Annotated in this window: 61 protein-coding genes and 2 pseudogenes; 8 read left to right on the plus strand and 55 right to left on the minus strand. The window is 63.9% G+C overall.

The window, feature by feature from the left end; translation table 11 throughout:
* Positions 1-491: 491 nt before the first annotated feature.
* The 6 genes from L8H00_RS12510 to L8H00_RS12535 are packed head-to-tail and all read right to left on the minus strand — an operon-like array spanning position 492 to position 7,670.
* A complete protein-coding gene (locus L8H00_RS12510) occupies positions 492-1,226 on the minus strand; it encodes a type IV secretion system DNA-binding domain-containing protein (protein ID WP_242097683.1) in 735 nt (244 codons plus the stop codon).
* Positions 1,216-1,542 carry a hypothetical protein gene (locus L8H00_RS12515; RefSeq protein ID WP_242097684.1) on the minus strand — a complete coding sequence of 109 codons (327 nt, stop codon included), beginning with the start codon at positions 1,540-1,542 and terminating at the stop codon, positions 1,216-1,218. The genes L8H00_RS12510 and L8H00_RS12515 overlap by 11 nt, the downstream gene beginning before the upstream one ends.
* On the minus strand, positions 1,539-1,781 hold the full coding sequence (locus L8H00_RS12520) for a hypothetical protein (RefSeq protein WP_133192276.1): 243 nt from the start codon (positions 1,779-1,781) through the stop codon (positions 1,539-1,541). The genes L8H00_RS12515 and L8H00_RS12520 overlap by 4 nt, the downstream gene beginning before the upstream one ends.
* Positions 1,778-4,903: a MobF family relaxase gene (gene mobF / locus L8H00_RS12525; protein ID WP_242097685.1), complete on the minus strand. Its 3,126-nt coding sequence runs from the start codon at positions 4,901-4,903 to the stop codon at positions 1,778-1,780. Before mobF ends, L8H00_RS12520 begins: the two co-directional genes overlap by 4 nt.
* Positions 4,904-4,906: 3 nt before the next feature.
* A complete protein-coding gene (locus L8H00_RS12530) occupies positions 4,907-7,393 on the minus strand; it encodes a type IV secretion system DNA-binding domain-containing protein (RefSeq protein ID WP_242097686.1) in 2,487 nt (828 codons plus the stop codon).
* Positions 7,380-7,670, minus strand: coding sequence for a CopG family transcriptional regulator (locus L8H00_RS12535; protein WP_133192273.1), 291 nt, complete (start codon positions 7,668-7,670; stop codon positions 7,380-7,382). The genes L8H00_RS12530 and L8H00_RS12535 overlap by 14 nt, the downstream gene beginning before the upstream one ends.
* Positions 7,671-8,215: 545 nt before the next feature.
* On the opposite strand from L8H00_RS12535, the gene L8H00_RS12540 reads away from it, so the two are divergent.
* Entirely contained in the window at positions 8,216-8,434 is a 219-nt protein-coding gene (locus L8H00_RS12540; RefSeq protein ID WP_133192272.1) for a hypothetical protein, read from the plus strand.
* Positions 8,435-8,603: 169 nt separating this feature from the next.
* Here the strand turns inward: L8H00_RS12540 and L8H00_RS12545 are convergent, their stop codons facing one another.
* From L8H00_RS12545 to L8H00_RS12610, 14 genes are all read right to left on the minus strand, one after another.
* Positions 8,604-8,861 carry a hypothetical protein gene (locus L8H00_RS12545; protein WP_242097687.1) on the minus strand — a complete coding sequence of 86 codons (258 nt, stop codon included), beginning with the start codon at positions 8,859-8,861 and terminating at the stop codon, positions 8,604-8,606.
* Positions 8,862-10,442: 1,581 nt separating this feature from the next.
* On the minus strand, positions 10,443-11,459 hold the full coding sequence (locus tag L8H00_RS12550; RefSeq protein WP_133192270.1) for an SLOG family protein: 1,017 nt from the start codon (positions 11,457-11,459) through the stop codon (positions 10,443-10,445).
* 552 nt (positions 11,460-12,011) lie between these two features.
* Complete coding sequence (locus L8H00_RS12555) at positions 12,012-12,347, minus strand: hypothetical protein (protein WP_242097688.1); 336 nt, start codon at positions 12,345-12,347, stop codon at positions 12,012-12,014.
* 125 nt (positions 12,348-12,472) lie between these two features.
* Positions 12,473-12,811: a single-stranded DNA-binding protein gene (locus tag L8H00_RS12560; protein WP_133192268.1), complete on the minus strand. Its 339-nt coding sequence runs from the start codon at positions 12,809-12,811 to the stop codon at positions 12,473-12,475.
* Positions 12,812-13,523: 712 nt separating this feature from the next.
* Positions 13,524-13,736 carry a hypothetical protein gene (locus tag L8H00_RS12565; RefSeq protein WP_133192267.1) on the minus strand — a complete coding sequence of 71 codons (213 nt, stop codon included), beginning with the start codon at positions 13,734-13,736 and terminating at the stop codon, positions 13,524-13,526.
* A gap of 177 nt (positions 13,737-13,913) precedes the next feature.
* The gene (locus L8H00_RS12570) at positions 13,914-14,372 is read right to left on the minus strand and encodes a DUF736 domain-containing protein (RefSeq protein ID WP_133192266.1); all 459 of its coding nucleotides are present in this window, start codon (positions 14,370-14,372) and stop codon (positions 13,914-13,916) included.
* 173 nt (positions 14,373-14,545) lie between these two features.
* Complete coding sequence (locus L8H00_RS12575; protein WP_133192265.1) at positions 14,546-14,971, minus strand: hypothetical protein; 426 nt, start codon at positions 14,969-14,971, stop codon at positions 14,546-14,548.
* Positions 14,972-15,188: 217 nt separating this feature from the next.
* On the minus strand, positions 15,189-15,521 hold the full coding sequence (locus tag L8H00_RS12580) for a hypothetical protein (RefSeq protein WP_242097689.1): 333 nt from the start codon (positions 15,519-15,521) through the stop codon (positions 15,189-15,191).
* Between the two features lie 58 nt (positions 15,522-15,579).
* The gene (locus tag L8H00_RS12585; protein ID WP_133192260.1) at positions 15,580-15,792 is read right to left on the minus strand and encodes a hypothetical protein; all 213 of its coding nucleotides are present in this window, start codon (positions 15,790-15,792) and stop codon (positions 15,580-15,582) included.
* Between the two features lie 214 nt (positions 15,793-16,006).
* On the minus strand, positions 16,007-16,534 hold the full coding sequence (locus L8H00_RS12590) for a hypothetical protein (protein WP_133192259.1): 528 nt from the start codon (positions 16,532-16,534) through the stop codon (positions 16,007-16,009).
* Between the two features lie 243 nt (positions 16,535-16,777).
* Positions 16,778-17,293 (minus strand): DUF736 domain-containing protein, encoded by a 516-nt coding sequence (locus L8H00_RS12595; protein ID WP_133192258.1) that lies wholly within the window; start codon positions 17,291-17,293, stop codon positions 16,778-16,780.
* A gap of 175 nt (positions 17,294-17,468) precedes the next feature.
* Positions 17,469-18,011, minus strand: coding sequence for a hypothetical protein (locus tag L8H00_RS12600; protein WP_242097690.1), 543 nt, complete (start codon positions 18,009-18,011; stop codon positions 17,469-17,471).
* A 47-nt stretch (positions 18,012-18,058) separates the two neighbouring features.
* Positions 18,059-18,343 carry a hypothetical protein gene (locus L8H00_RS12605; protein ID WP_133192256.1) on the minus strand — a complete coding sequence of 95 codons (285 nt, stop codon included), beginning with the start codon at positions 18,341-18,343 and terminating at the stop codon, positions 18,059-18,061.
* 259 nt (positions 18,344-18,602) lie between these two features.
* The gene (locus L8H00_RS12610; protein WP_242097691.1) at positions 18,603-19,130 is read right to left on the minus strand and encodes a hypothetical protein; all 528 of its coding nucleotides are present in this window, start codon (positions 19,128-19,130) and stop codon (positions 18,603-18,605) included.
* 98 nt (positions 19,131-19,228) lie between these two features.
* Here L8H00_RS12610 and L8H00_RS12615 point away from each other — a divergent pair, with 98 nt between their 5' ends.
* On the plus strand, positions 19,229-19,471 hold the full coding sequence (locus L8H00_RS12615) for a hypothetical protein (protein ID WP_133192255.1): 243 nt from the start codon (positions 19,229-19,231) through the stop codon (positions 19,469-19,471).
* On the opposite strand, the gene L8H00_RS12620 is transcribed toward L8H00_RS12615, so the two are convergent.
* From L8H00_RS12620 to L8H00_RS12690, 15 genes are all read right to left on the minus strand, one after another.
* Positions 19,468-20,763, minus strand: a complete 1,296-nt coding sequence (locus L8H00_RS12620) for a hypothetical protein (RefSeq protein ID WP_242097692.1) — start codon at positions 20,761-20,763, stop codon at positions 19,468-19,470. The two genes, L8H00_RS12615 and L8H00_RS12620, sit on opposite strands and share 4 nt — an antisense overlap.
* A 53-nt stretch (positions 20,764-20,816) precedes the next feature.
* A complete protein-coding gene (locus L8H00_RS12625) occupies positions 20,817-21,326 on the minus strand; it encodes a hypothetical protein (protein WP_133192253.1) in 510 nt (169 codons plus the stop codon).
* 91 nt (positions 21,327-21,417) lie between these two features.
* On the minus strand, positions 21,418-21,636 hold the full coding sequence (locus L8H00_RS12630; protein ID WP_133192233.1) for a hypothetical protein: 219 nt from the start codon (positions 21,634-21,636) through the stop codon (positions 21,418-21,420).
* Between the two features lie 48 nt (positions 21,637-21,684).
* Positions 21,685-22,092 (minus strand): hypothetical protein, encoded by a 408-nt coding sequence (locus L8H00_RS12635; protein ID WP_242097693.1) that lies wholly within the window; start codon positions 22,090-22,092, stop codon positions 21,685-21,687.
* Between the two features lie 69 nt (positions 22,093-22,161).
* On the minus strand, positions 22,162-22,473 hold the full coding sequence (locus L8H00_RS12640) for a hypothetical protein (protein WP_133192227.1): 312 nt from the start codon (positions 22,471-22,473) through the stop codon (positions 22,162-22,164).
* Positions 22,474-22,525: 52 nt separating this feature from the next.
* Positions 22,526-22,771 (minus strand): hypothetical protein, encoded by a 246-nt coding sequence (locus L8H00_RS12645; protein ID WP_242097694.1) that lies wholly within the window; start codon positions 22,769-22,771, stop codon positions 22,526-22,528.
* 61 nt (positions 22,772-22,832) lie between these two features.
* Positions 22,833-23,198, minus strand: a complete 366-nt coding sequence (locus tag L8H00_RS12650) for a hypothetical protein (protein WP_133192225.1) — start codon at positions 23,196-23,198, stop codon at positions 22,833-22,835.
* Between the two features lie 75 nt (positions 23,199-23,273).
* Positions 23,274-23,561, minus strand: coding sequence for a hypothetical protein (locus L8H00_RS12655; protein WP_133192224.1), 288 nt, complete (start codon positions 23,559-23,561; stop codon positions 23,274-23,276).
* Entirely contained in the window at positions 23,510-24,430 is a 921-nt protein-coding gene (locus L8H00_RS12660) for a hypothetical protein (RefSeq protein WP_242097695.1), read from the minus strand. Before L8H00_RS12660 ends, L8H00_RS12655 begins: the two co-directional genes overlap by 52 nt.
* An 11-nt stretch (positions 24,431-24,441) precedes the next feature.
* On the minus strand, positions 24,442-25,452 hold the full coding sequence (locus L8H00_RS12665; protein WP_242097696.1) for a hypothetical protein: 1,011 nt from the start codon (positions 25,450-25,452) through the stop codon (positions 24,442-24,444).
* Complete coding sequence (locus L8H00_RS12670; RefSeq protein WP_242097697.1) at positions 25,449-25,835, minus strand: hypothetical protein; 387 nt, start codon at positions 25,833-25,835, stop codon at positions 25,449-25,451. Before L8H00_RS12670 ends, L8H00_RS12665 begins: the two co-directional genes overlap by 4 nt.
* Positions 25,835-26,194 carry a DUF3768 domain-containing protein gene (locus tag L8H00_RS12675; RefSeq protein WP_242097698.1) on the minus strand — a complete coding sequence of 120 codons (360 nt, stop codon included), beginning with the start codon at positions 26,192-26,194 and terminating at the stop codon, positions 25,835-25,837. Before L8H00_RS12675 ends, L8H00_RS12670 begins: the two co-directional genes overlap by 1 nt.
* A gap of 36 nt (positions 26,195-26,230) precedes the next feature.
* Entirely contained in the window at positions 26,231-27,169 is a 939-nt protein-coding gene (locus L8H00_RS12680) for a hypothetical protein (RefSeq protein ID WP_133192221.1), read from the minus strand.
* On the minus strand, positions 27,166-27,363 hold the full coding sequence (locus L8H00_RS12685) for a hypothetical protein (RefSeq protein WP_242097699.1): 198 nt from the start codon (positions 27,361-27,363) through the stop codon (positions 27,166-27,168). The genes L8H00_RS12680 and L8H00_RS12685 overlap by 4 nt, the downstream gene beginning before the upstream one ends.
* A gap of 1 nt (position 27,364) precedes the next feature.
* Entirely contained in the window at positions 27,365-29,743 is a 2,379-nt protein-coding gene (locus L8H00_RS12690) for an ATP-binding protein (RefSeq protein WP_242097700.1), read from the minus strand.
* A 389-nt stretch (positions 29,744-30,132) separates the two neighbouring features.
* Here L8H00_RS12690 and L8H00_RS12695 point away from each other — a divergent pair.
* Positions 30,133-30,822, plus strand: a pseudogene (locus L8H00_RS12695) (AAA family ATPase); the annotation flags it as partial.
* 225 nt (positions 30,823-31,047) lie between these two features.
* Here the strand turns inward: L8H00_RS12695 and L8H00_RS12700 are convergent.
* The 3 genes and pseudogenes from L8H00_RS12700 to L8H00_RS12710 form a co-directional block, all read right to left on the minus strand.
* A pseudogene (locus L8H00_RS12700) lies at positions 31,048-31,566 on the minus strand (DUF87 domain-containing protein); the annotation flags it as partial.
* A gap of 82 nt (positions 31,567-31,648) precedes the next feature.
* Entirely contained in the window at positions 31,649-32,293 is a 645-nt protein-coding gene (locus tag L8H00_RS12705) for a hypothetical protein (RefSeq protein ID WP_133192216.1), read from the minus strand.
* 53 nt (positions 32,294-32,346) lie between these two features.
* Positions 32,347-33,660, minus strand: coding sequence for a hypothetical protein (locus L8H00_RS12710; RefSeq protein ID WP_277924430.1), 1,314 nt, complete (start codon positions 33,658-33,660; stop codon positions 32,347-32,349).
* A gap of 102 nt (positions 33,661-33,762) precedes the next feature.
* On the opposite strand from L8H00_RS12710, the gene L8H00_RS12715 reads away from it, so the two are divergent.
* Positions 33,763-34,287, plus strand: a complete 525-nt coding sequence (locus tag L8H00_RS12715; protein ID WP_133192211.1) for a hypothetical protein — start codon at positions 33,763-33,765, stop codon at positions 34,285-34,287.
* Between the two features lie 74 nt (positions 34,288-34,361).
* On the opposite strand, the gene L8H00_RS12720 is transcribed toward L8H00_RS12715, so the two are convergent.
* The 11 genes from L8H00_RS12720 to L8H00_RS12770 all read right to left on the minus strand — a co-directional run bounded on the left by L8H00_RS12720 (position 34,362) and on the right by L8H00_RS12770 (position 46,109).
* Complete coding sequence (locus tag L8H00_RS12720) at positions 34,362-34,877, minus strand: thermonuclease family protein (RefSeq protein WP_133192210.1); 516 nt, start codon at positions 34,875-34,877, stop codon at positions 34,362-34,364.
* Positions 34,874-35,086, minus strand: a complete 213-nt coding sequence (locus tag L8H00_RS12725; RefSeq protein WP_133192209.1) for a hypothetical protein — start codon at positions 35,084-35,086, stop codon at positions 34,874-34,876. The genes L8H00_RS12720 and L8H00_RS12725 overlap by 4 nt, the downstream gene beginning before the upstream one ends.
* A gap of 32 nt (positions 35,087-35,118) precedes the next feature.
* Positions 35,119-35,745: a hypothetical protein gene (locus L8H00_RS12730; protein WP_242097702.1), complete on the minus strand. Its 627-nt coding sequence runs from the start codon at positions 35,743-35,745 to the stop codon at positions 35,119-35,121.
* A 39-nt stretch (positions 35,746-35,784) separates the two neighbouring features.
* Entirely contained in the window at positions 35,785-36,429 is a 645-nt protein-coding gene (locus L8H00_RS12735; RefSeq protein ID WP_133192206.1) for a hypothetical protein, read from the minus strand.
* Between the two features lie 54 nt (positions 36,430-36,483).
* A complete protein-coding gene (locus tag L8H00_RS12740; protein WP_133192205.1) occupies positions 36,484-36,693 on the minus strand; it encodes a hypothetical protein in 210 nt (69 codons plus the stop codon).
* 290 nt (positions 36,694-36,983) lie between these two features.
* Entirely contained in the window at positions 36,984-37,181 is a 198-nt protein-coding gene (locus tag L8H00_RS12745) for a hypothetical protein (protein WP_133192203.1), read from the minus strand.
* Complete coding sequence (locus L8H00_RS12750; protein WP_133192202.1) at positions 37,178-37,669, minus strand: hypothetical protein; 492 nt, start codon at positions 37,667-37,669, stop codon at positions 37,178-37,180. Before L8H00_RS12750 ends, L8H00_RS12745 begins: the two co-directional genes overlap by 4 nt.
* Before the next feature lie 27 nt (positions 37,670-37,696).
* Positions 37,697-38,635 carry a zincin-like metallopeptidase domain-containing protein gene (locus L8H00_RS12755; protein ID WP_133192201.1) on the minus strand — a complete coding sequence of 313 codons (939 nt, stop codon included), beginning with the start codon at positions 38,633-38,635 and terminating at the stop codon, positions 37,697-37,699.
* A gap of 98 nt (positions 38,636-38,733) precedes the next feature.
* Positions 38,734-40,818, minus strand: a complete 2,085-nt coding sequence (locus L8H00_RS12760; RefSeq protein ID WP_242097703.1) for a ParB/RepB/Spo0J family partition protein — start codon at positions 40,816-40,818, stop codon at positions 38,734-38,736.
* A gap of 160 nt (positions 40,819-40,978) precedes the next feature.
* Positions 40,979-45,208 (minus strand): strawberry notch family protein, encoded by a 4,230-nt coding sequence (locus L8H00_RS12765; protein WP_242097704.1) that lies wholly within the window; start codon positions 45,206-45,208, stop codon positions 40,979-40,981.
* A gap of 61 nt (positions 45,209-45,269) precedes the next feature.
* Positions 45,270-46,109, minus strand: a complete 840-nt coding sequence (locus tag L8H00_RS12770; RefSeq protein ID WP_242097705.1) for a toprim domain-containing protein — start codon at positions 46,107-46,109, stop codon at positions 45,270-45,272.
* Positions 46,110-46,263: 154 nt separating this feature from the next.
* Here L8H00_RS12770 and parA point away from each other — a divergent pair, with 154 nt between their 5' ends.
* From parA to L8H00_RS12785, 3 genes are all read left to right on the plus strand, one after another.
* Entirely contained in the window at positions 46,264-46,893 is a 630-nt protein-coding gene (gene parA / locus L8H00_RS12775; protein ID WP_242097771.1) for a ParA family partition ATPase, read from the plus strand.
* Positions 46,890-47,141, plus strand: a complete 252-nt coding sequence (locus L8H00_RS12780) for a plasmid partition protein ParG (protein ID WP_133192197.1) — start codon at positions 46,890-46,892, stop codon at positions 47,139-47,141. Before parA ends, L8H00_RS12780 begins: the two co-directional genes overlap by 4 nt.
* A 216-nt stretch (positions 47,142-47,357) precedes the next feature.
* The gene (locus L8H00_RS12785; RefSeq protein WP_242097706.1) at positions 47,358-48,275 is read left to right on the plus strand and encodes a lytic transglycosylase domain-containing protein; all 918 of its coding nucleotides are present in this window, start codon (positions 47,358-47,360) and stop codon (positions 48,273-48,275) included.
* Here L8H00_RS12785 and L8H00_RS12790 read toward each other — a convergent pair.
* The 3 genes from L8H00_RS12790 to L8H00_RS12800 all read right to left on the minus strand — a co-directional run bounded on the left by L8H00_RS12790 (position 48,242) and on the right by L8H00_RS12800 (position 51,301).
* Positions 48,242-48,517, minus strand: coding sequence for a hypothetical protein (locus L8H00_RS12790; protein ID WP_133192196.1), 276 nt, complete (start codon positions 48,515-48,517; stop codon positions 48,242-48,244). The genes L8H00_RS12785 and L8H00_RS12790 overlap by 34 nt on opposite strands.
* Before the next feature lie 121 nt (positions 48,518-48,638).
* Positions 48,639-49,880 carry a plasmid replication protein RepC gene (gene repC / locus L8H00_RS12795; protein ID WP_242097707.1) on the minus strand — a complete coding sequence of 414 codons (1,242 nt, stop codon included), beginning with the start codon at positions 49,878-49,880 and terminating at the stop codon, positions 48,639-48,641.
* A gap of 482 nt (positions 49,881-50,362) precedes the next feature.
* The gene (locus tag L8H00_RS12800; protein WP_242097708.1) at positions 50,363-51,301 is read right to left on the minus strand and encodes a replication initiator protein A; all 939 of its coding nucleotides are present in this window, start codon (positions 51,299-51,301) and stop codon (positions 50,363-50,365) included.
* Positions 51,302-51,704: 403 nt separating this feature from the next.
* On the opposite strand from L8H00_RS12800, the gene L8H00_RS12805 reads away from it, so the two are divergent.
* Positions 51,705-52,253, plus strand: coding sequence for a recombinase family protein (locus tag L8H00_RS12805; RefSeq protein WP_133192347.1), 549 nt, complete (start codon positions 51,705-51,707; stop codon positions 52,251-52,253).
* A gap of 74 nt (positions 52,254-52,327) precedes the next feature.
* Here the strand turns inward: L8H00_RS12805 and L8H00_RS12810 are convergent, their stop codons facing one another.
* From L8H00_RS12810 to L8H00_RS12820, 3 genes are all read right to left on the minus strand, one after another.
* Positions 52,328-52,678: a hypothetical protein gene (locus tag L8H00_RS12810; protein ID WP_133192346.1), complete on the minus strand. Its 351-nt coding sequence runs from the start codon at positions 52,676-52,678 to the stop codon at positions 52,328-52,330.
* A 97-nt stretch (positions 52,679-52,775) separates the two neighbouring features.
* Entirely contained in the window at positions 52,776-53,183 is a 408-nt protein-coding gene (locus L8H00_RS12815; RefSeq protein WP_133192345.1) for a helix-turn-helix transcriptional regulator, read from the minus strand.
* Between the two features lie 48 nt (positions 53,184-53,231).
* Positions 53,232-53,615, minus strand: a complete 384-nt coding sequence (locus L8H00_RS12820) for a hypothetical protein (RefSeq protein ID WP_242097709.1) — start codon at positions 53,613-53,615, stop codon at positions 53,232-53,234.
* Positions 53,616-53,651: the final 36 nt, after the last annotated feature.

Genomic DNA, 53,651 nt, shown 5'->3' on the forward strand with positions numbered 1-53,651 from the left:
CTTACACAGCGCCGTCAGCGCCTCGCGGCCGATATGATCGTCCTTGGCAGCCCGGAACGCGATACGGCCGTCTGGTAGCGTGCGCTCCATGATGCCTGCGCAGACCTCGATCTGCGCGCCCGCTTTCCGAGGGCAGCTTGGCAACAACGCGGCTCATGTCGATGTTGGCGGGCACACTGACAGTGCCGGATGCGGGAAATCCGTGCTGCTGCCCGAGAATGATTCCCGTGAACTGCTCGGCGAGCCAGAATGGCGCTCCCATGCGCGTCGCTGCGGCCACTAGGACCAGGCTCCCGAGGCCGATGCCAAGGAGCGCTCGCCTCTTGCTCGAGGATCCCCAGCGACCGCTCCGATGACGATGGCCGCCGTTCTTGTTGACGAACCAGGTCGGGCCTGACTGCAGCTCGCGCCGTGCCTTCCAGTCGTTCCACGTAGTGCGCTCGGGTGCGAAGCCCTGCCGATTACGGTAGCGCTCGCGCATGTAGGCGCGGTCATCGAGCCCCATCTTGGCTCTCCGTGAAGGGCGCGTAGCTAGTAGCCATGTCCACATCGATCCGTCCAAGCATCGCATGGTCTCGCAGCGATGCGACGACGGCTTGCGGCTCATGGTCGGGTCGGTCTGGGTCGCGGTGAACGAAGAGCAGAGCCGAGGCAGGCCCAGCTAACCAGCGCACGATCGAGGTCTTGGGCATCCGCGGATCGTGGTCGGCGATCGACTGCAACGGCGTTCTGACGCCAGCAAGCACCGTCTCGGCCCAACGGAGGGCTTTGCGACATGTCGGATCGTGACCGGCGAGCTCGGCTATCGCATCAGGAGGAAGATCGCGAACAAGGTCGCGCACGCCGGAGAGCATGGCGCCGGGCTGCAGGCCTACATGGTCGACGGCCCGCATGAGGACGTAGCGGGACGCATAGCGCCAGCTTGGGTCGAGGTCCCGTGGATCAATGGGGATGAGCGCTTCGACCGCGGACGATCGCGCGTAGCTGCTCGGATGATCGGCGAAGAAGTCCCAATTGCCGCGCGCCGGATCGATCATGAGGTCGCGCGTTTGGTCTGCCAGAGCAATGAAGGCGTCGCCGGTGCCGATCACGACGATCCGGTCACCGTTGCCCTTCCGCATTGCTCGAAGCGTGTCGGCAACCAATGTATCGGGCTCAGCGATGGTCAGCCGTGTCCGAGCCGGCTCGGGTTCATGCTGGAAGCGGAACGGATAGCTAATCCCCATGACAAAGCGACCTTTCGTGCTGTGGAGGGGTGAAGGAGCCGCCTTCGGTCTGCAGCGACGCGCCGATCACGGCGCATCCGAGAGCCCAGGCGAGCGTGAAGATGGCAACCAACGCCGCTAGGAGGCTCGTCAGGCGCACTCGGGTCATCGCGCGCGCAGATTGACCCTGCGCCGGCGACAAGCGCTCCTGCGGCGTCTGCTGCGGACGTGGTGGCTCGCAGCCCGCTCCCTCGATCGCGCCGTCTGGCGGTGCGTCGAGGCGGATGGTGCGCCCGGTTGGCCGCGCACGCATGAAGTCGCGATCGGAGAGGCTCATGCCGGCACATCCGCGACGGAACGCGATGCCCGCAGCGCTCGGGTGACCGGCACAAGGACGGCGTAGGTCAGCGCGAAGACGGAGGCCATGGCCAGTGTCTCGGCGCCCCATTGCAGCGCGTGGTCGTGCTGCGCGAGGCGGCTGCACTCCGCAAGCGTGTGCGTATTGAGGTCGCACGGATGCCAATGCTTGATCGCGAGCACATGTTCGAGGGTGAGAGGCGTGGTGGGCATGGTCATAGCTCCAGTCCGATGTCTTTCTCGGGGAAGGGCAGCTCGATCGCGGGCGGCTCGGCACCGATCCGCAGCGATGCGGCCGAGAGGGTGGGATCGTTCTTGAAGTCAGGCGCTGTCGGGCCTGTGCTCATCGCGGCCGGCGTGATCATGTCCGCCTTGTCGCCGACCAGCTTCTCGGGTCCTCGATCGAGATCGGGAGGCAGGGTCGGGTTGAATGAGCCAGAGGAGCCCAAGCCGCTCGGGCTGCCGCCTAGACCCGACGCCGCTCCGTTCTCCGGCAGCGAGCTTCGCGCTGGGTCGATCGACAACTCGCCGGTGGTTTCGAGCGCGGAGGTCTTGTTACCCTCGTTGCGCTCGATCGCCTGGGTCAGCTTCTCGCGATTGTCGGTAAACAGCTGGATATCGTCACGGACGCGTGTGACCGTGACGTTGAAGAGCCGCTGATTGGAGAGGTTGGACTCCTTGTAGCTCATTACGGCGATCGCGTTGTCGGCGGTGATGCCCTGAGCGGCGTGCATGTTGAGCGCGTAGGCGAGGCTGATGCGCTCCATCATAGGGTCGCCGGGCTTCAGCTCATGGATGCGCCCGTCGCTCGCCTCCACCTTGATCCCTGACGGATCGGCCGACAGCACGCGCGCGATGTCGTTGTTGTTGAGACCGCGATCCTTGTCGTTCGTCGTCCAGCGGATCTTGTCGCCTTCGTGGAGCTTGATTTCCTCCCTCTGGGCGAGTTGCATCGCATCGGTCTTGTCGAGAGGCGAGATCTTCTGCGGGTCGAAGGTTTTGACCTTGTTGCCGATCTGGACTTGGACATGCCCTTTGGCATTGACCCCGATCACGTCAAAGGTGCCCCGCGGCAGGCCAAGCTCGCGGATCGCAAACCGCAGATCGATGACGAGCCGTGCATCGCCCTTCGCCTCGTAAGCCTGGGGGTAGCGGAGTTCTTCCCGGGTCAGGTTGACCTTATCGAGGACGCCAATTTCCACTCCCTCACCCTTCAGCGTCCCTTCGGCAGCGAGACCTTCCTGTATGCGGATGTTGAGCTCGGCACGGGCCACCCGCCCCGACGAGAACATCGCTGTTGAGGCCCGCTGCTCGGGCGTGAGGCCTAGCCAGTGTTCGGATGCCGCTTTCACGTGCTCGGGATTGGCAGTCACCTTGTTGCCGAGCATCGCCATGGCTTCGCGAGCCGCGCCGCGATTGGTGAGCGCAGCAACGGTCCGCAGCTGCTCGGTTCGTTGGCGCAGGTTCTCATCCATGCGCGCCATCGTGATCCCGCCCGCCTGCGCGAGTGCGAAGGCCTTGCCGGCGTCGACCGCCGTGATCTGCTGGCGATCGCCAATCATCAGGTATCGATCGACCCCAAGCGCGTTGGCGATCCCGACCAGGTGCTTCATCTGGTCCGATCCGACCATGGACGCCTCGTCGAGGATGATGGTGGTGCCGGCCAGCTCGTTGCGGGCGCCGTCATAGTCGGCACCCTTTCCTGCCAGCGCATGACGGGCGTAGCTGTGGACGAAGGAAGAGACGGTGCGGCTCTCGATGCCGGCCTCCGCGCCAAGCCGGTCGGAGGTGGCCTTCATCAGCGCCAAGCCGACGACCTTGCCCCCTTCCTGTTCGACGTTGCGCGAGACGCTCGCGAGCATCGTGGACTTGCCGGCGCCCGACACGCCCTGGACGGCGACGATGCGGTCGGAGGACGTGAGTGCCATCGTTGCGGCCGCCATCTGGCCAGCGTTCAGTTCCTTGTCGCCGGAAGCGGCATGGAGCCGAGCGATCACCGTCTCCGGCGAGACGATGACGCGCCCCTGTCCCTTGCCCCGCTCGATCTCAGCTAGGATGCCCCGCTCGGTTGCGAGCGCCTCCGGCGTGGTGACGTGGGTGACGACGCCATCGATGCGGTCCTGCTTACCAGGGATCAGTTGCTCGGCGCGGATGAGCTCGGACACGCGCCGGTCGACATGGTCGGGTGTGACGCCTTTCAGGCCGCGATCGAGAGCCGTCTTCACGACGTCGGGGATCGAGAACGCCGCTTCGCGCTGCGCGTGGATCCGGATGGCGGAGGCAACAGCGTGCTGGGCTCGTAGGTCGACCGGAGAGATCCGCAGACGCTCGAGGCCGCTGGCAATCAGCGGATCGTTCGGGCGGAAAGCGTCCCCAAGCGTCTCACGGATGCCGGCGATGGTCTCGCGGATGCGCTCCATGGTGCCTGGTTTGCTGTCTATCGCATTACCGCTCGCTCGTGCTTTCGCGGCTTCGACCAGGGCCCGGCCGTCGAACCCCATCTCCGCCGCACGGTCGCGCCACGCTGCACGGAGAGCGTCGCGATCCTCGACGTTGAGCTTCGCATCGCGGGTGTTTGTGGTGATCCGATCGATCTGCTTGGGGTTGGTTATGCCAAGCTCAGCAGCCTTCGCCCTTATGTCGGTGCTGCGCTGGCTGTAGGCCTCGATGACCTTTTTGGGCACGCCGTTGATTTCGAACTGGCCATGTTTGCCGGAGACCGACGTCTCAAAGCCGATCTTCGCCAGCTCGGCGCGGTAATTGGCGTGATAGGCCGAACCGATCGTGGTGTTGTTCTTCCATAGCTGACCGTTGTGCAGCGCTTGCCAGACCCCGTTGGCCATCTTGGTCATGTTGGCGACGAGGACGTGGATGTGCCCCTGCGGGTCGAGCGCACGGCTCGTGTCGTGCTGGAACATGGCGTAGACGAGGTTGCCGGTGCGGACTGCGTCACCCGCTTTTGAGCGGTCGTATGTGCGCCCTTCGGCGAACGTCTTTTCGACCCACGCCATTGTCGTCTTAACGGCGTTCATATGAGCTGCGAGGATGCGGGTGTCGCCAGTGACGTAGGCGAGGATGCTCGCGGATTTCGGCATCGAGAATGTCAGGTCGACGCCGTGCTGCCGGTTCGGCACCTGGCCGACCTTCTCGCCCGATGGCATCTCACCGTTGAGGATCTTCTCGAACGCCTCCTTGGTGACCTCCCCCTTGAGGCCGATCTCTGCAGCCCCAATGCCGCCCCAGAGGGTCGCCTCGGAGGAGTGCTCGGCGGTGTAATAGTCGTCCTTGGCGAAGTAGCTCGCTGCGCCGGAAGCCGACTTGACGGAGGCGACGGAAAGCATCGCTTACATCCCCATGTCCATGTCATCGTCGACCGAGGGCGATTGGTCGTGCCCGTGGTGGCGATGATGATGGTCGGCGTTGCCGATGGTGGCGAAGCCGTCGCGCAGTTCGCGGACCGACTGATCCTCCTGACGGTCGCCGTCGAGACGATCGAGGACGGGGTTGCCGATGGAGCGGGCACCGTCACCACGCGCGGTCTGCTGGCCCGGATCAAGGCTACGGGTCATGCCCGGATCGGTGAGGCGGAGACCGGCGCGGGCTGCCTTCACAGGTGAAGGTGGTGCCTCCTTTGCGTCGCCGGACGCCGTTGGACCGGTGCCTTGCGGAGCCGCTCCACCGGATCGACCCGGGATCTGGTCGAGAGCCACTTGGGTTGCGCCGACGACATCCATCGCCGCGGCCGCCTTCTCGGCTTCGCTCTGACCCTTTCGAGGCTCGGGAGCCGTCCGCTCCGGCTCGTTCTCGCCCCGCTCCTCCACGCCTCCTACGGGCCGTGTGGGCGTATGCTCCCGGCCACCCTCGCCTCCCTCATCCGCGCCCTTGTTCTTAGCCGCCCGATTTCGCCGCTCTTCCGGCGAAATGTACGGGGTTGGCTTGAAGTCCTTTCGGGGCATCGAGCCCGGGGCGACTTCGGGATAAGATTTGTAGGTGAGCTTGATCCGAGCAGCCGGGAAACCATCCGGAAATTTCACGAAGCCGTTTAGCGAGGGAAGGTCGGTGATGTCGTCTGGAAGCACCAGCGGCTCCACCGCGGTGCGCGGCGTGAGCGTCGATGCGTCACGGGTATTGTTGTAGCCGTAGCTGTAGGCTTCATCGACCTGTCGCACTTCGCGATTGCCGATGAACTCCGAGCATTTCTCCGCGGTAGTCCGGTCCGCCGTGGCGAGGATCAGTTTGGTACGCGCGAGGCCCGTCAGTGCCGTGGCATTTTGAAGACCGTAGGTCGCGACGAGCTTGTCGAATGAGTGGATCCCGAGGACGAAGGCGCCCCCGAAGTTCCGGGCCGATTGAAGGCCGTGCTCAATCCCCGGAAGGGCGTGCAGCGCATGGACCTCGTCAAAGAGATACCAGGTGCGAAGATCGCGCGTCTTGGGCAGTCGCATCAGGTTGTTGACGGCGAGGTCGATCCACAGCGTGAAGAGGCCGCGGGTCATCTCCAGGTCGTTGTACGAGCCGGTGATGAACATGATCGATCCGTCTCGATTATCGGTCGCGATCCAGTCGCGAATCGAGAACGCCGGAGCCCCGCCCTCGACCGGGTCCGGCATGAAGCGCAACGCCTGTCCGTTGACGTTCAGCACCGACCGGATTGATTCCGCCATCCGAGCGGCTTTCTCGGTCGTCAGCGGCGCCGCAACGGTGTCCTCAAGCTGGGCGTGGATCTTCTTCAGATCGGCGGTCATGAGGTGATGGGCGATCGCGGCATTGTTGCCCTCGCCTGCCTCCTGCAGCTTCAGGCACATCTCGATGAAAAGCATTCGCGCAGCGTTCTGCCAGAACGGTTCCTTGTCGTCGGGATGCGACGGGATCAGTGCCGCTGCTGCCGATACGAAATCGGCATAGTTGCGGCACTCATCGAACAGCGTCCAAGGGGCGCAGCGTTCGTCCATTGGGTTAAGGATTACGTCGGTTTCGGGGTCGAAAAACGTCTCCACGAACGTGCCGGTGAGATCGAAAATAACGGCTCTGTGACCGCGTTTGCGAATCTGGGAAACGTGGCTGCGCAACTGCGTCGTCTTGCCCGTCCCGGTCGTGCCGATCAGCATCGTGTGGCTCTGCTCTAGGCGCCACGGATAGGGAATCCCTGCGATGGAGTATGGAACGTGGATTCCGTCGTCGACGCGGTCGATGATCGGGGCTTTGGCGACCATATTTGGGTCGTAGGGAGGATCGTGCTCGGCGCACTCCTTCCGGAACTGAATGAGGTTGTGGCGGCGTACGTTGTCGAGCAGCAGCTGCCGTTCGACTAGCATCGATCCACGGTTGTGACGCTCGGTCAGAACGTCACGGCCGCGCTTGTTCGCCCAGGTGATGAACCAGCTGATCAGCGGGACCGCGACCGCCGTCGCCATCACCAGCGTCGTGAGGAAGATTTTGACCGTCTGATTCCAGGCGTGAACGACGTTCGGCTCAAAGGGCACGTAGCCGATCGGCACCTTGGTCACGCTGCCATTTGGAAGGGTCAGATTGATCAGGTGGAAGCGGTCTCCATCCACCCACGTCCAGATGGTCGAATAGAGCTTCATCAGGTCGAGCTGAAACTCGTGCTCGGCCAAGCCGAGCCAGACCATGATGTTGAATAGGACGATGAAGGATCCGAGCCAGATCCACACGGGCACAAGCGACGCGGCCCAGGCCATTTTGTACTGGCTTGAGAGCAGCTGGGAGCCGCGCGTGAAATTGCCCGAGTTTCGCGTGATCCGGCCGCGTGCGGAGGCGTGCTCGACGACCGCGGCCTGCCCGTTGAAGCGGATATCACCTTTGCGCATGGTGGGCCTCCACGCGCTCCTGAGCGATGTCGATTATCCGCTCAGCGTAGTCGGGATGTTCCCGGGTGACGATGAGGTCCATCGAGGCCGAAAGTTGCTCAAGGATGAGCAGCACGCGACTGACGTTGAAGGAGTGGCTGGCTGCCGCAAGCGGGACGCCGAAAATCAGCGCCAGGCGGATGATCTCGGAACGGGAAATACCCCGGTCGGATGCCGCACGGTCTATGGCCGCTCGCTGGTCGTCAGACAGACGCAGCGTGATAGGTGGGTTCGACATTGCACCATCCAAACTGTGGATGGTGGGAGTTTCGGAGAGGCCAACTTAGCTCCGTTCGATCGGTAGCGGAAGATGCTTTCTGTGTTACGTGCAACTACACCGGTTTCCGCGCAAAATCAGTGCGTTAGCGGGCACAACGGGGCCGTATTACACACGACTACGGTATCACCACAGAATACGCGTTCCTTTTCAGGCACTTACACCTGCGGTCGCCGCATAGGGTGTGCCTATCCTAGGGACTGTCATAGTGGTCCGAAGCATCATTGCTCTTCGTCCCCATGTTGAGTCAGGGTCCGAAGGGAAAGCCGCCGGAGGCGTCCAGCTTTAGGTGGCGACGTGTCGGGTTTGCGAAGCGATCCGCACCCACGACGGACCCGCCGAAGGCGAGGTCCGTCGAACCCTGTTCGATGATCCGGCAAAGCACGGATTATCGGGGGCGCTTCCGACGGCCAAAGGCCGTCATATTAGCTCTCGCTTGCGACACGTCGAAACGCCTGTCATCGTCCTACCCGGAGGCTGGCAACACATCAGGAAAAGGCACGACGATGGCACGCACAATCGAGGAGGAACGCGCGCAGCTCGCGGCTGAGGCAAAGAAGCTGGACGAGCGACGTCGCCAGCTTGCGGAAAGGGAGCGTTCTGAGCTCCTCAAAGAGGTGGAGAAGTCGGGGCTTCTGAAGGGTGACTCGGAGCAGATTCGATCGATCCTTGGAGCGGTAAAGTCGATGGGCGTAGCTGAAGTCGCGAAGCGTCTCGCCGCGTAGAAGGACAGCTGTGCAGGCAGGCTGGCGCCTGCCGGGCAAAATGAAAGGGGAGAGGCCGTTAGGCCCTCCCCTTTTTTTCTAACTGGTTGGGCATCGCGAGCTGGAGCCTATCGAGCAAAAAAAGGGGAAGCCGGTTTCCCAGCTCCCCCTGAGATTGTCCGAAGGGAGGCTAACCCCAGACAAGACGAAAATCGTGATCCGTATCGGCTTGGTCAGCCAGCTGATCGAGGCGGTCCAGCGACATTCCGGTGTCCAGCTGGTGGAGGTTTTCGCGAACCGTAGGCTCCGCTAGGATCTGGCGCAGTTCAGCGATTGGAATGCTTCCGCGGTGGTCGTCAGTGAGACGCATCGCGTCGAGCACGTGATGGGCGGTCTGATCGACTAAATTGACCGTGCGCGAACCATCGGGCGTATCGGCGACTCGCATCGAAATTGAACGGGTCTGATCGTCACGATAGAAGCGGACGTTGAGGCCACGGAACTGAGCCTCCTCGACAACTGCGATGACGCCTTCGTCGTGATCGAAAAGTGCGCAGATGCTGGCAAGTGACCATGGGCAGACGCGAGCCTCGAAGCTGCCTGCTTCGAGTGGATCGTCGTCTTCCTGCTCGACAAGTTCCTCTCGCGTGCGTGCAAACGACCGGAAGGCAGCAAGTTGGCGCGCTGTGATGGGTAGCGGGCATTACGTCGTTCTGTGCCCCGGCGCTGAGAAAGAAAGTGATCGACATGGCTTTGCCTCCCAAGTGAAATCACTTTGGCAAAGCCTCCTTCCCTCGACCCGTAAGGGTCGCACAGATCGTCTATGGGAGCGTCGGTCCGTAGGACCGAGCTCGACCAGTTAGAGTTCGGTAGGAGGTGCGTTCTAGGCGGGAGGTTGGAGCGGCGCGCGAGGCGTAGCGAACGGGCGACCCGAAGGGCTCGCCGTGATGCGAGCGAGCAGTGCCGCTGCGGCGTCCGCTGGGGCGATCGGCACGGCGCGATGCGTAGCGGCAGCGTCGGCGATGCAACGGCATCGCCACGCCCGCCAGCGAGCCGTGCCGGTGGCTGGGCGCGACCCTGCCATGGACCGCACCGGTCGAGGCGCAGCGAGCGCGACGCGCGACGGCGCGGCCGCGATGCGAGCGAGCCGGTGCGGTGGGTGCCACCAGGTCTCCAGCGCCGGCGCGCGAGGCGTAGCGAACTGGCGACCCGACGGGGTCGCCGTGATGCGAGCGAGCAGTGCCGCTGCGGCGTCCGCTGGGGCGATCGGCACGGCGCGATGCGTAGCGGCTGCGTCGGCGATGCAGCGGCATCGCCACGCCCGCCAGCGAGCCGTGCCGAGAGGCTGGGCGTGACCCTGCCATGGGCCGCACCGGTCGAGGCGTAGCGAGCGCGACGCGCGACTGCGCGGCCGCGATGCGAGCGAGCCGGTGCGGTGCGTGCCACGAGGTCCGATTGCCGGCGCGCGAGGCGTAGCGAACGGGCGACCCGACGGGGTCGCCGTGACGCGAGCGAGCAGTGCCGGAGGCCGGGCGTGACCCTGCCATGGACCGCACCGGTCGAGGCGTAGCGAGCGCGACGCGCGACTGCGCGGCTGCGATGCGAGCGAGCCGGTGCGGTGCGTGCCACGAGCTCTCGATCGCCGGCGCGCGAGGCGTAGCGAACGCGCGACCCGAAGGGTCGCCGTGACGCGAGCGAGCAGTGCCGCTGCGGCGTCCGCTGGGGCGATCGGCACGGCGCGATGCGCAGCGGCAGCGTCGGCGATGCAACGGCATCGCCACGCCCGCCAGCGAGCCGTGCCGGAGGCTGGGCGTGACCCTGCTATGGACCGCACCGGTCGAGGCGTAGCGAGCGCGACGCGCGACGGCGCGGCCGCGATGCGAGCGAGCCGGTGCGGACGCTCGGTGTGAAGTATCGACCGTGAGGGCAGTCCCCGCGGCGCGAGGGGGCTCGATGCCCCTGAGCGCCGCCCAGGCGACGTAAAAAAGGGGAGAGGCCCCGGTTGCCCGGAGCCCCTCCATCGGGTGCGTCAGGCGCGACGGCTGCGCGCTGCGGGAGCCATCGGGGCCTGCTCGGCGAGACGGAAGACGTGAAGCGGAACGCCGGCGGTGCGCATCTTCCGGGCGAAGTCGGACTGGACGCCCGAGCCTTCGCAGACGATCGCCTCAACCGGGCGCTGGTTGGCGATGCGGTCGTTGCGGAGGAAAGCCGCCTTCGGACCGTACCGCGTTTCCAGCATCATGCGTACCAGCTTGACCTGCCGCGACGACGCCCATGCGGCTGCGACGGCGTCTGCACCCTTGTTCATGCCGGTGGTCATCAGGACCATCGCCGGAATGCGACGCTTGATCTGGTCGAGGCGGTCGAAGAGCTGCTCGTGGTCGTGCCAGACCTGTCCGCCCGAGAAGGCGACAACCGGACCGGTCGGAGCGTGATCTTCCCGGCGCTTGGCGGCGCGGGCGGCGAGATAGTCCTTCCCGTCAATCACCGACGCGGTGAGCTTGGAGGAGACCCTGCTGCCGCGGATGGTGTTGAAGGGGCGCCCCGTCTCCACCCGGAACACCTCCCCGGCGTGGTCCCGCATGCACCGCATCGCTTCGGCGCAACCCTCCAGCGTCTGGCAGAGAAGCTGCGTGTCCTCGAGTTCGACGGCGTAGATCTCGCTGGGGTCGTAGGCTTCCACCATGTCCTTCAGCTTGCGGGCGGCGTCATCCTCGCGTCCCTCGATGCGCTTGGTCACCATGTGGAAGGAGTTGACGATGCCCCATGCGATGTCGGCGGCGAACTCCTCCATCCGAGTATCGCGCGTGACGTCGAAAACCGTCCGCAGCATGAGGTCAACGGCTGCGGCGGCCATTTCGGGGTCGGGCATGTCCAGCTTCTCGGGGGCGTTGAAGACGGTCAGCTTGGCCATCTCGCTGCTCTCCACGAAGGCGCCATCGTAGGTCTGCTGCGTGTCAGCGTCGATGTTCGCGGCGCTGTCGTTCATCCGGGCGTCGTTCATCGCGCGGGCGGCGTCGGAGAAGTTGCGGAAAGTGTTGGTCATGATAGCCTCCATGAGTTGAAAATCTCACCTTCTCTTGGTGAGGAATCTCACACGGCATGCGGCGGTCAGGGCCGTCAGGGACGTTAACCGGGAAGCCGCGCCCTTCGGGCGTGGACCCCGGTTAACGCTTGCGAGTGGTGGAGCCGATTTTCTCGGCCCCCAGAGCGGAGCGCAGCGGAGTGGCGGGGGTCGTGAAAATTGGGGGACCGCTCGTCCTTGACGGTCCGCTCACCCCGCATGCCAAACTTCCACTTCACAGAGAGAGAAAATATTGGTTTGTGGTGGGTGCGCCGGGGTGATCCGAGCACGGGCGGCGATGACGCGGCCGCCAGGCCGTGACGTCGCTAAGGCAGCTTCGCTGCCGTCGCCCGCGCGCAGGACGCCCCGGCGTCAGCGAAGGGATCGAAACCCGAAGGGCGGAGACCCCTTCAGGGGGTTCCGTAAGGCCCGCTAGGGCCGATGAGAGCCCGGTCCCGCCATAGGCGGGTCGCCCACACCCCTACCCCGTCCCTGAGCCTCCTAGCCGTCGTCGCGCTCCCATTCACCGTGCCCTCATGTGTCGTCGTAGCCGGGATCTTCGGGGTCGCGTCCAACGTCAGGATCGTCGCTCTGTTCGACATCTCCGTCCGCACCGGCGTTGTCACCGATCGTCGGCGTCGACGCGCCGCGGAAGCATGCCGGGTCGCACAGCAGCATCGGGGTGCCCCGGCTGACCAGCTGGACGCCGTCGATCGACAGCGGTCTGCTGGCGAGACGGGCGCAAGGTTCATTGCGCTGGTCACGAAAACCGCAAGGTGCGGCGAGTGGCTCCAGTCGGGGCGTCGATCCTGCGTCATCGCTCTCGGGATCGCGCTGGGTGATGTCGGGATCGGGTTCTGGATCGAACATGTCTTACTGCGTGGGCATCGCGGTATCCTCCGTGATGTTGTGGTGGTTGCGACGGGGGCGCTCGCGGATCGAGCGTGAGCACGCGAAAAGGGCGGCGCCGTAAGGCGCCGCCCAAACCCGGCGGGTCAGTAGAACTCGGCGCGGTCGGCGATGATCTCGCAACCGTAGCGGTCGTTACCCTCGGCGTCCTGCCAGCGGGTGTAGTGGAGGCGACCTTCGATCGCGATCAGGTCGCCCTTCTTGCGGTTCCCGGCGACCGCCTTGGCGAGACCGTTGAAGCACGTGACCTTGTGGTATTCGGTCTCCTTGACGGTGAAGCCGTCCTCGCCCTTGTAGGTGTGACCGTCTTTGTTGAGCTTAGGGCGATCTGTTGCGACGAAGATGGTTGCGACGTTGGTCGTGGGGTTGACCGCGCGCAGCTCAGGGGCGCGGGTCAGGCGGCCGATCAGGTTCACGTTGTTCATGGCGATTGCTCCCTCGGGTGGTGTCGGGCGGACCGTCCGCCGGTGTCACCGGAGGGCGATCTGGCGCGGTGCTGCGCACCGGAAGGGCTATCGGGGCCGGCGCTCAGGCGGCGGGCACGGTGGACCTGGAGGGAAACCCCTTTTGCAGGGGTGGAGCGGGCAGCCGCGCTTCAGCGCGGCAACACGGCCCTGCCAAAGGGGTTGCGCGGTGCCGGGCCGGATCGCAGGTGACACGAACCGGCGGATGAGCCGTCCGATAGCTCCTGAGGTCCTAGAGCGGTCGCCATGAACAATCCGCGTGAACCGTCAGGATCGATCGTCTGACCTGTATGTCGAGTGGCCGAGTGCGCGGTCGGCCCCATGACGAACTTCGTCTCGAGGACGTACCCGGAACTCGGCTTATGCTCGACCACAGGGAGCGAGCGGGCGAGGATATCGCCGCTAGGTGATCCGAAAACTGCTTGGTTGCCGTTGGCAGGGCGTCTCCGGGCAGTGCTCGTTGGACCGCATCAAGGTCGAGCGCGAAGCGTGTTCGCGAGCTCGTGATCTCCGCGCTGGTCTGGTCGGTTGAGGCTAAACCCCGTGCGTGATTGACGTGTCGCATCGCCGGAAGTGCAGTCGGACTAATTTGTCAGGTTTGCTTGTACCGATGGTGGTGGGTCCAGACGGGCGATCAATCGGGAGGGGGACCGACGCGAAGCGTCGGTCGGGATCAACCGAAGAACTTCGCGATCGCGGCACCCGCTGTCATCAGCGCTGCGGCGGCGAGGGTTGCCTGAAAAAGGAGCGTTCCGGGGAAAAAGCGTACCTCGAGCTTCACCTTGGCGAGATCGGCCTGCGTTTTTTGGATTTCGACCTGCATCTTGTCGATCCGCGCGAGCTGTTCGCGGATATCGAGTTGAGGATCTGGTGCGATAGTCGCCATGGTTCTCTCCATATAGCGTGGAATGTTGAACGATTGAAGTGTGGCTCCGGTCGCCTTCGTTCATTGAAGACGACGCAGCGCGCTAGGCGTAGGGCACGTCAACGGGGACCGCTTCGGGTGGTGAAGCGATCCCCGTCGAGAGTAGCGGGCGACGGGTCGGCGTCGCCCAGCGTGGAGTTAGGCCACCTCCTCGAGCGGGGCGGTGCTTTCGCCGAGGCCATCAGCGGCCGGCAGGCCGGATGCGGCGCCGTCGGCACCGAAGGGCGGTGCGGGATCCTCGTCCGACTTGATGCCGAGCGCGCTGGTCACGTCGCGACGCTTCTGCGCGCGCTGCCAGACGATGTTGTACGAGCCATCCTCCTGCCGGAAGGCCGAGACCTGCAGCGGCTGAGCGAGTGAGGGATCGTCGATGCGGCCGTTCAGGAAGGCTTCGCCGGTGTTGTTGGAGGTGAGTTCGAAGAGCGCGCCGACCTGCACCCAGGTGCGGCCGGGGGTGAGCGCGTGGATCTCGTAGCGCGGCGCGCGGGGATTGTTCGATTGGACCGGCTTCAGCGCGATCGTCATCGCCACTGCGAGCGTCGAGATGCGGCCCATGAAGATGCCGGCTTCGTTCTGCTTGATCTGACCGATGTTCATCGTAACGTCTCCTGTGTGTCTGCTGGACCCCATGTCCTCGACAACATCTTCAATCCCTCTCTCCTCCCCGGCCCTTCGGCCGGGCAGGGCGCGAAAGCGCCCCTCACCGACGCGCTTTTCGCGTGGCGGTGGACGATGGTAGGGAGTGGTAGGGAGCGTCCTGGGACGGTCGTTTACGAGGAAGACGAGGTCAGTGCCGAACAGATGACGCTTGGCGGCGCGCCGGTGGCGTTCACCGCGTTGGTGAGACTGCGAAGAACGGTTTGTTTGATATCGGCGTGGAGCCTGTCCCGCTCGTCGCGGAATCGCGGTTCTGATGCGCTCAACTGTTCGAGGAGGGCGTCTTCTACCTGAAGTAGACTGACGGAGAGAGTGAACCGGACGCCGTCCGGTTGGGGATCCTCACCCCACACCGTGCAGAGCGGCAAGCGGATTTGTCGTTCCTCGAAGTCCTTTTCGGAGGTCACGTCGGAGCGATACTGGGGCGTCAGGGCTCCGGCATTGAGAAGCTGAGACATCGCTTGCTGACGCGCGTGCTCGCATATGTCGGGCATCTTCGTCAGGCGACCGCTTCCCCAAGAGGCAATCCACTTGAACATTGGAGCCCTTTCCTTCCGGTTCGTCCGGTGAAGCCGCTCGGCACGAGCGACGCGTAGTATGTGACTGGCCCGTCAGGGCCGTCACAAGCAAGCGAGCTCTGCCTACAGCGAGGGATCGTCACCCGGCAGGGCGGAGACCCGCAAGGGGCTCCGGGCGGCAAAGCCGGCTAGAGCCCGGTCCCGCCCACAGGGCTGGCGCCCTTCAGTGTCTGCGCAGCTAGTTGCGGTTATTTGGCGTCGACAGACCGTACTCGGTGTCCAGATCTTGCCCGGCAGCTTCACGGATGGTGCGGAGTTCATCGCGCGTGATGCGTCCATCTGACATGGCGCTTCGATAGGCTTTCGCGCCGAGTGGTCCGGCACGCGACAGCACGATCGCATGATGCTCGCCCTTTGCGTCGACCGGCCAGAAGGGCCAGGCCACGAGAGAGAACATGCCCAAGCCTAGGGCTAGGAAGACGTAGCTGAGCGGAACACGACGTCGGGCAAACAGGATGATCGCGCCGGCAGTGAAGACGAGCGGGACGGCGACCGGAATGACGTTGAGCATGATCTACTCCTCGTAACGGCATGGTATCGGCGGCAGCGCGCTCCCGCCAGTGACATGGTCAGGTCACCCGGATTTCGATTGTCTCGTCGTCGCCGTTGTCGGCGACCAGGACCGAGCGCCCCTCTCTGGCAGCGCTAGCCGCGGCGTCCACGGGCCAATCGCCGTACTCGCGCAGCATCTTTGCCATGTGAGCTTCGGCGCTCTCCCGGTTCGCATGATCTTTGATGATCGTGTCGAACGAGAGGGACTGGTGAATCGTTTGGATGGGCATGATGATCTCCGGGCGCGACGCCGGCACGCGCGAGGCGTAGCAAGTGAGCGGCCCGCAGGGTCGTCACGATGCGAGCGAGCAGTGCCTGGCGGAGGGTAGCGGCTATGCGGAAGGTGTAATCGAAGCGCGAGCGGAACGGCTGAAACGGTGATCGCGGACGAATAGGCCGCGCATGGAACGCGCGTTTCGCCGCCCCTCTGTGGGTCGCGCCGCTTCAGCCGGTGGTCGGTGGAACGATCATGAAAGGCGGCGGGAGGTAAGCGCCGGTGGCGAAATGCTCCCGAAGATCGTCGAGGCTCGTGATTTCTTTGGCTTCGTCCGAGGTGAGGACCGGTTGCCCATTCTCATCCGCGGTAAATGCGCGCCGCTCACCCTCGCCCTTCCACAACACGATCTCAGCGGGGAAGGAGCCCGGTGCGCCGCCCGACCATCGCCAGAAGGGCAAGTCGTTAGTGCAGCAGAAGTCCTCGATCTCGTCGATCTTGCCGTTAGCGATCTCGTGCCCCTGCAGTACAAGAGGTTCGCCATCGGGCAGGTCAGTCGTGGTGAATGGCTCACCATCCCATTCAGTCGAGAGATTCTGAGCATTTGCCTTCTCGACGAGTTCGTCGAGAAGCTCGGCGGGTAGTCTTCCGCCGATGGAGATGGAGACGGAAACGCGGTCGGCCATGGTGGCACCTCGTTGCTTTCGTGGCGCGCTGGTCTTGAGCGGGCCTTCGGCACCATTCGTCCAGCTATCCACCACCACCTCCTTCCCTTCAGACAAAAGGTTGAAAGACTGTTCAACTTGGATTCGCAGGTGCAGCAGAATCTACTTATGGCGGAGATGCAAGACGGTTTTAGGTCCGTTTCGAGGCCTGTCCCCTTTTGGGCAAAAAAAGGGCGATGCCTGGTGAGGCACCGCCCTAGAAACGCGCAGGGTAAAAGGGGGTGGACCTGCGACGTCTGCCGGTGCCGCGAGGGAGTGGGCGGCACCGGAAGAGGGTCAGGCGCTTTCGGCGACACGCTTTGCGCGGCTGCGACGCGGCGCGTCCTCGACCTGTGCGGTGGTCTCGCCGAGGCCGTCATCGCCGGCGCCAGCGTTATCGACCGGGCCGTCGGTTGCGGCGCTGCCGTCGGCACCGAAGGGCGGTGCGGGATCCTCGTCCGACTTGATGCCGAGCGCGCTGGTCACATCGCGACGCTTCTGCGCGCGTTGCCAGACGACGTTGTACGACCCGTCCTCCTGGCGGAAGGCCGAGACCTGCAGCGGCTGGGCGAGCGAGGGATCGTCGATGCGGCCGTTCAGGAAGGCTTCGCCGGTGTTGTTCGAGTTGAGCTCGAAGAAGGCACCGACCTGCACCCACGTGCGGCCCGGGGTGAGTGCGTGAATCTCATAGCGCGGCGCGCGCGGGTTGGCGGACTGAACGGGCTTCAGCGCGATCGTCATTGCGACCGCGAGCGTCGAGATGCGGCCCATGAAGATGCCGGCTTCGTTCTGCTTGATCTGACCGATGTTCATCGTAACGTCTCCTGTGTGTCTGCTGGACCCCATGTCCTCGACAACATCTTCAATCCCTCTCTCCTCCCCGGCCCTTCGGCCGGGCAGGGCGCGAAAGCGCCCCTCACCGACGCGCTTTTCGCGTGGCGGTGGATCGCCTTGAGGGTCTTGGGGCCGACCTTCGTGGAGGGCGTCGCTACGAGGGACCGCAGGGGTGATCAGGGATCGTTGCCGGGGGGTGGCGCTGAAGGTGACGCCGGGCTGTCGCCAGTTTTCGCAGGGCGGAATTGAGGAACAGTCCGTGCGAGCTTTCCGCATCGATCAGCGCGGCACGTTTGGTCAGCTGGGTTTCCCGGTGTCGAATGGCGTCGATCGCCATCATGACATCGTCGAGGGTGAGGGCGACGACCGTCTGAGACGGAAGGAGCGGGACGCAGCGTAGGGCGAACGGGAGGAAGCGCGGCGCAATGGGCAAGTGGTGTGCCAGTGCGAGCTCGACCGCGTGACGCCATTGGTCCGCATCATGGGTGGTTTCGCGGAGGATTCGTGCGGACGACATCGGCGTGAGCGTGCGCAGTGCGCCCGTCTCGATCGTGACCGCGAGCGGGTCGGTCGACGCGAGGCCGATGACACCTTCGGGAACGATGGCGAGGACATCCCCTTCGAGGATGCAGGGGCTTTGATCGAGGCACGCTTCGTAGGCGGCCGCGCTGGTGTCGTAGAAGTGGACGCGGTGCATGACCGTTTCCTTCAAGGTTTCGATGGGGGGGGCGACCGCGGATGCGGTCAGGAATATCTTGGCCGCTCGACGGGGAAGCGTTCGGGCGGCAGGCCCGAGAAGGTGTAGGCGCGGTAGCGCCCGCCATCATAGATCACCGACGACACGTCCGGCTTGTGGCGTTGCAAGCGCTCGAGAAGGCGGTTTGCGCGACGCTGCGCTGCGATCGCGGTCTCGTCGTCGAAATGGATGGTGATTGCGCGCACAAAGGTGCCGCTGTCGTACCACCAGCCTCCTTCTTCCGGACCTCCGTAGATTCGGTCAATCTCGTAGAATGCGAGGATGCTCCGCATGATGTGCTCCTGTCTGGCCGGTCGGCTCCACCACCGCCGGATTCCGCGAGCCCACTCCTCCTCCTCTTCCATCAGGCGTCACGAGGGTCCTCGTGGCGCTGGTGACGCAAGGCGCGTCCCAGAGCTTTCTTGCGGGCGACTGCTTCGGCTCGGGTGGGGCACGGTGCCGATAAGCGGCCGCGATGTGCGGTGCTGTTGTCGAGGACGATCCAGCCCGCGGCGGTGTGTGCGACGTGCATGGCGTCGCTGCGTGACCCGGTCATGACCCGGGTTCGCGCGGACGGCGTTTCGCGGCTTCGGCGTGAAGAGCGTCGACGAGGCTGTCGCGGTTCGATCTGATCTCGCTGTCGGGGTCGGTGATGACGCCGGCGGCGCGGGTCAGCAATTCAGCAAGGTCGCGATCCAGCAGCGGTCGACGCGAGGGGTCGGGATGCGGCGGTTCGTCCCCGGCCTCGTCCATGAGCAGGACCAGGATCGAGGGTTTTTGGCCCTCGTCCAGTCCACGGCTATCGGTGACGTGGCGTCCGCCACCCGTCACTGCGAATGCGTTAAGGGTGGGTGATACCCCGCCACTCGGGACCGGGATCGTGCTGCCGCGATCGTGGAACTGGATGTCCACGAAGCGGGCGGGGCCGTCGTAGGTCTTTCCCATGAAGCAGAAGGTGACTCGGCGACCTTCGCTGGTCTTCGCCGTAAGGGTGAACGCGCCATCAGGGATGTCGATCGGCTTGTGCGGAACGTCGTTGAAGCCGGCAAAGCCAAGCGAAACGGCGTCGGCACGAGTCATGACGGGGAGGTCTGTGATAGCGGCCATAGTGGGTTCTCCGATGTGCATGAGCAGTGGGTTTGTGCGGCACGGCCGGTACGGCCGTGCGTTCAGGCTCGATGACGACCGGCGACATCGAGGATCTTTTCGTGACCTTGCTGGTCGGCGCAGCAGGCGGCAGCGACTTGGCGTGGCGCAGGGCGGTAGGACCGGTCACGGCATTGCCCGTGGTCTTCCACCCGCGCTCGAACTGGTCGATCGCGCCAAAAGGGTCAGCGCGTCAGCGCGAGGCTATTGGCAAAGCGGAAGAGATTATCCGCCAGGAACATCCCTACGTACCCAGCCCGGGATTCCGGCCTTAAGCCGCTCGCCGGTCGGCTGCTGCCATGAGGCGCGTTGCGCCTCCAAAGGCACGCAGCGTCGCGGCGATCTCGCCCCGGAGCTTTGCCTTGCTGGTGACGACGATCTCGGGGTCGAGCGGCGTTCCGTCGGTTGTGGCAAAGCCGGTAGCGAGACCGTTCTTGGTCTCGACGCGGACAAGGTGGCCTTTGCCCGGCGCCGGACCGACGTGGCGCGCGGTGAACTCGCCGAGGCTACCGTACAATGCGGTGATCGCCTTTCCCCATCGGATATGCCCCTGTGCGGCGACCGTCGTTCCGGTGAAGCCGCGATCAAGCCAGGTCCGAAGGTGAGTGCGCTGCTGAAGTCGCGAATTGCGAGTGCGCTCTAATGTGCGAGCAAGAGGCAGGATGTGAGCGACGGTATCGATCAGGTCGAGGTCATGCCCTTGCAGCGCAATCAGCACATCGTCGTATTCACGATTTTGCAGAAGGGCGGAAAGCTGGGCGGTCGCGGCCTGGTGGTCGATCATGATCGCGTCTGTTGTCTGACCGCCGATCGCGTCTGGGCTGACAAAACCGTCGGCCGTAAGGATGACGATCGTCGCGGCCTCGGCACCTGGTCGTGCTAGGGTTATCGCCAGGAAATCCCATGCAGGCTCTGCAGCGATGACATCGGCACCGAGGATCAACAAGCGTCGCGACCATCGGGCCGGTCGGTGATGATCAGAGGGCTTCGGGTAGCTGCTCGGTGCAGGTCGCCCGGCGAGGATGATCTGAGGATCGCGGGGCAAGTTGTCGCGGCGCATGTCTGCCACGAGGCTGCGGCGTGCGGCGTCGAATAGGTCAGTCCGGTCCCCTCCCCCGTCTGAGAAACCTTGATCATAGGCGGCGTGGCGGTCGGCGAGCGGCGTCACTGACGGAATCCCATCAGGGTATCGGTGCGGCCACCCGACATGCGCGGCGTACCAGCCATCCGCGTAGCGGTTGGCGAGGTCCCAGCTCAGTGCGTAGCTTTCGCGGCCGCGCAGGATCGCGATGTCGCGATCGTTGCCGCGGCCTCGACGCACTTGATCCTCGGTGAAAGCGAAGTTGCTCACCTCGCGCCGCGTCGCGCTCTCGGCCGCGATCGCATCGTTGACGCTTCGCATCGCGGCGATCCGTTCGCGGCCTCGTGCCATACGGTCCGAGAGGGGGGCGTCGGCTGGAAGATCGGGGAAGGTTTGCCACGCAGCAGCGATCGCCGCTGCGTGCTCGGGTGTGCGTCCGCGGGACCGCCACGCGGCGGGATCTGATGGGTCAAAGGCGTCGGACATCGTCGGCCTCGTTCGTGTTTGGGAGCCACCCGATCCGGGCAGCGGGGGCGCCGTTAGGCGGCTGCGGCCTCGGTGAGCCGCGCCGCGGCGATTGCGGCCTCGCCGGGAAACGCGGCAGTCAGGTTCCCGTGCAGCGTCTCGAAGTCTGCGATCGGGAAGCGCCCGTCCGGGCCGGGTCGGGTGACGTGCAGGGCGCTGACGAGGATCTCGATCGGATCGGTCGTGATGACTGTCGGCGTCGCGTCGTCATATTCCACGGGCGCGCGGAAGCCCGCTTCCAGCCACGTGCTCAGCCCTTCCTCGACCGTCTCGGCATATGCACGAACTTGGTCATCCAGTTCGTTTTCGACGTGAAGCACGAGCGAAACGTACCGGCCGAAATCGTGTCGATTGGAGAGGCCCGTCAGGCGGCACCCGGGAGGTGGAACCCCGTATCGGGCGATGATAGCGTACTTGTATGCGAGCACCTCAAGCTTGTTGAGGATCTCGAAGTTGGGTGTCTGGCCGAGCTGCGCGCAGGGCTCGTTGGCCGGCGTGCCGCCAATATCGACGAAGTAGGGCATGGGGATCTCCGATGGTCCTCTTTGGACCGCCGAACCCCTCCCCCCTTTCCTTCCCCGCACCGGTCGCCTTGGTGGACCGCGGGGTGCGCGCTTAGCGCGTCGGCGTCCTCGGTTCGCGTCGTTCGAGAAACACGAAGAAGAGCATCACTAGCGGCAATGCCAGTAAGTAGAGGATCGGATGGATCGCCATGGCGGTCAGGAGGACCGCGGCTGTTGCTGAAAGGAGAGCGAGCGACTGCCAGAAGCGGGGCGATACTCGCGAAAAAACGGCACCGATTTTATTGAAAGCGGGGAGGACTTTCTTGGACACCGGCCTTCTCCTGCATTGATTATCGCGTGTCGCGGTTCGCCACGACCGTCACTGCGGTGTGCCTCGGTTTGCGTCTGAATCGAGAGACAGTGGGTCGGACCAACGCAGTGCGAGGACGATGATGGCTGTCAGGGCGCCTGCCCCGCAAACGAGCCAAGCTATAAGGAAGCCGCGGGTCGCGACGGAATAGGTCAGGATGGCGACCCCGGCGCCTGCGACCCCGATGGCCTCGCGCCGATCGATATAGGTGTTCAGATAAACGAAGAAGCCTCCGGCGACACCCAAGCCCGTCATGGCGAGCAGCCATTGGTAATCCTCGGGCAGGTATTGCAGGCTCCACAAGCCCGTCGCAGCGGCAATGCCGGCAAGAACGAGAATAGCGAACAGGCGCCAATTGCGGCGGGCCGGCAACGTACGGACACCGGCGAGTTCATGCGAGGGTTGGGTATCCGGCATGCGTGATCTCCTCACTTCAAGGCTAGCACAGGGCGCGGTCCGCGGTCACTCAACGACGTGCCTGTCTGGTTATTTTGGGAAAAGTCGGCGCTTCATCTCAGCCTGGTACTCACCATCCGACACACCGAGCGTTTTAAGGCGGTCCATCTCGAGCGTGTTGCCGAGATCCGTTGGTAGGGCGGCGTGTGGGGTGGCAATTTCGATCGCCGCGGCCGCGGAGGTGAGTTCGTTCGGCTCGAGACCTTTCCAGATGAAGGTATCGCATTCGCCGGGGTCCTCGGGGTCGGGTCGCGACACCTGTACGTAGAAGGTTTCGAGTGGTCGGTCCCACCCGATCGCTACGCTGACGCCGGCAGGCCCGACAAAGGTATGGCGACTCATGAGCGTGTTCCTCGGTTGGTTCGGTCGCGGCACACCGTCGTTGGTGGGTCCGTCAGGCGTCGAGAAGACTCGCCGTGAATTGGATCAAGAGACCAATGACGAGGAAGCCGCTGATGAACCACCAGTTGGCGGTCGTATGGCTCAAGGATAGGGCCGTGTTTACCAACGCGTCGCTCGTCACTGTTGCAGGTTCGGGATCGCTTCCCAGCAGCCACAGATTACGACCGCAAATCATGGCCGCGAGGTAGAAGGCAATTGCGAGGGTCGATACAGGTCGGCGGATGATGAAGCTGATCATTGTGACCCCCATGTAGTCTTGAGTGATGGTTATCCCGACGTGGTCGCCTTGCGTCCATTAGTCACTGCCTGGACCGCCGCTTGCGGGCCTGGGCGCGGTCATCAATGAAGATGACCGCTTCGTGCAAGAGTCCTTCGAATGCCAGCATGAGGGGTGCGGCTTGCAGGACACCGGAGAGGAGGTTCTGGGTTCTCGCCAACCCGTCGGCGGGATTGCTGACCGGCGGCTCGTCGGCGCTGAACAGGGGAACGAATGAGATAGCGAAAACCAGGACGGGGATCGCGCCGACGGCCATGATGGTCCGACGGTAGTCGGGCATCAGGTGGGCCACTACGATCCCGGCGAGAACAAGCACGGCGAGGCCGAGAAGCGACCAGTAAAGGTGGTTGGGCGAGCCGAAGAGGAAGTCCGTCAGGACAGCAGTCATCGTTCATCTCCCGTGGAGATTGTTGCATGGGATGGTAGCGGAAGGAAGCCGCGGCGGTAGGTGTCGACCGGTGGGTTAGGCCAACGCGGCGATGGATCGGATCACGGAGAGCGGCTGCAGATCATGGACGGCGACGATGTCTTCGACGCCGAAGCCGATGCACTCCTCAAGCCATATGACATAGCACGCGGCCTCGGCGAGTTCGGTTGCGAGCAGCTCGTCCATCATCGCCGCCTCCCGGGCGAGCTGCTCGGGGAGCGAGTCCCAGTCGAGCGCGTCGAGAAAGCGGTCGCGTCGCTCAATGAAGCGGATCAGGCGGTTCTCGTCTGCCTTGGCGATCGCGATCGCCCGTTGGATGCGCATGGCTCGTCTCCTCTCGTGGACACGATCCCCCCTCCCCCTTCTCTTCTCGTCGGCACGACGGGCTCGGCTCCGAGCTGCTCACGCAAGACGTCGGATCTGATAGGATAGGCAAGACGAGGCAATGTGCGGCCAGTGTGGCGGGCGCTGCGCGTGAGCTCGAAACAGTAGGTGAAAAGGCTGGCCTGTCGGGCCGGGACTAGAATGCGCTCGCGGCGGCACCGTTCGAGCCATGCTCGGAGGTGTTCCTCCGTCCGCGGCCTCGGTGCGCCGAGCCTCACGAGTTGGTCGACGGCGCCGCCATGACCCGTCTCGAGATTTCGGATCTTGGACAGGGTGCGATCGGAGATTGTCTCGCCGGCGATGCGAAGCACCGTCCGCGGCCTCGTTTGTCCGCGATAGGCGCCGGAGAGCGAGGCGTAGACGCAGCCGCAGTGCCCAAACTGCGGGTCGGAAAAGCTGACGACGGACTGGATTACCGGCTTGGCCTGGCGCAGCAGTCGGAATGCGCGGGCGGCGAAATAGCTTTCACCGTTGGCGGCGACGGACGGTAGGCACAGAAGGCGTTGCAGCACGCAACCACGTGTCGGATCGTCGTAGCCGGTGTGCCGCGTGATGACCGCGCCTGATGCGGGCACTCCGAACACGATGATGCCGTCGAGAGAGGAAATGCCGCCACGGCCTGGACCGAAGAGCCCGACTGCCAGTTGCGCGGCGGGGTAGCGGCTAAGGTAGTGATGGTCGGCGACGAAAGCGCGTGCGGTGTCGTGGGCAACGACGTCAACGGCGTAGCGGCGTGGATCGATGACGGTATCGTCGGTCACGAAGCGGCTGCGCCGGTCGCGCCAGCGTTGTGAGCGGTCAGTGATCATGGTGAGCCTCGTCAGGCAGCGCGCTGATGGTAGAGGTCGGCAGCCCATGCTTCGACCCAGTTTGCCGTGATCTCGTCATGGTCGAGGTCACCCGTCTCGATAAGGTCTCGGATCTGGGCGCGCGCTTCGGCGATGGCACGTTCCCATGGATCATCGACGGCGACGGGACGAGCCGAGTGGTCTGCGGCCTCGGGTAGCGTGACCGGAGCGGCAAGCGCTCGCCCGCACTGGCGTCGATACCAGCGCTCCATGTGGGCGGCGACCAACCTGTCGCTCTTCGCGACACCGCGTTGGATCGCGTCCCGTCGCGCCGCGATGCCGAAGGCTTGACTGTCGATCGAGGCGACCCAGCGCGAGAACGGCGCTAGGTAGGGCAAGGCGTCACCCTTGACGCCAAAGGCATGGGCACGGACGCCGACTGGTAGGACACGCGAGAGGCGCTCTACGACGGCGACAAGTCCTTCGGGGCCATGGATGACGCGTCGGCACATGCTCCCGATGCCGACGGTAGTGCCGGGTAGGATCATGCCCTCGATCGCGTCGAGACAGCGGACGTAGTCGTCGGGTGTCCTGCCCTGCAGAACCGGCATGAAGCGGTTTGCGATGCCGAGGTCGATCGCACGCGCGAAGCACTCTCGGTTGGTCGCGATCGTTCGGGAGATACGGTCGAGTACCTCTTCCCGGTTCGACGCTACGCCGTCTTCGCAGCAATAGTCGATCGAGGACACCCGTCGGAACGGGTACGAGGCCGCTAAAGCCATGTAGTCGGCGATCGACCACGGTAGACCACCGTATCGGACCATCATCGAGTAGCCGGCGCTGTCGAGATCGAGGCTGACCAAGCCATCCGCATTAGCGAGCGTGGCCGTTCGCCATCCTGTCCATTCGCGCCAGCCATCGGCCTTGCGCCAGCGTGACAGGCAGTTGGCGGAAATCAGCACTGGCGCCTTGAGGCGCTCGGCGGTTGCGAGCAGCGCGCCGTTGGCGAGATGCGGTAGGCCGAGAATGATCTCGATCGTCATGACCCATCACCCCGATAAATGGTGGGATAGCCGCTGATCGTCGTCAGCTTGCCTTCTATGATGCCGATCGAGACGTTGCCGTGCAGGTCGAGACGGCGATCGCCGCGTCGGCGTATGTAGAAGTCGAGCAGGCCGCGACCGTCTGCGGTCAGCTCGACGCCGCGCGTAAAGGCGGCCCACGGCTCGTAGTCATCGAGATCGGTGTCCTGCCAGTCGGGATCATCACTGATCAGCGCGAAGTTGATGGATGTTTCGCCCGATGCGAGGCTCTGCCGGCGTCCGACCTCAAGGATGACCTGCCCGACCCGCTCAAATTTCGCTTCTCGGCGGGCGGCTTCACGGATGGCCGCGATGTCAGTCGACGTGGGGCGGAACCGGATCATCAGAGATCCTCCCGCAGCATGAGCGTCAGCACACGCGTCGTCAGGCTGGCGTTCGCTGGATCTTCCGAGCCCCATTCGAGGGCCGCATCGAAGTAGTCGATGCGGAAGAACACCGTGGTCTGGTCGACCATAAAGGATCCGCGATCGCGTTCCGGACAGTCCGCGGGAAAGCTGTGTCGACGCAATTCCTGGAGCAGCCGAGCTTGTGCCACGGCCTCGGACGCGAGCGTGCCGGTCGACAAGGTGGCGAGGCACGTGCGCGTGACGGTGATGCGCGCGGTTCGATCAAAGCCTTGGCGGCAGCGGTCGTTAAGTCGCGCGATGGCTTCAACGCGCGTTTCGGCAGCGGTCTCGATCATGGTTCGATCCTCGGTTCGTTTGTCGGTTGTGTTGGGTCAGGCGGCCATCGCGTCCGCGTGGCCGCGGCCTCGTTGGGCGAAGGCCAAGTGGAAGCGGTCGAGCCAGTCGCCCATCTTCGGACGCTCTCCGATCGGGACGGTGGCCGCGACGTCCTGGAAGCGGATGAGATCGGTGGGAGCGTCGCGCACGATGCGATCGATCTCATCGGCCGGGAGTAGGGCCTCGGCTCGAATGAAAGTTGTCATCGATCCGGGGCGCGCCCTGGTCGATCGGCGCCAGAGCCCCTCGACCGTGTGAAGCCGGGGTGCTGCGCGCGCCTCGACTAGGACGATCAGGCGAAGGCACCACGGCGGAAGGCTGCGGATCTCGTCCGGCTTGTTGGCGATGCACAGGATACAGGCCGACTTGGGCGGTACAGGCAGGCCTTCGGCCTCGATCCGGGAAACGCATTGCGGACGGTCCCAATTCCACTCCCGTAGTGGGGAACGGCATTCGTAGAGGGGATCGTCGATGGTCAGCGCATGGTTGGCGCGCGCTGTGTCGCGAGGACCGGCGTCGTAGCCGATCAGTCGGACGACACGTTGCCCTCGGTCCCATGCTTCGATCGCCGGCTGCCAGGTCTTGAGAAAGGCGTCTTGCGGAGCCTTTTTGTATTTGAGGCTGCATGATGATCCCCCGAGCGACTTGCTCGGCAGGGTCGCGTTCGTCAGGCACATCTCCAGTATGCCGAAGTAGGGTGGCCAGTGTTTGAAGCGCTTGGGTACGTAAGAGACGAGCTCGAACCGTATGCCGCGATCGCGCATCCAGGGGCGAATGATGTCGAGGTAGTCGTAGGTTTCGGGCTTCTCGTTGCCGGTGTCGGCGCTGAGCACGAGATCGGGAGCTTCGCCTCGGGCGTGAAGCTCGACCAACAGTGCCGTGCTGTCCACGCCGATCCCGTAGGAAAGGACATTTGGAGGGGACGGCAGCGTCATGGCTGATCCCCTTCCGGCTCGAGGTAGCTGTCGTACGGTACGCCGGCAGCTTCGACCCATCCGCCTTCGCAATCGAGGTCCTCGATCCGGGTCATCAGCGCGGCGCGCAGCTGTCGCGCGTCGACGTCGTGGCCACGATCGTCGTTCGAGACGACACTGAAGGCGATCGCATAGGCATGATTGAAGCGCGCCATGTCACGCGCCCTCCCCGCCTGCGCCGGTCGCGGTAACGGTGCGCTCGACGATCTGCACCTCGAGGCGATCCCGGTTGATGACGACGGTTACGGTGCGGTCTGCGGGAACCATGAAGTAATGCCCCGACAGCTTGTCCCGGATGCGGCTTTCGAGCGCTGCATCGTCGCCCTCAAGCAGGCCGATGACCCGCTCGGCCGCGTCCGCCTGGAAACGCTCCTGCTGGGTGTCGTAGCTGTCGGCGTCGCTATCCGTGGAGGGTTCGAAGGCGGCGCGCTCGAAGAGATCGGCGACGTCCAGGGCGGTCCGGCTGCTGCCGCGGCGCACGAAAATCGACGTTTGGTCGACCGAATTGCATGTCCATTCATCCGGGGCGAAGGCGACGTCCGCTGCAGTCGAGACCTCGATGGACGCGCCAGCGTGCGATACGGTCGCCACCATCGTGATCGCGTCGACCCAGCCATCCTCGGCGTCGCTCGGCGCATCAAGCGTAGCCGAAACCACGAACTCGCGGTCACTCTGCAGGACGCGAAAACGTAGGTCATCGACCCGGGCGAGAACGTCGTACCAGCGGTAGCCTGTGAAGGCGTCCTGGGCCACGACGAGAGGTCCGCCGAACGGATTATGCGCGGCGATTGCGTCCGCGGCAGGCTGTGCGACCAGTGCCTCGAAGTCTGACATAATCACCATGGAGGTATCGGTCGTGCGCTCGCCCGTGGCGTAGTTGCGCCCGCTATCTGCGGCGGGAGCCACCCATCCGAATAGGTACGCTTCCGCTTCTGGCAACTCGACGCCGAGGTCGAGTGCAGCCCGCCAGTGTTCTGCGGACAAGCGGTGCGCTCCTTGCGAGGCAATCGCACGGAAAATGGCGACGCTGACCGCGTCTTGCAGCGCCGCCAGGCCCTCGTTCTCGATCACCTCCTTGCGAGCTGGAAGTACGAGCTGGATCTGCGGCGCATCGAAGATGTCGACGCGTGCGATCCAGTGTGCACCGCGATCGACCTCCTGGATCTGCAGCAGTTTGCAGGGGAGCGTCAGCCCGTGGAAATTCAAGCGACCTTCGCGGGTGGAGTAGTGCGATGGGTGCTTTTGGAAAACGCCGATCCGGGTCCCGTTCCACTCTTCGACATGGATTGCATCCTGCAGCCAGTCCTCGCGCGGTAGCGTATCTCCGTTCAGGGTCACCGGGAGGGGGTAGTGTTTCGCGGCCGTGGCGACGTCGTCGGCCAGTGTCTTCAGCCAGGCGTCGGGAACTTTGATCGTGATGGCTGTGCCGCGCGAGATTGGGTCGGGCGAGATTGCGATTGGTCGGCTCGTCTCCCACGCCGAGGCGGGGATGTGCGCCATCCATCCCCGCCGGTCGGGACGGGAGAAGGAACGGACGATCACGTCCCGACCGGCGAGGCTGAACACGCCCATACCTGCCGGGTCTTCCATGCGACGAGTTTGCTCCGACCATCCCGAGCGTCCGAGTGTGACGATTGAAGCAGGATCGGCGATGCCGTGGCCATCATCGATGATGTGGAGGAGCGTGTCGGGTCCGCCCGTTTGGATCAGGACCGCGACCGCAATAGCGCCGGCTCGGCGGGCGTTCTGGAAGAGCTCGGTCACCACGTCGAAGGCGGTGTTGTTGAAGAGCCGTGTGACCTTCGCGATCGTCTCGGGCTCGACCGCGGTCGCTATGGTGGCGGGGATCATGATGCGCTCCTCGTGGCTGGCGTGCCTTTCACGCCCACCCGAGTTCTCCCCCTCCCCTTCGAGCCACGGTCGATCCCGGCCTACGGCCGCGGAGATAGGCCGAGAATGTCCTGCAGCGTCGGGGCGGGCTTGCGACGCGCGCGGCGGCCGAACCTGACCCCCCTGCTTCTCGGCGAATTTATGGACGGCAGCATACTTGCGCCCGAGCGCCGTCGCGAGATCGGGCAAGGCGATGTCATGGGCGTGTGCAAGCGCGAGGGCGCGCCGGTCGTCGTCGCTCCAGGGCCGGTGGTAGCCGTGAACCAAACCCAAGAGATTGGCGCGGGTGAAGAGAGAGGCTTTGGTCCGCCCCATTTTGGCGGCGAGATCGGTCATCGGCATCTTGCCGTAGTGATCGCGGAGAGTCGTGATGTCGGCTTCGGTCCAGATGGGACCGCCTCGAAACCCGTTTCGGTTTGCGTGCGTGCCACGCAGTCCGAGATGGTCGACCCGCCAGTTGATCGAACTGGTGCTGCGGCCGAGCCGCTCGATCAGCGGAGTGCGGCTCGTCCCATCGGTATAGACGCGGGACAGAAGTGCGTCCTCATCGGGTGTCCATAGGCGCCCCCAACCGCGGCCGTAGCCAAGCTTGCGTAGATGGGGGCCAAAGCCCGCCTTCGTGCGTCGCGGGAAGCCCTCGGCCACCATTCTTTCGATGATGTCGAGATAGCGATGGCCTTCGGCCGCCAGGGTCAGCGCGCGCGCCGCCTCGGCCTCGGTCCATCCCGGGGGATTGTTTGGGTGCCGCAGGCCGAGAGTGCTCGCGCGGGTGATCGTTCCGGATAGCGGTCGACCGATCAGGGCTGCGATCTGTGCGACAGCTATCGCACGCTCGAAACCGGCGCGCAGCTGCGCATCTTCCCAATCGGTCCAGCGCGGCGCGTTGCCTTCGGTGAGTCCGAGAACGCCAGCGCGCGCGTAGATCGCGGTGCAGCCCCGACCAAGATCCTGCGCCAGCGCGGACGCCGGTTGTGAACCGTACTCGCGTGTCAGCCAGGCGTCCTCGGCCTCGCTCCACGTCCGTTGCGAGTTTCGGCGTCGCGACCCTCACCGACCTGTGCGCTCGAGGCCGCAAGCGGGGCCTTGCGCCTGTGATAGCCACCCAACGTCTCGCCAAGCTCTCGACTTCCGTCGTCTCCGAGCTGCAAAACGTGCTCGTCGGCCTCAACGTCTTCGACCGTGACATCGCGAGGGCAGCTGACCTCCTCGGTTTCTCCGCCAAGGAAGCCGACGCTCTGCGAACGCTCGTGCCAGGAGACTTCTTCGCGATGGGGCCGGCGCTCTCGGCGACACCGTGCCTCGCCCACATCGATCCGACGATCACCGAACATATCGGCAAAACCCCGGAGCTGCGCGCCGCAGCATCCGTTGACGCGTCCGAAGCCGCCCGGCTGCTCGACCTCGCCGGCCTTGCCGAAGTGGCGGACCACGGACCCGCCATCGCGCTCAAAGGCACACGCGCACTCGACGCGTTCCTCCTCGATCCAGGTGCGACCGACGCAGCCGCGATCATCGAGGCGCTCAAGCGAATTTCGCCGAACGCCAGCACGGCACGAGACCTCGCCAAGCACCTGTCGATCGACATCGAGCGGACCGATCGCGCGCTCAATCTGCTGTCGGCGATCACCGCGGTCGACACGATGCCGAAGGGCGAGGATCGTATCGCCCGTCTCCACGCACGTCTGCGCGCTCGCCTCAGCGACGTCGCCGTGGTGGCACTATGACCGACCTTACTCCGGACGTCGTCGAGCTCGTCGCCTGCCCGAACCGAGCGGCACCAGCCGGCCGTCTCCACGAAATCGCCTACCGGGCCGATGCCTGGACCCCTGATGAGGTCGGAACGCTCGAGCGCCTGTTCCGCGACGACGTTGCAATCGAGGAAATCGCGTCGGCGATCGGCCGCCGAGTGCATGGCGTGCGCGACAAGATCGCGACGCTCGGTTTGCGGAGAGCCGACGCGCTTCCGCGTCGCGAGCGGATCCAGCCACATGGGGCGCCAGCAGGTGGCCCTCGTCGATGCAGACGAGCACGGTGTGTTCCCAATCCTCGCGTGGCGCGCCGATTAGGCCGGCGAAGAAGGCGGCGGCTTTAATAATGCGTTGATCCGGATCGAGATCGGTCAGATCGATATGGATCGAGAGCCGGTGATGGCGGCTGCGAGCAGCCGCGGCGGTCAAGCCGTCTGCGGTCAACTCGACGGCCCGGATCGTCGTGGCGCCGATATGGCGCGCGAGGTTCTCGAACTCGCCTTCAGGGTCGACAATCGCGATCGTCGTATAGTCGAAGGCCTCTTCGATAATCCGCCGCAGGGTACGGCTTTTGCCGGCACCCGAGCTACCCTGAATGAGCAGTCGGCCGGCAAGGAGCCGGTCGAGGTCGAGGTGGAGTGGGCCTGTCGAGTGGTGACCCAATGGTACGCGATTGTCCGCGGCCTCGGGCAGCGGCCGGAGCGGGGTGACGCAGGTCATGATGGCGGTCTTTCCGATGTATGGAGATGAGGTCGGCGTTGCGAGCTGGTCTTGATCGACGGGCGCGCGGTGGACGCAGCCTTCAGGGCAACGAAGCGACCTGCTTGGTGATCGGCGCCGTGCTCTCGACACGCTCTGCCGAGAGCGTGTCGAAGGTTTCGGGCATGATGCGAGCGTCGTAGCGGGTCTTGTCGACAAGGCCGTAGATGGCCTCGCCCTCGTGGCGCGCGAAGCCGAGCGCATCGACGCTGGCAACGCGGCGGAAGACGCACCCGACTTTGCCGTCGGGAACCCAGTCTGCCCACGAGCCGGACGCGGAGACGCTTTCGTACTGGCCGATAATGGCGGTGTAGGCGGCGCGACGTCGAACGACGTGGCTTTCGCCGACAGTGATCTCTTCGCCGGTCAGAGCGGTCCAGCGATCAGGATGCCAGCACCGCACCGACCTACGGGCATTCTCGACTTGGAGGGCGATCCCGGGCACCGGCAGGCGCCGGAACTCGCTCGCAAAGCCATAGAGTACCAGCGCATAGTCGACGTCCTCCTCGTAGAAAGGGTCAGTACGGCGCAGCGCATCAGCCATAGCTGCCTGGCGCTCGTCGGACAGGACGTAGCCACCATGGCTGGGGGTGCAGACGCGCCATATACCGGGCAGGACCTGGTCGGCGCGATCGGGTGAGCCCCATGGCGTGGTTTCTGGTCGAGGGCTCGGCTGGAAGCGGGTCATCTGTCATCTCCCTTCTGGATCGGACAGGCCCCTCCCTCTCTCCTTCACTGGATCTAGGATGATCCGATATGCAGCTGGTCGAGCACGGCCGCCTCGAGGGCGTCATGCTCGAGATCCTCGGCGTGTATGGTGACCACCGGCGCAATTTCTCGAAGCTTCTCGACCTGCCGCATCTTCATGCCGAGTGTATCGGCATCGTGTCCGGTCACGACCTCAAGGGCGGCCTCCAGCACCTCTCCGGTGGTGAAATCCCGTAAGTCGAGGAGAAGGTCGGGCCGGACCTCACCTGAGCTGGTCGGGACATCGAACAGGAGCCTTTTGAAGCCGATTCCTATCCCGCGTCGACGTAGCCGATACTGAAGATCAAGCAGGCCGACGACAGTCTGGCGCTCTGCGGCATTGTGTACGGCGATGAAATTGGAAGGGCGGGCGATTGGCTGTGCATACGCCCGGAGCGCGGCATACCCTTCACGAGGATTGTGCTCGCCGATGACGGCCAGGACTAGAAAGGGAGGACCGATCCGGCGCTGATGGACGCCGATATGCCGAATACGATTTTTGACGATTAGTTCGTGACCGCCCGCAAGCGTGACAGTCGTTCCTGATATATCGACGGCGTAGAGCAGGAGGAAAGCTTGCGGCGCATGTTCGGATGGCCAGTGGCGCGCCGCTTCGCGTAATTTTGCGAAGACGATACCACGCTGGTACGGCTCGATGTGCGTGTATAGGTGGCGTGACAGAGGAATGCCTGGGGCAATCTCGACACGTTCGGCGGCACTGCGCAACCGCCCGAACTCCAGAGCCATCGAAGCCTCCCGGGGTTCTCCCACACCCAGCGGCTCGACGACATTGACGTGCGCCATCTCCATGATCTGCCATAACAGGCGCGCGAGACGCGGGATTGCGACCCCGCGCGTCCGGTCGTCTGGCTCGTCGTCTTCCGGTAGCTGCGCGAGCTTCTCCGGTGCGAGCCGGTGGGCGGAGAAGAGACCCTCCGGCTCGTTGATCGTGCGCGGTGTCGCGGTTGCTTTTTCGCGGATGCGAGGCGGGGCTTGTTCGCGGAAAAAGGGACAGTCGACGTGGTGCTCGGGTCGACGCTGACGGATGCTGGTGAGGCGGCGCAGGTAGTAAGTCTCGGCCTCTGACAGGTAAGCGGGTGATAATAGCGGTGGATCAGCGCCCTCCCCGAGGCAGTCGCACGCGATCCACTGATGATGGTCGCGTGCCTTTACGACCATGATAACCGAGGCGCGGTGATCGCTGTCCTCACCATCCCCGCTGTACCAGCGCACCAGGGCGTGCCGCACGACGTCTGGGACGCTCGTGCGTGACGCAAGCCCACGAGTGTCGCGAGGTACGAGCCACATAGGTGCGATCATATCCGAAGATCAGAGGGAGAAAAGATGTCGTTGAACACTTGCATGGTCGCAGATGTTCACGTTACGTTCGGCTGACAGGAGGAGTAGGTCATGAAGCTTCAAGATTTCACCGGGCCGATCGATCTCGATCTGACGCTGCGCGATGCCTCGCTTAATCCCGATATCCGCGGCACGCGGCGCGCCATCGCTGCGGCCTCGATGGGTGTGGAGCCGGAGGACGCTTATTACTCGGTACGGGAGCTTCGCGAGGCATGCGAATGGATCCACGAGGGCGACCCTGCCGGTAAGGCAAAGCTGGCGCAGATCCTCGGCAACGGGTGCGACGATTACCAGCGGTGCATCTACTACAATCTCGCTGGCCGTGGGGTGTGCGTACTGATCGATGACCTGTTGTGGCTGGAGGCGCTGCTGCTCGGACGCGGTCGGGTGGCAGGCTATCTCCATCGCGGCAAGCTGCCAAAGCGGCTTTCCCAAACGCCCTATGTGGCAGCCGAACCGGACGGGCCGCTTGGCCGTTTCGAGCCGCAATTCGCAGTTGGGGCATCCTGGTCGCACGATCCGGGTCCGGAGTACGACCCCGTCGATCGTCCCGCAAAGCGTGGGCGCCCCGCGTAGGACTGAAGCCTTTCAGGCAAAAAAGAGCGGTCCGGCATTGGTTGCCGGACCGCTTTGTCTATCAAGGATCTGTTCTAGTTTCGCTCGCAGGCGAGACGTTCGCCGCGACGCCACTTCTCGGGATCGATCCACTTGCCAGCATGAGCGCCGCGCTTGTTGGTTCGCGCTTCGTCGTAGGCGCTCATGTACCGGGCGGCGCGATCTCGATCGCGGCTGAGATATTTGGTCGCCGGCACGGCCCATCCCTGTGAGATGAGTTGTTCACCGAGATCAGATCCGTTCACGTCCACGACGGCGACCGGCCGGCCATAGCTGCTGTTGCCGACCAAATGGATCGTCGCCTCGCCGGAGCGCAGCATGCGCGCGGTCGCGTCCTGAGCAAGCTTGCCGCAGGGGTAACAGCCGCTGGCAATCTCGCAGAGCTGCTTCCGCTCGAACGCGTCGGCCCCGGAGAAACGGAAGTCGATGCTGACGGTATCGCCATCGAGTGCGCGGGCTCGCCCGGTAAGATCGTGGGCGAGCTCAGCCTGGGGTTCAGCCGCGCCACATGCCGCAAGGGTGATGACCGCAAGGAGAAGTATCGTTCTCATGCGTAACGCAGTTCGAGTTCGACGTTGGGACCATCGACAAGGGCAGGAACGACCTGGAACGGCTGCAGTATGTCTCCAGTGCGCACAACCGAGACGTGGCGCGCTCCTGCGGCAAACATGCGGGCGGCGACCGCCTGCGCATTGGCGCGGCTGCATAGACGCGAGCGTTTCGGACTCAGCGGGGCGGTGAGGTTATCGTGGCGAAGCATGGGTTTGATCCTGATGCTGGACGGCGTGGCGATCAACCGAACACCGTCTTGTGGACGCGGGTCTGGGTCGGTGGCGGTACGATAGTCCACGGCATGTCGCGCAGACCGGAAATACGATAACCCACATAATCGCAACCGAGCTTGGCGAGCGCGATTTTCCGACCGCGCTTGTGAACGACAAAGTCGGTGCCCTCGTATCCGTCGACGAACTTGATTGGGTGCGGCAGTCGGATGTGCATGCCATGCTCGAGCGGGCGGTCCGTTCGCCGGGCAAGTCGATCGAGGCAGCGTCGTCGCCAGTTGAGCGCGGACGGGTTGTCGGTGTCGCCAAGCAGTGAGAGGATCCGCTCGGGGCACTCGGCCTCGTTCGGACCCATGGTCTCGTCCATATCCTTATACGCAAAGACGTAGCCGTCTTTCGCGCGGGGGTTCCAGCTAACTAGGCAGACCACGGCGACGGTAGGCTCGTCGATGCCGTCGTTGCTGGGGGTCACGGCTGCGTACCAGACCTTGTTGCGGAGGCACGACGAGGCGACGACACGCAGTGCCCTGCCCTTACCTTCCGTATCGCGTCGATCGAATGTGAACTGTGCATCGAGGTAGCCCTTGGGCGTCGAGTGGGGGGCCATCGACGACATTGGCATGCTGAGCCAACCCATGGAGTGCTCCTTTCGGGAGGAATGTAGGGGCAGGATCGATCAACCGGCGAGAAGCGCTTGGGCCTGTACCATCGGCGTCAGCCGCAGTTCTCGACGAAGCCGTCCGGCGAACTTTTCGGTTGCGAGGAGCTCGCGGGCCATGGCGTATCGGGCACGATCGCCCAGGTGATCGTGACGGCCGCGGACGCGGCGGTAGTTCACCTCGTGGCCTGGACCGAGTGCGGTAAGCGAGAGTTGCACCCGGACCTCGTCGGTCTGCAGCGTGATCTCGCCCGATTGCGAGACATGGCCACGGTTCGATCGTAGGTCGAAGTCGCCCTCCCTCAGCCCCAGTGCGACAGCCAGGCGGTACAGGGCAGCTCGTCCCTCAACATGGAAGAGGTTCTTGGCGGCCTCGTCGTACGCGACCCCCCGAATAGCGAGTGTGGCGAGCGCCGGGTGTTGCTTCAATTCGGCGATCTTGTCTTCGCAACGACGCCTGAGGAGTGTGTCGTCCGAGCCCGCACCGGCTATGTGGCCCAGGTGACGGGCGAGAAGCAGCACGCCGGGATCGGCATCGAACGGCACGCCGGCGTTTCGGCAGTCGTCGATCGCGGTGGTGACGGCATGGAGGGCGGCGACGATTGTCGTCAGCGCGCTGGGATCAAGCGCCTGCTGATGACGGAAAGCGACGTCGTAGGGCATCTCTGAGGTCTCCCGAGCGCCCAATTGCGCTCGAAATCTCGCTCCCCCTTCCCTCTACTCCGACTGGATGTTCGGCCGCGCCTCAAGGCTGTCGGCGACCTCGTCAAGGAGAGCTGCATCAATCTCCTCGCCAGGCTGCAAGGGACGCAAACCGCGTTCTGAATCGATCGCACCCTGCAGGAGACAGGCGGCGCTGGACGCACCGTCGCCAGCTGCGTCGTAGAGCGACAGCGCCCGTGTCATCAGTTCGAGACGAGTCGTCATGTCTGCTCCGGGAGATCAAGGATGCGTGGGGGTGGCGTAGCAGTTGCTACATCACTCCGAGCGGAAGGCTCCGCGCCCCAATCGAAACGCACCGACGACGGATCCACCATCCCAGTGACCGCCAAGGATGCCGCGTCGTGGCACGCTGCCGACTGGATAACGGCGAGCAGCGAGCAGCCGAGCTCGACGCGTGTCGCGGTCGACAGGCCTGTTCGTCATGAAGTGGGTAGCGAAGCGAAGGGCTAGCATGGGTCACCTCCTATCGAGCCTGATGCAAGTGTTCATGCCTTTCACAGCATAAGGCCCAGCGGATCGCTGGAACGGCGGGCGGCGTCGAAGCCGCGGTGCCAAGCGCTGGCACGGCGGCTGCCGGCACGGTAGCAGCAGACCAGATTGCCCATGACCTGGGCGCGCCAGCCCGCCTTCTCAGCCTCCCATTCCGCGTCGGGCGGACCCGACGCGAGCAGGGCCAGAACATTGTATGTCACGGCCCGTTGTTGAGCTCGTCGGCAGCGATCATGATTGTGATCGCTGCTTCCAGGGCGGCTTCATCGTCGTTCACGACCCGCGCGGCGGGCTTTTGCCGCTGGACAGCCGATGCCACAGCCGCGACCGATCGGCCCTTCAGCGGGTATGACCAGACCTTACCGGCCTCGATAACGACCAGCTTGGTGCGGAAGGCGCGCCGCAGCCGCTTCGTCTCCTCGATCCGGGTCATCAACGCGGCGACCTCGAACTCCAGCGTGTGTTTCAACACCGTGTCGCCGATGCGCGTGGGCGCGCGATTGTCGGCAAGCCACGCGTCGACGTTGGCTTCGCTGACCTGACCGACCGGGTGAAACATGTCGGCTGCGCCGTGGCCATGGTTCGAGGCGAGGAAGGCGCGCTGCCCATCCACCCAGACCTCCGCGGTGTAGCAGGCTGTCTCCTCGGAGAGTGCAGCGATGATCTTCAGCTTTCGCAGCTCGATGTGCATGTCGAGGGCTCCTGAGAGGTTGCGCGGTCATGCCGCGAGGGCTTGCATGTTGCGGGCGTCGGCCCCTTCGCCAGCAGCGTTCTTGAGCCAGGTGACGGCCTGCTCTGCTTTGGACGCGGCTTTGATGATCGCGCTCGAATCCCCTTTGAGGATACGCAGCCAGTGGTCGATGTAGCTGGCGTGATTGTCGTGCAGCTCGCCCGGCAAGCCGAGGTCGGCACAGATGAGGCACTGACCAATCGATGCGACAAGTTCCTCGAACGCGTAGGCTTGGTCGCCGAACTTCTTGCCGAACTCTCGGTCGAGCCGCGATTGGGCGCCCGAATAGTGCACGTACTCGTGACCGAGCGTGCTGGCATAGTGATCGTCCGAGCGGAACATCGTTCGATGCGGCATCTGGATGTAGTCGCCGATCGGCGAGAAGAACGCCTGATCCCCGCCATGGCGTACGGTAGCGGGCAGAGCGTCGAAGAACCCGTCGATAGCGGCCCGATGCACGCTTTCGATCCGCGGCTCGGGCGGAGCAGAGACCGGATAGTAATAGACCGGTAGTCCGTCGATCTGGTCGACGTTGAAGACGGTGTACGAGCGCAGGAAGCGAACGCTCTTGTTCGCCTCTTCGCCGGTCACCCGGTCTGTCTCGGTCTTGGAGAAGCTCGAGAAGTAGACGCTGTGCGAGCCGTGTTCGCCACGGCGGACCTGGCCACCCAGCTCCTCGGCCTGACGGTAGGTCATCCAGGTTCGCGCCGAGTAGCCGCAGGCGTCGCCGATCGCCCAGAGGTAGAGGTTGTTGATTCCGGTGTACGGCGTTCCGCAATGTCGCAGCGGTCGACCGCCGGCACCGGTCAGGCCCCACGGGCGAGACCACGGCAGCACGCCGGCTTCGAGTTTCTCGATGATCAGGTTCGTGATCTCGGCGGCGACATCGCGGCGAGGCTTGTCGGAAGGTTTGCGACGGAAAGTCATGTCGGGATCTCCCCAGAAACGGAAAAGGCGGCCGCCCCGGTGTCGAGGCGGCCGCCAGTCGGGCCCGAGATGGGCCAGGCAGCGTGTGGACGGCGGACCTATTCGGCCGCGATTAGCGTCGCATCGTCGTTGACGGGCTCGAGTGCGTCCTCGTGATCGTCGTGGCCGTGGTCCGCGAGCTCCTCGAGGGGATCGTCGCTGGTGAGACCGCCCTCGGCATCGCCGGCGTCCTCATCGTCGAGGGTCTCGTCAATGTCCGCGTCGCCAAGCGAGGAGACAGCATCGAAGCGCATTGCATCCGGAACCCAGGCAAGAGCCGCTTCCTTAATCTCCGCCTCGGTGATGGCCTCGCCCGCGAACAGCTTTTCGCACGACGTCGAGATCTCGCCCTTCTTTGAGCCGACGTAGCGTGCGGCGAGCACCGGCCCCCCGACCTCCGTGAGGAGAGCAAGCAGCGTACCTTTCGACACGCGGTCGAAGAAGTTCGCCGATGTCGGCCGCCACCACTTGGCAACGTCGATCTCGAGGATCGATGCGAGACGGCCGTGTAGCGGGTTGGTTTTTGCCGAGCTGTAGTCCGGCTTCGCCTCGAGCGACGATGCGACTGTGACCGCAAGCCAGGATGCCTTGGCGTCGTCATCCAGCGCGCGGAACGCCTCGAACCTCTCGACCGGGCTGGCTGCCGTGGTCCAGTCGCTGACCAGCGCCTCACGCGCCTCACCGATCGCGAGCTGTGCCTGGGTCGCCGGCTGGTCCTTTGGCATCTGGGGATCCTGCGGGCGCCCGGCCGTGATCGTCGTGCCGTAGCGACTATAGCTGCGACCTTGGTCCGCCATGGCGAACAGCATGTAGTCGAGAGCCAGGGCGGGATCGGCAAGGATCGATGCCGCGAGGATATCGCGGCGCTGCACCGCGAGTTCGTCATGAAGCCGCGCACTCAACGGCTTGCCGCCAGGTGCAACCGCCTCGGGCGGCAGCGACGAGGTGTCGCGAGCGCTGCGGCTCGAGCTGGTCGCACCGTCGCCGGTTGCACCTTTCAGCGGCGTTTCGCTGAAGTACGTGGACTCGAGCGTCATTTTGCCGTCGCGGCCGAGCGTCAGGAAGGTGCCGACCTTGCCCTTCATCTCGTCGGCCAGCACGGGCGGTTTGGAGTGGAGCGCCTGATATTCCTCGCGGAGCCGCTCGAACTCCTCCTCGAGCGCTGCGTACGCCGCTTCTTCGAGATCCTCGTCTGCCATCTGCTCCTCGAGTGCCTCGCAGCGCTCGACGATGGCGTCGGAGCGTGCCGCCTCCTCGTCGTCGAGGGGTGCCGGCTCGAGCGTGACGCGGTGCAGGTCCGCGGTCGCGCCGTACAGGCTGGTGTTCGCGATCGGGCGAACCCAAGCGAGCCCCTGCTCCTCACCGACGCGCTTTGCCTCGGCCTCCATGATGGCAGCCGCGAGGGTTTGGGCAAGTTCCGGATCTGACCAACGGTCACCATCCTCGCTGAAAAGGTCGCACTCGACCTGGCCGCCTGCGGCGACGTAGGCGTCGGCGCCGACGAGCATCGCGACAGGATCGCTCGCCTTCATCGTGTCGTTCGCGATCGCGCGGCGGATCTGATCGGCGTTCACGTAGGAAGAGTGACCATACTGCTGGAAAACGCGCTCCTGCTTGGCCTTGTCCTCGGTGGAGCCGTAGGCCTTCGCCATTTCCAGCGTGATGCGCCCCTCGCTCAACGCTTCGAAAATCGGCTCGGCGAGATTGGCAAGCCGGAGTCTCCCCTCAATGAAGCGCCGGGTCTGTCCGAACCGGTTTGCGACCGCGTCGATGTCACCGTCGGATTTGAGGAAATGCTGAAATGCGACGCACTCCTCCGCCGCTGTCATCGGCTCGCGCTGGAAGTTCTCGGTGAGCGACACCTCGCGCAGATCCGCGTCGTTGCCCGAGACGATTTTGACCGGCACGTCGTAGGTGGCCGCGTCGATCTCACCGGCATCGGCGAGCATCATAGCGCCGAGATAGCGCCGATCGCCGGCGATGATCTCGTACGTGCCCTTCGGGCGTGCGGCGGTGACAAGGAGGTTCTGCATGATGCCACGGGCACGGATGCTCGAGGCCATCGCCTCGATGTTCCGCGGCGGCGTAGTACGGACGTTCTTCTCGGAGCGCTTCAGCTTTGCGAGTGGCACGGTCTGGGTCATCGTCGTCTCCATCGGGTGCCCGGCCGCGCGACGTCTCGCCGCACCCCAACCGGACACCCTCTCGCTCCCCCTCTCCTTCCCTGTCTCGAGCGCTCCTGTGCCCGCGCTCGTGCGCGGGTGGCTGATGTGGAGCGCTCTTGCGACGTTGGAGGCGTCGACGTCATCGAGGTCTGAGCATACGCTCCAGAACCGCGGCAGCCTCGGGCACCGGCACGAACACGCGTGTTTTGTAGGCGATCACCTCGGTGAAACAGCCGATCGACTTGAGCCAGGCGAGTTGGTTGGCGGGAGGGCCGACGATCTCGATGCGTGGTAGGCCATTCACCCGCGCGCGCTTGATCTCGCAGGCGAATGGAAGCTTCAGCGGAATGGCATTGCCGCTCTCGACCGCCTGCACGACCTCGCTCGGCGACAGCGAGCTCTCCTCGGTAAGGCCGAGCTTGCCGAACAGCTGATGAAGGTCCCCGGGGAACACGATGCGTCCAAGCCAAGATCTCCCGTCGGCGTCGACGATCCGGCTGACAGCCAGATGCGTACTGGGAAGCGCGGACCAGATTGGTAGAAGAAGCCCCGTCGCGAGCCGGATTGTCTCGGTGTCGACGTGGTTGCGGGCCTGCTCTTCTTCCTCCGCCCACGCCTTGGAGAAGGTATCGCGAGGGCATTCCTCCCAGGCTGTCTCATAGAGGTCGTCGGCAGCCAGGTACTCCCGGCGCGTTGGCCGCATCAGTTCGATGCGCGCCACGGGCATGCCATCCTCTGTCATACCAGCCCGCGCAGGCGTCTTGAGGGCGACCTTCCCGGATTTCGCGTTGCGCACGAACACCGCGGTGTCGTCGGCATCCACCAGGCGCAGTACTCGGTCGAGCGACACCGGGTGGCGACGCCGGGTTACCTCGATAGTGAGCAGATGCGAGGTCGCGCCGCTGACCGTGTCCGTCCGCAGGACCCGATCGTCGAGAACGGTCGCGGTTTCCACCAGCATGGTCTCGACACCGACGTCGAGAGTTCCCGCCTCACGCGCGGCCGCAACGCGCGTTTCGACCAGTGCGAGAAACTCGTCGAAGATGAGGTTTTGCAGGCCGATCGGCAGCGCCAGCAGACGGTTGAGCCAACGCTGGATGGGCGGAAGCTCTTCCTTCAGAACACCGTCCTGGTCGGTCAGTTCGAGCCCGGTGCGGTGGGTGAAGTCCTGCAGGTTGGTGCTCTTCAGCTTCCCGCTTCGGAGCAGGTGATACCAGCTGATCAACGCTGCCTTGGCGTACTCGCTTTCAAGATTGTCGGCAGGATCGAACAGGTTTTGCCCGCCGGTCTGACGCTGCCCGCGGGTTAGCGCACCGAGGCTGTCGAGCCGACGGGCGATGGTGGAGGTAAACCGCAACTCACCCTTGCAGTCGGTGGTGACGGGGCGGAACAGCGGTGAGCAGGCTTGGTGCGTACGATGGGTACGACCAAGCCCTTGGATCGCGCGGTCGGCGCGCCAGCCCGGCTCCAGCAACAGGTGGACTCGCTGCTCCTGGTTCGCCGCGTCAAGGCTGGCATGGTAGGATCGTCCCGTCCCGCCCGCGTCCGAGAAAACGAGGACCCGCTTGCTTCCCGCCATGAACGCCGCAGCGTCGGCCTGCGTCGAGCGCCCCGATCTTGTCTCGAGCTTTTGGGTGCCGTTTGCAGCCGGGACAAGGCGCTTCGTCCGACCGGTCACTTCAGCGACGGTATCGTGGCCGAAATGGGTAAGGACGCCGTCGAGAACCGCGGCGATCGGCGGGAGCGCGCAAAGCTGTTCGATGAGATCGTCGCGGGCCGCTTCCGCCTCGGGGTTAGTGACCGCGTGACCGTCGTCGTCGATGAGCGGACGTGAGCGCACCTCGCCGGTATCGTCACGGTAGTCGCGCATCTGCTGCACCGGAAAGGCGCGGGTCAGATAGTCGATGACCGCCTCGCGCGGCGACAAGTCGATATCGAGCTCCGCGCGCTGATCGGGAGTGAGTTCGCCTAGGCGTCGATTGAGGATCGCCTCGGCGGTGCTGACGAGTTGAAGGACGACCGACTGGCCAGCATCGAGATGCTGGCGAACGGCTGCGAGCACGGTTGGCAGCTTGCAGGACAGGAGCAGGGAGCCGAAGAAGCGTTGCTTGCAGCTCTCGAAGCGCGATCGCGCTGCCGCCTTGGCGCCGGCATTCTTGGTCGCATCGTCCAGTGCGTCGACGACGCCGGTGATCTCAAGCGCCTTCTCCATGTTGCGGTGGATGATACCCCAGGCGTCGGCGTAGCGATCATACACGTCGATCTGATCGGGGGTCAGCTCGTGTCGCAAGATGTCATATTCGACACCTGCGAAACTTAGCGCGCGCGCCGTGTAGAGGCCGGTTGCCTTGAGGTCACGTGCAACGAGCTCCATCGCCGCGATGCCACCCTGGCGTATTTCGGAGATGAACGCTTCACGGTCGGCGAACGAGGTTTCCGGTCCCCAGAGTCCAAGCCGAACGGCATAGGCGAGGTTGTTTACCTCGGAGGCGCCGGTGGCAGAGGCGTATAGCACACGGGCGGCAGGGAGACGGTTCTGGAGGAGGACGCCGGCGATGCCTTGCAGTGAGCCTGCTTTGGTGCCCATTGCCCCTTCGCCGCCGGCAACCCCGCCCATCTCATGAGCCTCGTCAAAGGCGATCACGCCATCGAAGTCGTCTGCTGCCCATGCGATGATCTGTTCGAGCCTCGAAGCGTCGCCCCGACCCGATCGCAGCGTCGGATAGGTGACGAACAGCACCCCCTCGCTCATTGTGACGGGCTCATCGATCTTCCAGCGCGACAGCGGCTGCACATCTGCCGCCATGCCGCCAAGCGCCATCCAGTCGCGTACAGCATCCGCATGGAGTGCCTCATTCTTTGACACCCAAATCGCTTTGCGTCGTCCAGCCAACCAGTTGTCGAGGATGATGGCAGCAACCTGGCGACCCTTGCCCGCTCCCGTGCCGTCGCCAAGGAAGAAGCCTTTGCGGTACTGGCGGCCGGCAGCGTCGAGAACGAGACCGACCCCTTCCTTGTCGCAGGTGAACATGCCCGGGATGAACTGCGTCCAGGCGTGACCGGCGTAGACGACGGTTTCGAGCTGCGACGACGACAGAAGGCGTTCCGATACGGTCCGTTCCGGCAAATGTGGGATGTGTGACGGGATCGGCGCTGGAATGGAGCCCATGGCCACGGACTCGACCAGCGACGTCGGGTGCTCCCCGGCCGCCTCGAAGACGATCCGGCTGGGGCGGTACGGCAGATAGACGCCGACCTGCTCCGCGATCGGCGCTGGTGTCTCGAGCACTTGGTAGCCGACCGGCAGTACCTCGTTGCGGGTCGGCGCGCGGAAGATGCGCGGCGCTACAGCCGGCCGCGATTTCATGGCTCGTAAGAGCGAAACGGCCCCTCCCCGCTTAACTGGGGTCCCCAGGACTTCGATTTGTGGCGATCCCCGCTTCGGGACGATAAGCGCTTCGATCAGTTCACCGACGTTCCGGCGCGATATCGTGACGGTCGTGGTATCACCCACTGCCTTGTCGATCACGTACAGCCGGACCGAGACCCCGGTCCCGTGTTTTTCATAGCCGTTCGTCAGGCGGATCGAGGTTCGCAGCGCCATGCCGGCGAACGTCATGGCCCAGATATCGGCCATCCGTGCGGAGTTGGCGAACCAATCCGGCATGACGGCGACCAAGCGCCCTCCCGGCAGCAACCGCTTCAAAGCAGCCTGGAGATGGCGGACGGCCGCAAGCGCGTCGGAGCCGCGGCCGACGGATCGGGAGAACGGCGGATTCATGAGGATGAGGCTTGGACGGGGCAGATTGGTCATTGTGCTGCCGATCGCCGCCCCGTCGTGGCCGGAAACCTCGGCACCGGGGAAGGAAGCGGCAAGCCGCGCGCGCCGGGCAGGGTCGATCTCATTGAGGTGCAGAGTAGCCACCCTCGGTAGTTGGGCGACAAGCAGACCGTTACCTGCGCTCGGTTCGAGAACGACGTCGGTCGGCTGCGCCGCGGCAAGCAGGACCACAACCGCCGCGATGTCGACAGGCGTTGAGAACTGCTGCCAGTCGATTTGATCCTCGCTGCGTACAGTCTGCGTCGGCAGGCGGTCGAGCAGGTCTAGGGCGAACTGGATGTCAGCCGGTGACTGCAGCGCCGGAGCGCTGCTCACAAGGTGGAGTGCGAGCGCATGTTCGAGGACCTCGAAGCTGTCACGCTGGGTCCAGCACCCGTCAGCGTCGGTGCCTCCATAGGCCGCAACCATCGCGTCGTTCAGGTCTCGGCGGCTGAGCTTCGTATCGCCGCTGAAGAGCGGCAAGAGGCTGCGCGCGGCGTCGGTGCAAGCGGATGCACGGTCATCTTTGGGGTCGAACAGGTCGGTCATGGTGCGGGTCTCCGGGACTGGCTGCGTGCTGCAGCTCAGTCCCCCGCTCCCCCTCCCCTTCTCAGCCCTTGGGCTTCAGTACGTCGGCCCAGTCGCCGTATTGTTGCGGCGGCGCCATGCGGGCGAGCGTCAATCCGCGTTCCCGATAGGCGCGCCAGGCCTTGGTTCGCGCTCGACGTCCTTCGGGATCGTTGTCTTCGGCGATGATCAGCCGTGTCACGTCTGTCGGGATCTGAATGCGGTCGAGCCGCGCCGCTCCGAGGGTCGCCCAGCACGGTATCTGGTTGATCTGGGTGAAAGCAGCGGCCGTCTCGAAGCCTTCGGCGAGAGCGAGCGTGTCGCCTGTCCTACTGCCACACCACGCGCCCGCACCAGGAGTGCCAAGCATCACCTTGTCGAGATAACCGCCGTGCGCGACGTCCAGGAAGATCCGTTGGATCGCCCGAAGAGTGTTGCCCTCGTGGACTGCTACAATGAGCGCCGGGAGAAAGCGGGTCGAAGGCTTGGGACCCCACGGGCACCGGGGATGAAACCGGAGGTTTTCGAGGGGCAAGCGGAGCCCGCGGCTGGAGAGGTATTCAGCAGCTGGCGTGGCGTCGACCGGTAGCCCCTCGTGCCAGATACGGCCGACGTTGCTTCCGCTGGACACCCTTCTCGAGGGAGGAGGATCAAAGCTCGTGGATGGACGCACCCGAGAGATCTCGCGGAGCACATCGCCTGGATCGCACCCAGCGAAGCAATGAACGAGGATCCCGTCGTGCCCCTGTCTGACGGACAAGCTGGGATCGCGGTCCTCGTGCGCGGGGCAGCGGCACGTCGCGATATAGCCACGCCAAGTGCCGCCAAGGGCACCTACAATGTCGACGACGCGCTGGGTTGGTCTGAGGGCAATCAGGGACATTCCCGTCTCCTTTCACCCCCTTTCACCCCCTCCCCTTCCTACAGAAAGGCACATTACCGCTTTCACGAGTAGACGGCGAAGCGTGAAGCCGATAAGCCGCTTTTGCAGTTTGCAGGTTTTACGATTACACGCTTTCACGGAAGGTAGCTTGGCCATGATAGTCGCATTGCTCAATCAGAAGGGTGGCGTCGGAAAGACGACGCTTAGCGTCAATCTAGCCTCCAGTTTGGCGCGCGATGGGTCGCGCGTCTTGCTGATCGATGCGGATCCGCAGGGCAGCTCGCTTGACTGGGCCGCTGCCCGCCAGGATCAACCGATGATCTCGGTGGTCGGTTTTCCTCGCCCCACGATCCATAAGGAACTGGATCAGATCGGCCATGGATATGACCATGTCGTCATCGACGGTCCTCCCCGGGTAACCGAACTGGCACGATCGGCGATCATGGCAGCAGACGTGGTGTTGGTTCCCGTCCAGCCCTCGCCGTACGATATCTGGGCAGCCGACGAGGTGGTGAAGCTGATCGTCGAAGCTTCAGTATTTAAGGAAGGGCTGAAGGCCACATTTGTGGTAAATCGTAAAGTCGCAAAGACGGCGATTGGGCGGGACGTGGTCGAGGCGCTGGCAGCTTATCAGATCCCAACCATGACCGCGCAGATCGTGCAGCGGGTGGTCTTCGCCGAAGCGGCTGCAACGGGGCGCGCCGTTTTCGAGATCGACAGCAAGAGCGCGGCCGCAACGGAGATAGAGGCTGTCCGCGCCGAACTGATGGAGTTAGTGGCATGAGCAAGAAAGTGACCATCGGGCCGCGGCCGTCGATCGCTGCAGCACCGCCCGCGGAGGCCGACGCTTGGGTAGGGGCCGGTGCGGAGAAGGCGGCGGAGCCGCGCGCCGCGGACGTTAAGATGAAGCGGCTTACGATCGACATTCCCGAAGGCCTGCATCGCGCGATCAAGTCGCAGTGCGCCATGAGGGGTACAAAAATCGCTGATGAGGTACGCGACCTCCTAATCCAGAAATACGACGCGTCGTAAAGGCGTAATTCCGGTTATCCGTAAAGCCTGCGATACGGGAACACGAAAGGGCGCATCGTCGTATTTGCTGGAATCTGGGTAGCCAGCTTTCCGCAAAAGCCGGTCCGCAGTGTTCGCCGCGCTGCAGGCCTCGATGAACCGCATCGTCGAACGCTCGTCGACAGGGTAATTTTTTTCCACGTTGACCACGCTCGGCGATGCTGGCTGTTTCGCGCAATGAAGCACATCGGCGCGCTAAGATTTGTCACAGGCTTGGTAGCGGCATCTGCCGTTACCGGACCGGTTGTCGCTTCACAGCGCCAGGCGGAACTGGTCGCGTTCCGAGGCTTATCTGATGGCGTCGTGATTGAGGTCGGACGGGCGACTGCAAAACCGCCAACCGTTGATCTCGCGGAACAAGGCGTATCGCCGACTGCGTTGCAGAACGATTTTCAGAGCATCGCAGGTCTCGAGCAGGCGCCGGCCGTTCCGGAGGTCCCAAATCCGCCGATCGCGATCCCGCTCTGGATGCAGACGGGGAGGGTGATGACCGGCGCTGCGCAGGTCGCTCGGAGCATCGTGGCTCCGTACATGTACAGCCCGGCCGCCTGTTCGATGACGCCTTACCATCCTCGTGGCGATCTGGCGCCGTGGCAGGAGGCACGCCGCGCGCGGTATTTCCCGCTGATCTCGGCGGTCGCCTGTGAGGCCGGCGTGCCAACCGGGCTCCTCGATGCGCTCGTCGCGCAGGAGAGCCGCTACGATCCTCTGATCGTGTCCAACAAAGGTGCGGTTGGTCTGACCCAGTTGATGCCCGACACAGCTCGCGGCCTGGGTGTCTTCGACTCCCGGGATCCGCTGGCCAATCTAAGGGGAGGGGCCAAGTACCTTCGATCCCATCTCGATGAGTTCAAGCGGGTAGACCTCGCCCTGGCAGCCTACAACGCCGGCCCCGGTCGGGTCCGGACCTTAGGCCGGATCCCACCATTTCGGGAAACGATCGACTACGTTGCTGCTATAACCAAGGGGTGGAGCAGCGGCGCCTACAGAGCCGCGTCCGTGCAGACCGCTGCAATGCCGATCGCCGCAACATGGCGGGGCAGGAGGGTCCAGATGCTGGCTTATACGTCGACGAGCGTGCCGAACCCAAGGTAATGAGCGAAGTAGAGCGCGATACCGAGGATGGCCGGCGCACCTAGGAGGTAGTTGAGCTGCCAACGGACCCACATCCGCGGCGCCACAAGGACCTTGTCGAGCACCGTCGCGGTCGGAAGTCGGCTAGTTCCGGAACGATAGTCGTACGCCGTCTTGATGACAGCGAAAACGGCACACATCGCCACCATGACGCCGACGGCGGCATAGAGGGAGAGCCAGGCTTGGAGTGTCGCTTGGGGCATGTTGACCACCTAGCAGCAAGATGCTGACGATCGCTTAACCTTCCTAGCGCCGGTAAGTTACCAGCGGTCACCCGACAAATCGACGGCGCGATCGCTTGGAGGGGAGGGGGAGGGGGCGTCATCAGTGCGCGGCCATTCGCTCGGTCCTAAATCCCCAGAGGGTCTTCTGAAGATCGAGCTCTCCTCTTTTAGCTCTTGCGATCATCCCCGCATAGTAGGCGCCGGCGGTGAGGCGGATCTCGTTGCGAGCTTCCCGCTCGGCTGTAATCATCACCGCGACCGCGGCACCGTCACGCCCCAGCGTGTCGATTGCGTCGACCCAAGTTCCCGAGCGGATGCCAAGATCCTGCCGCAACCGCGCGGCAGCGTTGTGGGCGTCGGACCAGCTTGGCCTCGTCTCCGTCAGATACATCGCCGTCGTCGGAAACATGTCGGCTAGATCGGAGGGCCGTACCTTGAGGATGCTCTTGGACGGGGAGGGAGGGAGCACCGCCTGGTTTGGAACCCCCACCTCAGGGTCAGAACTACATCCTCGATCAGCTTGTACGGACTTTTTAGAGGGAATGGTTTGTATATGTATGCAGGGAGATTCTGCTGACCCCGACGGGTTATTTTCAACTGAAAACATGAACTGATCGATCGTCTCGCCAACAAGGTCCTCGACCCCGCTTAGGCTGTCGAGCGCGATTTGATAGCCATCTGCATCGCCCATGGCTTTGGCCTGCGCTGCTGCGAAGGCAGCTGCATCGATCGCGTCCTGCAATGCCATCCAGTGCGAGCCTGTGAGGTTGAGATCCGCCGCTTGGGCGAGGGCCTGGCCAACGATCCGCCTGACGCGGGCGATCTCCTTCTTGCCGCTCTTGAAGAGCGCATAGAGGGCGTTGAGCCGATCGCCGGCGTCCTTCAGTTCGGCATAGCGCAGTCGGATCGGTGACAGATCGAGACCGTAGGCCTCGACGATAACGCCGTCACGGTTCCGGAAACCGCTCCGCCGTCCCGATGCGCTGTCATGGCCGAGAATAAGGCCGGCAGCGCGCAGCTCGCGCAGCCGTGCCTTGATGCAGGCCACGGTCTTCCTGACCTCGTCGGCTAGATGTTGGTTGCTTGGCCAGACGACCAGCGGGCGATCATCCGTCCAGTCGGACTCCCAGGTGAGCTGCACGAGGTCCATCAGCGTCTCGATTGCGCCGTTGCTGACACCAATCGCGCCTTTCAGCGCCTTCACGGCCCTGCGCGCATCCTGTTTGGAGACCTGGATGCCAGTCGCGTCGACGACCTTCATCCGGCGGGTGAGCTCGCGTGTCAGCGCCGTGATCGGCCGCGCGCCGGTGCGGCCCGTGAAAGCGGTTTGGGTATAGGTCATCGTTCGCCCCCTCGAGTGGAGGGACCGTCAGCAGGCAAAACTCGTGCGTGGCGCGAATCGCGCTCCCTTGAACCTTCCGTCGGAAATGGCTAAATAGGAGGTCTATCGAGTGACCGGTCAGCGTTTGGCGACGCTGCCCATCTAACGGTTCCAGGGTGCCCGGCCTTCGTGCCGGGCATTCGTTTATGTGGCCACGGTCATAGCTCCAGAAATACGACGGTATGTCGCTCGAGCACACTGCCGCAGATGCAAAAGTTAAGGAACAACGAGTATTCGTGGTATCGGCTACGCTTGCCGAAAAAGGTTCGTGGTATCGACTACGCCTGCGCACGTAAGTTCGTGGTATCGACTACGCAGCCAGGCAATCTTCGCGGTATCGACTACGCTTTCGCAGGTAGACAGGACTACTGGTGCGATTCGCAGACATCGACGGCAGAGCGCATTCGGTCGACCGTTGCTGCTAAGCCGGCGAACGGGCCAGATCAGTTGTCCGGAGTAGCTTTCGCTCGCTTCATTGGGGCCGCCACTGTCGGCACCTCCTTTATGACAACGACGTCGTCGAAAACCTTGGCGCTTTTAGACGCTCCGTCTGCCGGTTGAATGGAAAACTCAAAGCCCGGAACTGTGCCGTTTGCGGCCTCAACGACGTAAGGCTTGAAGAGCCGCGTTAGGCTTTGATGGCCAATCTGGTGTTGAAGGTCGCCCAGTCTTATCGATGTCACGCCCGAGAAGCGGAGGAAGCAAGCCACCTCGTAGAGCCTACGGTTGATCGGGCTCAACTGGAAGTAACTGGGCGCATATTGCATGACGCTACGATCCTTGAGGATCGCTCTGAAGAGCCAATCACACAGACGGACGTTCACCGCCTTCAATCGGCGCTCGCCTGTTCGCGTCTTGGTGTATTGGAGGCGAGCCGTCTCGACCCAAGAGAAGAAGCCGGCCTCTCCCTCCCCGCCAGTCTCGATATCTGTCTTGATCTGGGTGCTTTGCAGCCGCTCCAGCGCTTCATACAGTCGCGTGTAAGCGTTCGCAGAGGGGGTAGCGCCGGTGACCCGAAAGAAGTCATTAGCCGTGAACACAAAGTTCTGGCTTACCTCCTCGCCATTCTCGATCTTCGTGGCCATGAGGCTCGCGATGTAGAGGATGACTTCCTTGTCATAGATATTTGCCACACCCTTGTGACCGGGGTTTACCTCAATAGTGATATCCCCGGTGCTATAGGCGAGTGGCTTCATCCACGCCTGCTTCGTCAAGGCGAAGAACGGGTATGCCATCAACGAGAGCTCGCCGTGAACGCCGCCCCGCAGAGGGCTGTCCATGGAAAACAGGTCGCCTTGCATGGGCGCCACTGCACTTTTGTCGGCGCCGGCCGGGGCCTTCGGGCTCGACGTTCGCGGCTCGGCCGCCTTACCCTTGGGCATGACAGGCTCCGTTCCTTACAGGCCGGAGGAATTGGACCTCAGCCGCGCCAAGACGCCGGGCGTAGCCGATACCACGAGCGCGCCGACGGTTCAGCGAGGCGACCGGGCCAGGCGTAGTCGATACCACGAACTCTGCACCGCATTTCGGGGGTAATGACATTCCCGTGCAGGGGAGAGGGCCGGTAGCGCCGTCCGACTTCGTATTATCGACTACGCCTTTGGTCGGTGCTCCGGCCTGACCGCTCGGCGTCGTCGCAAACGACCTGTTTTGACGACCCCCTGTGGGAATCGCGTCACCGGCGCGATCGGCTGAGAGGTCCGCTTCGGAATGTGACTTCTCAAAACCCATCGCCAATTGTAATCCCGATCTATGGGCCTTGTCGATGAGTTTTGAGAAAAATCGATGCTGATTGGGTACGCGCGCGTGTCGACAGCTGAGCAGGATCTGACGATGCAGCTGGACGCGCTGGCCAAGGCCGGCTGCGAGCGGTCGTTCTCGGACAAGGCGAGCGGCGCGAAGATTAGTCGGCCCGGGTTGCTCGAGGCCATCAGCTACGCGCGGGCCGGCGACGTCCTGGTCGTCTGGAAGTTGGATCGCCTCGGTCGCACCATGAAGGGTCTGGTCGACCTGGCCGCCGAGCTCGAGGAGAAGGGCATAGGCTTGCGATCGATCACGGACGGGATTGATACGTCTGGCACAGCCGGTCGGTTGGTGTTCAACATCCTCGCCGCCATGGCGCAGATGGAGCGTGAACTGGTCAAGGAGCGCACCACAGCGGCGCTTGAGGTAGCCCGGCGTCGAGGGCGATTCGGCGGTCGAAAGTCCGTCATGACCGATGATCGTAGAAATGCGGCCGAGAGCTTGTTGAAAACGCAGATGACGCCGCGTGAGATCGCCGGGGCGATCGGCGTCTCGCTCTCGACCTTTTACCGCCATTTTCCTGGGAAGTGACTGCCGGTCGCGTCTGGGTTCGCGGCGGCTAGTAACGTGAGATCGTCCTATGGACGCGAACCCCGTCCCGGCCACTACCGGGCTGACACAGGGTCGGCTGCTGCATCGGCTTCCGTATCCTGGTCGAGATCTGCGATCGTTGAGGCGTGTCCCTTCGTGAGGTGCGCCGCTGGAGGGGATCTGAAGCCCTCGGAACCGAGAAATTCGTACTTGATGTAGCGATCGCTCTCGATCCGCTCGAGAACGGCATTGATGACCGCTTCGCGAGAAGGGAGCTGAAGCCGCTGCTGGAGGCGTTCCGCGATTGCAACAGCAATCGGAGACAACGCGATCGTCGAGCGGCGATAACCAGCCTGGTCCTCGCGCTCCTTCTTCAGTCGCATAGATCGGGTGCTGCGTTTTAGAGGCTGATCGTCGTTCGTCATAGGGCGACGACATTCTGCCAGGGTCAGGCGCGACGCAATACGGCTGCTGCATACCGAAGCAAGGCTGGGCCGGGCTGCACGGCGATCAACGCGCGGCTCACTGCGCGTGGGTGTCGAGACTGGCGCCCGCCCCGCCGCGAGCAACGTAAGTAGGATCCTGCTGGGCACGATAGTCGGTCAGCATGCCTTCGTAGAGGGTCATCGTCTTGTTCAACGATTGAAGAAAGACGGGGTCGAAATAGATCATCGGCTCGTTGAGGATATCGACGGCGAAGAAAGCTCGGATCACGTCGATTTCGAGGATCTCGGCGAGTTGATCGATCAGGTGGCCGGTTAACGGCGTTCTTCCCGCCTTGATCTTCACGACGAGGCTGAGGCTTCGCCCGAGACGATTCGCCACTTCTGGGTTGGTTAGGCCGCGACGCCGCCATTCCTCTCGGAACAGCGTGAGAAAACCCCGTTGTCTGTCAGCGCTGACGGCGAATGCCTTGCCTTGGTGGTACATGGTGCGACCCCCTCACCGGTCGCAATACTCCAGTATTCCGAGGATTTGTCAATCAGGCTCGGCGACGGGAAGATGTGAACAATCCTTAAATGTTCCATGAAATACGGCGAGCAGTGCTATTACGAAGGCGAGCCGAGTTGGGACTGGATGATCGGTGTACTGCATGGCTAGGTCACGCGCTTGCTGGAACATCGGTTTTTGGCTGAGCGGAATGCGCAGCGTGACCCGGACATCGCCCGGTAGATCGAGCTCCTGAGCCTCCTCTACCAACGCTTTCGGATCCTCTGCACAGAGGAAAATCTCCATCCCTTTCAGTGCGGTAGCGGACACGCTCTCGAACGCGAGCGTGTGATGCGAGTGGATACGAATGGCGTGACTCGCGAGCCGGAAAACCGACTTATCGAACGTGAATGTGTAGATCACCTGGGACATAGGCGACCATATTCCTTCCCCCAGGGGATAGGCCAT

This window comes from Sphingomonas sp. CROZ-RG-20F-R02-07, assembly GCF_022662335.1.
Lineage (GTDB): Bacteria > Pseudomonadota > Alphaproteobacteria > Sphingomonadales > Sphingomonadaceae > Sphingomonas.

Excerpts from the sequence above, each read along its gene's own strand:
- L8H00_RS12510 (WP_242097683.1), bottom strand. The coding sequence starts at position 1,226 with ATGGGGATTAGCTATCCGTTCCGCTTCCAGCATGAACCCGAGCCGGCT.
- L8H00_RS12515 (WP_242097684.1), bottom strand. The coding sequence starts at position 1,542 with ATGAGCCTCTCCGATCGCGACTTCATGCGTGCGCGGCCAACCGGGCGC.
- L8H00_RS12520 (WP_133192276.1), bottom strand. The coding sequence starts at position 1,781 with ATGACCATGCCCACCACGCCTCTCACCCTCGAACATGTGCTCGCGATC.
- mobF (WP_242097685.1), bottom strand. The coding sequence starts at position 4,903 with ATGCTTTCCGTCGCCTCCGTCAAGTCGGCTTCCGGCGCAGCGAGCTAC.
- L8H00_RS12530 (WP_242097686.1), bottom strand. The coding sequence starts at position 7,393 with ATGCGCAAAGGTGATATCCGCTTCAACGGGCAGGCCGCGGTCGTCGAG.
- L8H00_RS12535 (WP_133192273.1), bottom strand. The coding sequence starts at position 7,670 with ATGTCGAACCCACCTATCACGCTGCGTCTGTCTGACGACCAGCGAGCG.
- L8H00_RS12540 (WP_133192272.1), top strand. The coding sequence starts at position 8,216 with ATGGCACGCACAATCGAGGAGGAACGCGCGCAGCTCGCGGCTGAGGCA.
- L8H00_RS12545 (WP_242097687.1), bottom strand. The coding sequence starts at position 8,861 with ATGCGAGTCGCCGATACGCCCGATGGTTCGCGCACGGTCAATTTAGTC.
- L8H00_RS12550 (WP_133192270.1), bottom strand. The coding sequence starts at position 11,459 with ATGACCAACACTTTCCGCAACTTCTCCGACGCCGCCCGCGCGATGAAC.
- L8H00_RS12555 (WP_242097688.1), bottom strand. The coding sequence starts at position 12,347 with ATGTTCGATCCAGAACCCGATCCCGACATCACCCAGCGCGATCCCGAG.
- L8H00_RS12560 (WP_133192268.1), bottom strand. The coding sequence starts at position 12,811 with ATGAACAACGTGAACCTGATCGGCCGCCTGACCCGCGCCCCTGAGCTG.
- L8H00_RS12565 (WP_133192267.1), bottom strand. The coding sequence starts at position 13,736 with ATGGCGACTATCGCACCAGATCCTCAACTCGATATCCGCGAACAGCTC.
- L8H00_RS12570 (WP_133192266.1), bottom strand. The coding sequence starts at position 14,372 with ATGAACATCGGTCAGATCAAGCAGAACGAAGCCGGCATCTTCATGGGC.
- L8H00_RS12575 (WP_133192265.1), bottom strand. The coding sequence starts at position 14,971 with ATGTTCAAGTGGATTGCCTCTTGGGGAAGCGGTCGCCTGACGAAGATG.
- L8H00_RS12580 (WP_242097689.1), bottom strand. The coding sequence starts at position 15,521 with ATGCTCAACGTCATTCCGGTCGCCGTCCCGCTCGTCTTCACTGCCGGC.
- L8H00_RS12585 (WP_133192260.1), bottom strand. The coding sequence starts at position 15,792 with ATGCCCATCCAAACGATTCACCAGTCCCTCTCGTTCGACACGATCATC.
- L8H00_RS12595 (WP_133192258.1), bottom strand. The coding sequence starts at position 17,293 with ATGAACATCGGTCAGATCAAGCAGAACGAAGCCGGCATCTTCATGGGC.
- L8H00_RS12600 (WP_242097690.1), bottom strand. The coding sequence starts at position 18,011 with ATGCACCGCGTCCACTTCTACGACACCAGCGCGGCCGCCTACGAAGCG.
- L8H00_RS12605 (WP_133192256.1), bottom strand. The coding sequence starts at position 18,343 with ATGCGGAGCATCCTCGCATTCTACGAGATTGACCGAATCTACGGAGGT.
- L8H00_RS12610 (WP_242097691.1), bottom strand. The coding sequence starts at position 19,130 with ATGACTCGTGCCGACGCCGTTTCGCTTGGCTTTGCCGGCTTCAACGAC.
- L8H00_RS12615 (WP_133192255.1), top strand. The coding sequence starts at position 19,229 with ATGACGACCGGCGACATCGAGGATCTTTTCGTGACCTTGCTGGTCGGC.
- L8H00_RS12620 (WP_242097692.1), bottom strand. The coding sequence starts at position 20,763 with ATGTCCGACGCCTTTGACCCATCAGATCCCGCCGCGTGGCGGTCCCGC.
- L8H00_RS12625 (WP_133192253.1), bottom strand. The coding sequence starts at position 21,326 with ATGCCCTACTTCGTCGATATTGGCGGCACGCCGGCCAACGAGCCCTGC.
- L8H00_RS12635 (WP_242097693.1), bottom strand. The coding sequence starts at position 22,092 with ATGCCGGATACCCAACCCTCGCATGAACTCGCCGGTGTCCGTACGTTG.
- L8H00_RS12640 (WP_133192227.1), bottom strand. The coding sequence starts at position 22,473 with ATGAGTCGCCATACCTTTGTCGGGCCTGCCGGCGTCAGCGTAGCGATC.
- L8H00_RS12645 (WP_242097694.1), bottom strand. The coding sequence starts at position 22,771 with ATGATCAGCTTCATCATCCGCCGACCTGTATCGACCCTCGCAATTGCC.
- L8H00_RS12650 (WP_133192225.1), bottom strand. The coding sequence starts at position 23,198 with ATGACTGCTGTCCTGACGGACTTCCTCTTCGGCTCGCCCAACCACCTT.
- L8H00_RS12655 (WP_133192224.1), bottom strand. The coding sequence starts at position 23,561 with ATGCGCATCCAACGGGCGATCGCGATCGCCAAGGCAGACGAGAACCGC.
- L8H00_RS12660 (WP_242097695.1), bottom strand. The coding sequence starts at position 24,430 with ATGATCACTGACCGCTCACAACGCTGGCGCGACCGGCGCAGCCGCTTC.
- L8H00_RS12665 (WP_242097696.1), bottom strand. The coding sequence starts at position 25,452 with ATGACGATCGAGATCATTCTCGGCCTACCGCATCTCGCCAACGGCGCG.
- L8H00_RS12670 (WP_242097697.1), bottom strand. The coding sequence starts at position 25,835 with ATGATCCGGTTCCGCCCCACGTCGACTGACATCGCGGCCATCCGTGAA.
- L8H00_RS12675 (WP_242097698.1), bottom strand. The coding sequence starts at position 26,194 with ATGATCGAGACCGCTGCCGAAACGCGCGTTGAAGCCATCGCGCGACTT.
- L8H00_RS12680 (WP_133192221.1), bottom strand. The coding sequence starts at position 27,169 with ATGACGCTGCCGTCCCCTCCAAATGTCCTTTCCTACGGGATCGGCGTG.
- L8H00_RS12685 (WP_242097699.1), bottom strand. The coding sequence starts at position 27,363 with ATGGCGCGCTTCAATCATGCCTATGCGATCGCCTTCAGTGTCGTCTCG.
- L8H00_RS12705 (WP_133192216.1), bottom strand. The coding sequence starts at position 32,293 with ATGACCCGCTTCCAGCCGAGCCCTCGACCAGAAACCACGCCATGGGGC.
- L8H00_RS12710 (WP_277924430.1), bottom strand. The coding sequence starts at position 33,660 with ATGTGGCTCGTACCTCGCGACACTCGTGGGCTTGCGTCACGCACGAGC.
- L8H00_RS12715 (WP_133192211.1), top strand. The coding sequence starts at position 33,763 with ATGAAGCTTCAAGATTTCACCGGGCCGATCGATCTCGATCTGACGCTG.
- L8H00_RS12720 (WP_133192210.1), bottom strand. The coding sequence starts at position 34,877 with ATGAGAACGATACTTCTCCTTGCGGTCATCACCCTTGCGGCATGTGGC.
- L8H00_RS12725 (WP_133192209.1), bottom strand. The coding sequence starts at position 35,086 with ATGCTTCGCCACGATAACCTCACCGCCCCGCTGAGTCCGAAACGCTCG.
- L8H00_RS12730 (WP_242097702.1), bottom strand. The coding sequence starts at position 35,745 with ATGGGTTGGCTCAGCATGCCAATGTCGTCGATGGCCCCCCACTCGACG.
- L8H00_RS12735 (WP_133192206.1), bottom strand. The coding sequence starts at position 36,429 with ATGCCCTACGACGTCGCTTTCCGTCATCAGCAGGCGCTTGATCCCAGC.
- L8H00_RS12740 (WP_133192205.1), bottom strand. The coding sequence starts at position 36,693 with ATGACGACTCGTCTCGAACTGATGACACGGGCGCTGTCGCTCTACGAC.
- L8H00_RS12750 (WP_133192202.1), bottom strand. The coding sequence starts at position 37,669 with ATGCACATCGAGCTGCGAAAGCTGAAGATCATCGCTGCACTCTCCGAG.
- L8H00_RS12755 (WP_133192201.1), bottom strand. The coding sequence starts at position 38,635 with ATGACTTTCCGTCGCAAACCTTCCGACAAGCCTCGCCGCGATGTCGCC.
- L8H00_RS12760 (WP_242097703.1), bottom strand. The coding sequence starts at position 40,818 with ATGACCCAGACCGTGCCACTCGCAAAGCTGAAGCGCTCCGAGAAGAAC.
- L8H00_RS12765 (WP_242097704.1), bottom strand. The coding sequence starts at position 45,208 with ATGACCGACCTGTTCGACCCCAAAGATGACCGTGCATCCGCTTGCACC.
- L8H00_RS12770 (WP_242097705.1), bottom strand. The coding sequence starts at position 46,109 with ATGTCCCTGATTGCCCTCAGACCAACCCAGCGCGTCGTCGACATTGTA.
- parA (WP_242097771.1), top strand. The coding sequence starts at position 46,264 with ATGATAGTCGCATTGCTCAATCAGAAGGGTGGCGTCGGAAAGACGACG.
- L8H00_RS12780 (WP_133192197.1), top strand. The coding sequence starts at position 46,890 with ATGAGCAAGAAAGTGACCATCGGGCCGCGGCCGTCGATCGCTGCAGCA.
- L8H00_RS12785 (WP_242097706.1), top strand. The coding sequence starts at position 47,358 with ATGAAGCACATCGGCGCGCTAAGATTTGTCACAGGCTTGGTAGCGGCA.
- L8H00_RS12790 (WP_133192196.1), bottom strand. The coding sequence starts at position 48,517 with ATGCCCCAAGCGACACTCCAAGCCTGGCTCTCCCTCTATGCCGCCGTC.
- repC (WP_242097707.1), bottom strand. The coding sequence starts at position 49,880 with ATGACCTATACCCAAACCGCTTTCACGGGCCGCACCGGCGCGCGGCCG.
- L8H00_RS12800 (WP_242097708.1), bottom strand. The coding sequence starts at position 51,301 with ATGCCCAAGGGTAAGGCGGCCGAGCCGCGAACGTCGAGCCCGAAGGCC.
- L8H00_RS12805 (WP_133192347.1), top strand. The coding sequence starts at position 51,705 with ATGCTGATTGGGTACGCGCGCGTGTCGACAGCTGAGCAGGATCTGACG.
- L8H00_RS12810 (WP_133192346.1), bottom strand. The coding sequence starts at position 52,678 with ATGACGAACGACGATCAGCCTCTAAAACGCAGCACCCGATCTATGCGA.
- L8H00_RS12815 (WP_133192345.1), bottom strand. The coding sequence starts at position 53,183 with ATGTACCACCAAGGCAAGGCATTCGCCGTCAGCGCTGACAGACAACGG.
- L8H00_RS12820 (WP_242097709.1), bottom strand. The coding sequence starts at position 53,615 with ATGTCCCAGGTGATCTACACATTCACGTTCGATAAGTCGGTTTTCCGG.